The following is a 57671-nucleotide window of genomic DNA, read 5'->3' on the forward strand; positions in this document are numbered from 1 at the left end:
TACCGGACACTAGTGACCCTCTGCGTGGGAACGCCTCATGAAGCCCTGCTTCACCTCCCTTGGACGCGGAGCGTCACACACGGCATTCCCACGCGGAGCGCGGGAACGATCAAAGTGGAGTTAGGTGGCTTCACGCTTTTGATTCTGCCCGAAGGGCGTAGGAGTCCGGCTTGCCGACGATCTGCCGGGAACCGGCAGCACACCCTGCGGATGCGGTACATCTGACAGAACTGCGGTGTCGGTATCTGGCGAATCATTGTGATCGATCCCGCGCTGCGCGTGAGAACGATCATTGCAGCGTGGGAGTGATCAGGCTGGCGGCGCGTTGGCAGTGAGCATCCTGCGCAGTGCCACGCAATCCTTGGCATGCCAGTCGGTGAGCTCGGGCCAGGGGTTTTGCGGCAGATTGACCAGCACGGTGTGGGTCCCGGCGGCTTTTCCGCAGGCAAGGTCGAAGCGGTAATCCCCCACCATGACCATCTGCGCAGGTTCGACGTTCCAGGCTTGGGCCAGTTTCAGCAGTCCGCCCGGATCGGGTTTGGGCGGCGCTTCGTCGCGGCCCAGCACATCCTCTACCGCGAAACAGTCAGCGATGCCAATGGCTTGCAGCGTAACGTGGGCCAGTTCCAGGGCGTTGCGCGTAAGGATGCCCAGGCGATACCCGCGGGCCGCAAGGTCCCGCACCAGTTCCACCGCTCCCGTCGCAGGTCTGGAAGCCACGGCCAGTTCGCGCTCATGCTCCAGCAACCACGCGTGCTTGGCAGCCGCTTGTTCGGCGGGCAAGGACGCAAGATGACTGAGAATGTCGTCGTCCTGCGGGATGCTCAAGGCACGCTTGATGGCAGGGAAGTCATGCACGGCGAGGGTCAGGGTGCCGTCCATATCGAACACCCAGTGGCGCAGTTGCGACAGCTTCATGCCCAGTCCTTGCGATGCCGGATCAAGCCTTCCTGGCTCACGGACGCCACCAGTTGGCCGGCGCGGTTGTAGACGCTGCCGCGCGTGAATCCGCGAGAGTTGCCGGCCCATGGGCTGTCCATCGCGTAGAGCAGCCAGTCATCTGCACGCAGTTCGCCGTGGAACCACAGCGAGTGGTCGAGACTGGCGATCTGCATGTCTTTGTGCCAGACCGTTTTCCCGTGAGGCAGCAATGAAGTGGTCAGCAGATTGAAGTCCGAGGCATAGGCAAGCATGTATTTGTGCAGCGCCGGAATGTCCGGCAACGTGCCGTCGGCGCGAAACCAGACGTACTTCACCGGATCGCTCGGCTGGGGGTTGTACGGGTCGGAATCGGTCACCGGGCGAAACTCGATAGGCGTCGGACACAGCAGCTTGTCTTTGATGTGCGCCGGAATGAGGTGTTCGCGCTGACGCATCAGTTCCAGCTCCGACGGCAGGTTCTCCGGACCGACCGCCTGGGGCATCGAGGTCTGATGCTCGAACCCTTGCTCGTCATATTGAAACGAAGCACTGCAGGTGAAGATCGGGTTGCCCTTCTGGATCGCTGTCACGCGGCGGGTGCTGAAGCTGCCGCCGTCGCGCACGCGGTCGACCTGATAGACCACCGGCAGATGCGCATCGCCAGGGCGCAGGAAGTAGCCATGGAGCGAGTGCACATGACGCTCATCTTCGACGGTCTGGCTCGCCGCCGACAGCGACTGCCCCAGCACTTGGCCGCCAAACAGCTGGCGAAAGCCCAGGTCCTGGCTGCGTCCACGGAAGAGGTTCTCTTCGATCGGCTCCAGGCTCAACAGCGACACCAGATCATCCAGCACATGGCTCATTCAGGGTTCCTCACACACGACAATCACACAAGGTCCGGCTACGGCGCCGAACGGCGGCGAACAGGGGGTTCGGGCGAGATAATACAGGTCTTTGCCACTCGCTTCGCGTCCATCACAAGGTCGCACGCCATTGCTGGCGGTTGATGCGATACAGCACATGGGGCCGTAAGGGGTGGCCATCGGGAAGATTGGGATGGTCGAAATCGTCAGCCGGATCGTTCTGCATGCCGATCGCCTGCATGACCTTCTGCGAGGGCAGATTGCTAACCGCTGCAAACGACACGATTTGATCCAGCTCGAGGTGTTCAAAGCCGCAACCCAGGACTGTCCAGGCTGCCTCACTGGCGTAACCCAGGCTCCAATGCTCTTTGGCCAGCCTCCAGCCGATTTCGACTGCCGGAGTAAACGCTGCGTTGAACCCCACCACACACAGCCCGGTGAAACCGATGAACTCGCCGGTGTCCTTGCGCTCAAGCGCCCATAGGCCAAAGCCGTATTCGGCGAAATGCCCGCGAACACGTCCGATCAGCTTGGCGCTTTCCAGCCGCGTAAGCGGCCGCGGAAAGTAACGCATGACTTGTGGATCGGCGCACAGCTGCGCGAAGGCTGGCAAATCGTCATCCCGCCACTGACGCATCAACAAGCGCGGGCTGTTGAGCTCAAGTATCGGTTCCATTGAACATCTCCCCTGCCGCTCTCCTCAAATGCCTCGCCGCCTGCGCTACCTCTCACAATGGCCCAACCAAATCGCTGTGCCGAGGCAACCATTGCTGGCAAGATTCCCTTTCGAACCCATTGCGTACACCCTATGTCCCTGCCGCTTATCTACCACGAAGACTACAGCCCGGCGTTCCCGCCCGAGCATCGTTTCCCGATGGATAAATTCCGTCTGCTGCATGACCACCTTATCGACAGCGGCTTGACCACAGATGCTCAACTGATTCGCCCGCAGGTCTGTGCGCCCGATATTCTGGCGCTGGCCCATGACCCGTCCTATATCCGTCGCTACATGGACGGCGACCTCTCCCGCGAGGATCAGCGCCGATTGGGCCTGCCCTGGAGCGAGGATCTGGCCCGACGTACGGTACGCGCCGTTGGCGGTTCGTTGCTGACGGCGGAAAAAGCGCTGCAACAGGGCCTGGCGTGCCATCTGGCAGGTGGAACGCATCACGCTCACTACGACTACCCCGCTGGCTTCTGCATTTTCAACGACCTGGCCATCATCAGCCATTACCTGCTGCAGAGTGGCCGGGTCGACCGGGTACTGATCTTCGATTGCGACGTGCACCAGGGCGACGGCACCGCGCGGATTCTCGAACACACCGAAGACGCGATTACCGTGTCGCTGCATTGCGAGAAAAACTTTCCGGCGCGCAAGGCCCGCAGCGACTGGGACATTCCGCTGCCAATGGGCATGAGTGACGATCAATACCTGAAGGTGGTAGATGACACGCTCAATTACCTGTTGCCGTTTTATCGGCCCGACCTGGTGCTGTACGACGCCGGGGTCGATGTGCATAAGGATGACGCCTTGGGTTATTTGCAACTGACCGACGACGGCGTGGCCCGACGCGATGAAGCGGTGATGCGTCACTGCCTGGGGCGGGGCATTCCGGTAATGGGCGTGATTGGCGGCGGCTACAGCAAGGACCGGGAGGCACTGGCGCGGCGGCACGGAATCTTGCACCACAGCGCGCAGCGGGTTTGGGTGTCGGAGGGGTTGAAATGAGCGCTGTGTCTCGCTGCTGATTCTGGCTGCGAACAGTCAGCGTCCAGGGTGCTCTTTACCGGGATTGGGCGTTCTGCCTTGGGGAACTGCAATATGCGTTACAAACACGCCCGCCTGAATAACCGCATGTGTCTGGTTTTGCTGCCGGTTTCCGACAGATCGCCTGCAAGCGAGGCTCCCACGCACTGCGGGCAGGACCAATGCGCTGCATAGGGAAATTTTTACTCACATCCGCTGTGGAACTGCCTGTGGATAACCTGAGTGCAAGGCTACAGACCCCATGTAATCCATGGCTTGCAGCTTGCTGTATGTTTTTTGATCAAGTTTTTTCCACAGGTGCCGGTTTATCCCGAGGCTGGTCTGGAATGCGCGCCGTATGCTCCCTTCAGATGTCAGACAAACGCCAAAGATACGCTCATGCCCTGCTTTTATAGCGTTACCCACATCCGCTGTGGAACCGCCTGTGGATAACCTGAGTGCAAGCCTGCAGACCCCATACGCTCCATGGCCTGCAGCCTGTTGTACGTTTTTTGCTCAATAGTTTTCCACAGGCCGCTCGTTTGTCCCAAGGCTCGGGTAGAATGCGCCCCCTGCACGCGCCTCGGTATTGGCCGAAGGCCGTAGGAGCGCTGCTTGCAGACGAACTGCCGGGGACCGGCAGCCCATCCAGCCACTCGGTGTATCAGGCATTTCAATGACCCGCAGCTTGCCCATGACGTCAGCCTCCGCCCTTCTCGGTTCCACCGTCGCCATCATCGGGGGTGGCCCGGCCGGGTTGATGGCGGCCGAGGTGTTAAGCCAGGCAGGGTTCAAGGTTGACCTGTACGACGGCATGCCCTCAGTCGGACGCAAGTTTCTGCTGGCCGGTGTCGGCGGCATGAATATCACCCATTCGGAGGCATACCCGGCATTCCTGTCGCGCTACGCCGAACGCGCGCCGATGATCGCGCCCTTGCTGCGAGGCTTTGGCGCCCAGGCGCTGTGCAAATGGATTCATGATCTGGGCATCGAAACCTTCGTCGGCAGCTCGGGCCGCGTGTTTCCCACCGACATGAAAGCCGCACCGCTGCTGCGTGCCTGGCTCAAGCGCCTGCGTGACGCCGGAGTGGTTATCCACACCCGCCACCGCTGGCTGGGCTGGAACGCGGACAGCAGCCTGCGGATTGCCAGCCCCGAAGGCGAACTGCGCATCGAACCCGCCGCCACCTTGCTGGCGCTGGGGGGTGCGAGCTGGGCACGCCTCGGCTCGGACGGCACCTGGGTGCCCTTGCTTGAACAACGCGCAATAGAGATCGCTCCCCTGCAGCCTGCCAACTGCGGGTTCGAGGTTTCGGCGTGGAGCGAACTGTTGCGCAGCAAGTATGCGGGCGCGCCGCTGAAGAACATCGCCATGGGCCTGCAGGGGCAGTCCCTGCGCCTGGGCGAGTGCGTGCTGACGCAGACGGGTGTCGAGGGCAGTCTGGTCTACGCGTTGTCGGCGCAGATTCGCGAAGCGATCAACCTCCATGGTTGTGCCACTGTCGAGATCGATTTGCTGCCGGGCAAGTCTTTGCCCGATGTTCATAAAGCACTGGGCAAACCGCGCGGCTCGCGCTCGATGTCCAAGCACCTGCACAGTCAGTTGGGTCTGGACGGGGTCAAGGCAGCCCTGTTGCGCGAACTGGCACCTGCCCAGGCGTTTGCCGATCCGGCGTTGCTGGCCGAAGCCGTTAAAGGATTGCCGCTGACATTGCTCAAGCCACGCCCTTTGGACGAGGCGATCAGTACCGCCGGCGGGGTAGCGTTCGAGGCCATGGACCAACGACTGATGCTCAGGTCGCTGCCGGGTGTGTTCTGCGCAGGCGAAATGCTCGACTGGGAAGCGCCGACCGGCGGCTACCTGCTCACCGCCTGCTTCGCCAGCGGCCGCGCAGCAGGGCTGGGAATGGTGGAGTGGTTGCGTAGCGTGGCGGATGAGTAGCGCCTGCGCACTGCCCGGCATCGGCGACAGTCCTTCTGCATTCCATTCGCTGAGCCACCAGCGTGGTGAGGTCATCCAAGCCTGTCGCAGCTTGCCAACGGTTGCGACCTGGTTCATCCCTGCAATGACATCGAGCGCCTGCGGTCGGTGAGTGCTCCCGCCCTGCTTTACGCTACCCGATCAATCTGCGGCTCACGTGCAGATGCCGATTCCGTTCTTTTCGCGAGCGCCTCGTCCTTGACCGGTCTGCCCGTGAAGCGCTTGCCCAACTCGTAGCCTTTCATCTCGATATATTTGTGCGCGAACGCTGCCACCACCACCGACAGCACCGTTACCACCACCACGAAGACGTTATTGCCAAGCATCGAACCGGTGTCCATGAACCGTTGCCCGGCGATCATCGGCGCCAAGCCCAGACCGGTTACCTTCTGTGCCACGATGAAGACCGTCGACAAAGCAAAGAGCAGCGCCGCGTGGGTCATGTATATCGAGTACGACAGTTTGCCCAGCAGCACGAACACGCCGGTCTTGAGAAACGCCGACACCTGCCCCCCCTCGAACGCGAACAGCAGCACCAACACGCAGAACGCCAGGCTGCCGATGGGCGAGCGGTAATCGAAGTCGTTCATCACGATCCAGTACGTGGCATACATCATGCTGGCTTCGAGCACTGTTACCAACCACGGCGTAAGCGGCGATCTGTCGCGAATCAACAGGTACACCAGATAGGTGACGTTACCCGCGAAGAAGCAGGACAGTCCCAGCATTGCGCGCTCTACCAACGGCTCATGTTGCGAAAAGATCAGCCAGAAGGTCACCGCCGATATCGCAGCGAACGCCAGGTAGCGGTTCCTCATGGAGAGCATGCACAGCGCGCCGAACAGCATATAAATGTAGAACTCGATGCTGATGGTCCAGGACGGATAATTGAACGACATGGTGTCAGTGAGCGTGGTCCATGCCTGCACCAAAAACAGATTGGGCAGAATTTCGTCCGGGGCAAACGTCCCGGTGAATGGCACGTTGTTCAGCGGGAAGCCGTTCTTATAGACAATCCAGCGCGCCGCCTCAAACAGAATGAAGAACGCGAGCATGAACAGGTGCAGCGGATAGAGGCGGAAGACACGTGAGATGACAAAGGACTTGAATGAAAGGTTCGGCTTCATGCCGTACGTGTGCGCCAGGACAAAACCGCTCAAGACGAAGAAGAAATTGAGCAATACCTCGTCTTGCCGGAAAAACCGCATTTGGATGAACGTGTCGACGACGTGCAGATGATAGAACACCACCAATAACGCGCAGATCCCCCTGAAACTGTCGAGTGTGGTGAATCGCCGAACAGGTTTCATGCGCAAATTCCGTGCTGGTTAGAAAAATCCCGTCCCCGATAACCGATGGGCGAGCCGGTACACGGTATTGGGTTCGACGCACCCTAGACAGTTGAAATATTTCATCCCCGATACATAGGCAGTGAAAAACTTGACGTCAGCTTTTCAGTGCAGTGACTTAACAGTCACGTTTGGACCTAAAAGTCCAATACCGCCAATAAAATGACATTTCACGGAATGGTTCAGATGAGCCATCGCAATGTGACGGATTTTATTAGCGCATGTTGTGTATACGGATGCCGTCATATTCCCGACATTCGTTTCAGATTTCCGAATGACTGCCGATGCCCTCCTGCATTTGAGTGTTTCGCTGGCTTTATAAAAACAATTCTCCAGCTGACGACTTCGAAAACTGAACCTTCTGGAGAATGGAAATGAAAAGCTGGTTCGCAAACATCAGCGTCAATATGAAACTGGCCTTAGGGTTCGGTGTGGTACTCGTTTTCACTGCCTTGCTTGCACTGATCGGCTGGACCAGCCTGAGTAACATGACGTTCCGCAGCGACCGGGTGGCGGACATCATGAAACTCAGCAACAAACTGACTGACCTGCGCGTTACCCGTTTGCAATACATGATCAGCAATGGCGACGAAGCGATCGCACAAAACGTGCAGACTGCGCTCGACGCGTTCAAGGCCCATCAGCAGTTCCTGCACACCACGTTCAGCAACCCGGTGAACGTGGTACCGATAACCGCGTTGGGCGAGCAGATCCGTGCTTACCAGACCTCGCTGAACAAAATGCGCGAGGGTTACCGGACCAGCACCAAGGTGCGTGCCGATATGGGCGTAGACGCCGTAAACGCCGCCCAACTGATTGCATCCATTAACGACGATGTATTGAAGCTGGACCCGTCCGACGAACGCCGCTTCCCGCAATACCAGGCCGCCATCAAAGCCCGTGAAGACGTGATGCTGGTGCGCTACGAAGTACGCGGCTACACCGCCAACCCCACTGCCAAGACCGAAGAAGCCGCGTCCGGCCAGTTGGCGAAAGCCATCGGCGGCATGGAACCGCTCAAGGCCCTATTCGGCAGTGCGCAGGCCGACCGCCTCAAGCAACTGGAAGCCGCGCTGATCGGCTATCGGGAATCGGTCCAGGGTTTCAAGGTGGCCAATGACAACATCATCGCTGCGCGCTCGGAAATGACCGACGAAGGTGCAGCCATCGTCAAACTCAATCAACAGCTGGTCGACCTGCAGACCTCCCTGGGCGACGCGGATACGCGACAGGCTCGCATGCTGCAAATCGGTGGCACCCTGCTCGCACTGATCTTCGGCGCGCTGGCCGCGCTGATCATTACTCGCCAGATCACTCGTCCGCTCCAGGAGACCCTGGCGGTGGTGGACCGTATTGCCAGCGGCGATTTGACCCATAACCTGAGGGTGACACGCCGCGACGAACTCGGCGTGCTGCAAACCGGCATCCAGCGCATGGGTGCCACCCTGCGTGACCTGATCGGCGGAATTCGCGACAGCGTCACCCAGATTGCCAGCGCTGCCGAGGAGCTGTCGGCCGTCACCGAGCAGACCAGTGCAGGGGTCAACAGTCAGAAGGTCGAAACTGATCAGGTTGCCACGGCCATGCACGAAATGTCGGCCACGGTGCACGAAGTCGCACGCAATGCCGAGCAGGCCTCGGTCGCGGCGTCCGACGCCGACAGGCAGGCACGCGACGGTGACAAGGTGGTAGGCGAAGCCATCATGCAGATCGAGAAACTGGCCAGTGAAGTGGTGCGTTCCACAGACGCCATGAGCGTGCTGGAGCAGGAGAGCGACAAGATCGGCAAGGTGATGGACGTGATCAAGGCGGTGGCCGAGCAGACCAACCTGCTGGCCCTCAACGCCGCCATTGAAGCCGCGCGGGCCGGGGAAGCCGGACGTGGTTTTGCTGTTGTGGCCGACGAAGTGCGGGGCCTGGCCCAGCGCACTCAACAGTCGACCGAGGAGATCGAAGGGCTGGTCGCCGCCTTGCAAAACGGCACGCGCCAGGTATCGGACATCATGCTCAGCAGCCGCAACCTGACCGACAGCAGCGTCGTCCTGACCCGCAAGGCTGGCACTTCACTGGAAAGCATCACCCACACCGTTTCCAATATCCAGGCCATGAACCAGCAGATCGCAGCGGCTGCCGAGCAGCAAAGCTCGGTGGCTGAGGAGATCAGCCGCAGCATTCTCAACGTCCGCGACGTGTCCGAACAGACCGCCGCCGCCAGCGAAGAAACCGCCGCGTCCAGCGTCGAACTGGCCCGTCTGGGTAATCAGTTGCAGATGCTGGTAAGCCATTTCAGGGTGTAAATCAGAAAAGCCGTGCCGGGGTCGCCACCTCGACACGGCTTTTTAAATGATTCGGTTCATTCGTCGCAGGGCCCGCCGGTGAAAAGCTGTTCCAGCACTACCGTGCGCGCTATCGACGCAGATGGACCCCTCAGGACCGACCACCACCAGCGGCGTTAACCGTTTTCAAGGCAAAAGGAGACCCCAGCCCAAAGGGTGAGCCTCGAATGATTTGCAGGATCAGCTCGACAGCTGATTGGCGAACTGCCCCACTGCATTAACCACTTTCTGCGCACCGTCCTGGATTTCCACGATCACCGATCCCGCCTCCGCGGCCAGCTCGAGGCCTTGTTGTGCCTGCTCCTTGCCGCTGATGATCACGCTCACCGCCTGCTCGGCCAGTTGCTGGTTTTGCTTGACCACGCCGACGATTTCCACCGTGGCTTTGCTGGTACGCGAAGCGAGCTGCCGCACTTCGTCGGCGACTACCGCAAAACCGCGGCCTTGCTCGCCAGCGCGGGCCGCCTCGATAGCAGCGTTGAGCGCCAGCAGGTTGGTCTGGTCGGCGATGCTGCTGATGCTCTGGATGATCGACCCGATCAATTGCGACTGCTTGTCCAGCGCGGCAATGCGCTCGGCCGCCTGCTCCATGTGTTCGGCCAGTTCACGCATGACGCCAACGGTCTGCCGGACCACCGCAGCGCCTTTTTGCGCGCTGCCATCGGTGTGCTGAGACGTGGTGAAGGCAATGCTTGCCGCTTGGGCCACGGCATTTTCGCGATTGACCTGATCGGTGATGACCGTAGCGAACTTGACGACCTTGTACAGCCGCTCATGCGCATCGGAGATCGGGTTATAGGACGCTTCCAGCCACACCACGCGGCCGTGGCTATCGACGCGTTTGAAGCGACCGGTGATGAATTCCCCCCGACGCAGCTTGTCCCAGAACGCCTGGTATTCGGGCGAGTTGTACTCTTGCGGTTCGCAGAACAGGCGATGGTGCTTGCCCTGGATATCGGCCAGCGAATAACCCATCGCGCCTAGAAAGCGCTCGTTGGCTGCCAGCACTTCGCCGCTGAGGTTGAACTCGATCACCGCGGTGGAGCGCTGCAGCGCCTCGATCAGGTTTTCATGCTCGCGGGAGTTCTCGATGGTGCGCGTCAAATCGCTTGCGTGGATGGTGATGTAAGTTACCCGCCCGCGGCTGTCACGAACCGGCTGCACAATCGAACGCAGCCAGGCTTCCTGACCATTGCCCCGCAGCAGACGCAGCGCGCCACTGAGGTGTTCGCCCCGGCTGATCGCGGATTTGAGCCGGTGGTAGAAATCCAGCCCCTTTACATGGGACGGAACCAGGTCTTCGATCGAGCGTCCGACGAGGTCGGCATTTCGGTAAAACATTTGCGTTTCGAAGTTAGCGTTCACCGACTCGATGCGACCTTGGGCGTCCAGACGCATACCCAGCATTTCGTTGTCCAGGCTGGTTCTCACCTGCTCCACCGATGAAAGTTCTTCACGCAGGGCAGCCAACTCTTTTTTTAAATTTTTATTGAACATGGTTGGCGAACTTCCACAGAGATGAGAGGGGTCGCCTTGAGCATCGGCTTGGCCATTGTTTTCTTGAGCTGCAGCCCGACCGAGTGTCGTTTCATCCCCATGCCCGACAACCGAATCTGCGTACGCAAACGCCGCCTGTGTATCGGCGATCGCAACAAAGGGATTTACTCGTCGCACAATTGCCACATACTGCCCGCGCTGTTTTTATTTACTACGCGTCATTTTTTAACAACGTCAGGTTCATCTTCATGAAAAAATTTCTGCCTTATCTGCTAAGCGCCGCCATCACCATCATTCCCGCGGCTTTCGTTCAAGCCGCCACACCTCCCGCCCCGGTACAACTGATCGTGCTGAGTTCCGGCGGCATCATGGGCGCGTTCAAGGCCGTTACCGCAGATTACGAACAACGCGCGGGCGTCAAATTGCAAGGCGAAGTAGCGCCCTCCATGGGAGCGACTCCGCAAGCCATTCCCAATCGCCTGGCGCGTCAGGAACCTGCCGATGTGGTGCTGATGGTCGGTGCGGCGCTGGACAAGCTGATCAAGGATGGCCAGGTCGATCCAAAAACCCGCGTGGACCTGGGCAAGTCATACATCGCCATGGCCGTGAAACATGGCGCGCCACACCCTGACATCAGCACCATGGAAACCTTTAAACAGACCCTGCTCGACGCCAAAAGCATCGCCTATTCAGACAGCGCCAGCGGTGTGTATCTGTCCCGCGTGCTATTCAACCAGATGCACGTTGCCGACCGTATCCAAGGCAAGAGCCACATGATTCCCGCAGAACCTGTGGGTGAAGTGATCGCTCGCGGCGAGGCGGAAATCGGCTTTCAGCAGTTGAGCGAATTGAAGCCGGTGGACGGCATCGACATCATCGGGCTGATTCCCGACCAGGCCCAACAAATGACCCTGTACTCGGCAGGCGTCGTCAGCAAGAGCAAGCACCCTGAGCAGGCGAAGCAATTCCTGGATTTCCTGAGTTCCTCGGCAGCCGCGCCTGTGATCAAGGCCAGCGGGCTGGACCCGATTGCGAAGTAAGGCGCACGCTAAGCGGCGGCTTCAGACGCTCTCTGCCCGCAGAGCGGTCTGGGTGAAACAGGGCGTGCCTTGGTTCTGCCCTGTGTACCGGGCAGCGGCGGACGGCGGCTAGTCCAGCGTTAACTCAACCAGCTCTCCCCGGACATCGGCCCCATCGATGTGCAGGATCCCCACTGTGATCGGCAACTTGAAACGCCGAGGTCCGGCGCTGCCGGGGTTGATGAACAGTACGCCGTGACGCCTCTGCTGGAGCGGCTTGTGCGAGTGTCCGGTCACCACCACGCCCACATCCCGAGGCAGCGTATCCGGCACGTCGGCGAGGATGTGGGTGACGTAAATCCCCAGCGCCCCGACACGCAGCACAGCCTCATACGGCACATCGGCCGCCCAGGCGTCATCGGTGTCGTTATTGCCGCGCACCACGGTCAGCGGTGCGATTTCCCGCAGCGTGTCGAGGATCTGCGGCTTGCCGATGTCGCCGCCATGAATCAGATAATCACAGCTGTGCAAGGCTTGCAGCGCCTGGGGGTGCAGCAGACCGTGAGTGTCTGAAATCAGGCCAACCTTCACCCCCATCGCTCAACTCCCGGACGCCGCAACAGCCGCTTGACGCGCCTGCACACGCCTCATGCTGACCATCGCCAGCAAGGCGACCAGTGCCACCAGCGAGGCGAAGAACTCGCCCACATGAGGCAAACCGAACGCCTGCACGCTGAAGCCAACCGCCACGACCGGCACTGAAATCGAGATGTAGAGGACGACGAAAAAGGCCGACGTCACTGCGGCTTTCTGGTGCGGCGGGCTGCTCGCCGTCACCGCGCCCATCCCCGCACGCAGGATCATGCCCTGCCCCACGCCCGCCAGGAGACCTGCGCACACCAGCAGCGGCAATTGCGTCGTGGCGATACTTAAGCCCAGGCAGATCATCCCCAAGATCAATCCCACGCAGCCCAGCGTCATGTGCAGACGCGCAGGCAACCATTGCAGCGAGGCCTGGCCGATGATCGATGCCACGAAAAACAGCCCGATTACCGCGCCAATCAACAACCCGCCGTGTACCTGCATGATGTGGATCATCACTGATGGCACCATGCTGGTGAACAACCCTGCCACGCTGAAACCGGCCAGGCCGGCAATCGATGCCGAGATGAATACGCTGCGCACCGAGGCCGGAACCGACGGCTTTTGAATCCTCAATTTCAGTTGTGCCGGGCGCTGCACGGTTTCGCGAATCACTGCCACACCGATCGCCGCCAGCAGCAACAGCGCCAGGTGCACATAAAAGATCAGGTGCAAGGGGTCGGCCAGCTGTTGCGAGGTGAAGCCCGCCAACAATGGGCCGAGTCCAAGGCCTAGCATGTTGGCAGCGGTCGCCATCAGAGTGGCATTCTTCCAGCGTTTAGGCGCCAGCTCGATCACGGCCACGGTCGCGGTGCCGGTCATGATGCCCGCTGAAAACCCTGAAAAAAGCCGACCGACCAGCAGCCCGCCAATCGAATCGGAGAACAGAAAAATCAGCGCACTCACCGCGCCCATGCACAGTCCTGCCAGCAGCAAAGGCCGGCGTCCCAGCTGATCGGACCAACTGCCCACCGCCAACAACGCGGCGATCACACCGGCGGCATAGATGGAGAAGATAATCGTCAGCCAGCTCGCGTCGAACCCCAGCTTTTGCTGATAGATCGCATAGAGCGGCGTTGGCAATGTGGTGCCGAGCATAGCGATCAACAATGCCGCGGCGGCGATGAAGAAGTCGCGCGAAGAGGATGGAGCAGGCGAGGTCATGAATCCTCCAGACCAGTCAAAACGGGCGCGCATTATTGGCCCATTGCGCAGGGCACGTCCGCAAAATGTTGTAGCGAGTGGACCACACCACAAACCCTTGCGTTCGATGCATCACGTCCAGGCAACGGCAACGTCGTGCCGCTGGCGATGAAAACGATAACATTTGGCTTTTTGCCCGCGTCGCTTTTAATCCATGTCGTGCTAGCCTTGCGCACTCCAGCAAGCATGTGGCCGCCCCGCATGTTGTTCTGATTCCAGGCCGCCCGAAGTCCATGAGCAAAAAGACTCCCGTCACCATTTCCGATATCGCCCGACGTGTGAACATGACCCCGGTCACCGTTTCCCGCGCGTTGAACAAACCTGATCTGGTCAAGCCCGCTACGCTGGCGCGCATCCTTGAAGTGGCTCAGGAATTGGATTATGTGCCCAACGCCTTTGCCCGCAGCCTCAAGCGCAGCGAGAGCATGATCATCGGCGTGATCACCGCATCGGTGGACAACCCGTTCTACAGCGAAATGATCAAGGCCATCTCCCGAGAGGCCAAGAGGCACGGCTACACCATCATGCTGGTGGACACCGACGGCTCGGAGGAGCTTGAGCGCAAGGCGGTCGATACCCTGCTCAGCTATCGCGTGGCTGGGATCGTATTGTCGCCGGTGTCGGATGAGCCGGATTATCAGCCTCAGTATCTAAGCCGCCTGAGCAAGGGCGACATCCCGGTGGTGCAACTGGACCGCGCGCTGCATGACAGCCCGTTCAGTCACGTGGTGCTGGACAACTACCACAGCGGCCTGAAAGGCGCGCGTTATCTGCTGGCCAGAAATCCGCACCTGCGGCGTTTGCTGGTATTGACCGGCCCTGCGCATTCGCGAATTTCCGAAGAGCGGTTAAAGGGCGTGAAAGCGGCGCTGGTGCAAAGCGAGCAGCCGGTGCAGCTGGATGTGTTCGCCGGCGATTACACGCTGGAGCCTGCTTATCAAAGTACGCTGGATTATTTGCGCGAGCGTGCCCTGCCGGATGCGATTTTCGGCTTCAACCAATTGATCACGCTGGGGGCAATGAAAGCGCTGCGCGACCGGAACATCGCCCACGACAGCCTGCCGATCTGCGGCATCGACCGTCTTCCTTTCGCTGACATCTTCGGCATTCCTATCGCCTGCATCGCCCACGACGCCTCACTGGCGGGCAGCAGCGCGGTGAAGATGCTGCTTGAGCGGATTCAGAATCGCTATCTGCCCATAGCCAGGCTGGTGATTGTCGGGGCACTGGAAAACGGTTGACGGGCTGATCCAACTGCAGAGCCTGCGCCCGAGTGGAAACCTACGGGCGCGGAGCTCATCAATCAGCGGCTCGTGTAGCCCCCGTCGATCGGCAACGACACCCCGCTGATCATCGACGCTGCGCTGCTGAGCAGGAACAGGATGGGCGCGGCGACCTCGGCCGTTTCGGCAAAGCGCCCCAAGGGAATCGCCGCCAGCGCAGGATCGCGCTTGCTCGGCTCGCTCCATGCCATCTGCGCCATCGGTGTCAGCGTGACGGTAGGGTTGACGCTGTTAACGCGAATGCCAAAACGGCCCCACTCACCACACTGCACGCGAGTCATGGCGTCCATCGCGCCTTTCGACGCGCAATAACTCAAGTGATCGTCCAGCGCCACCAACGACGCCTGGCTCGAGACGTTGACGATGCTGCCCGCTACACCCTGGGTGAGCATCTTTTTCGCTACGCTCGCTGCCACCATTGCAGCGGCGCGTACGTTGACCGTCATCACTTGATCAAACGCGGCGGCACTGATCTGTGTCGCGGCTTCGAGAATGGAGATCCCGGCACAGTTGACCAGGCCGTGCATGACGGGCAAATCGGCCAGCATAGCGGCCAGTTGCACGTGATCGCCGACGTCCACACGCAGCACATGGCAGCCTTGGGTTTCCAGTTTTTGCAGCGCCAGCGGATCGCGCCCGAGGGCGTATACGTCGGCGCCGCTGATGAGTAACTGCTGGGCAACTTCCCAGCCGATGCCGCTGCTGGCGCCGGTCACCAGAATGCGCTGGCCGCTGAAATCGAAGTGGGCAGTGTTCACATTCAAGCTTCCTGAAGACGGTGCATGATCGGTTTCAGCGCCGGATACAGCGCCACGTAATCGGCATACAAGCGTGAATACAACGCCACGTTGTCTGCGCCAGGCTCGGCTCTGCGCTCCAGACGCACCCAGCCTATGTGCACCTGAGCCTCATCCACCAGCCCCACGGCGTGGGCCGCGAGCAGTGCCGCACCCAAGGCTGCTTCCACGTCCTGGACGATGGTGTAGACCGGGAATTGGGTGACGTCGGCGATGATCTGCATCCACAGATCCGAATGGCTCGCGCCGCCGACCACGATCAGGCGTGGGTCCAGGGACTGCGCCCCTTTGGTACCGGCTTCGATGTTGTGACGCAGGGCGAACGTGACGCCCTCCAGCACTGCGCGGTACAGGTGGATGCGGGTGTGGTAGAGGTTGAGCCCCACGAAACTGCCGCTGGCCCGAGCGTCCCATACCGGGCTGCGCTCACCCATCAGGTAGGGCTGGAATAACACGCCGTCGCTGCCTGCGGGAATTTGCGTTGCCGCGCGTTCGAGAATGGCATGGCTGTCTTCACCGGTCTGGCGGCCCTGCTGCTCTTCGGCTTGGCAGAACTGCTCGCGAAACCAGCTGACCGAGGCGCCCGCAGTAATCGCGCCGCCAAAGATGTAGAGGTCTTTCGCACCATTGAAGACATGGGGAAAACTCACCAGGCCATGCCGGGCATCGACCTGCTGGTTGAGGTAACCCCAGCACATGCTGGTGCCGATCATGGCCACGTGGTTGCCGACCTGAGTGACGCCCGCCGCGAACGTGGCCATGGCCGCATCGACACCGCCGCCGAGCAAAGGAATGCCCGTGGACAGGCCCAGGCGCTCGGCCCACGCGTTGCGCAGCCCGCCGACCACCTGGCCGGAGTGCACCAGTCGCTCGGGCATCATCGATGGCGGGATACCGAGCGCGTCGAGCATTTCTGTCGACCAGCTCCGCGCCCCGATGTCATAGACGCCACCGATGTTGCCGGCAGAGCTGTGATCCACCGCGACCTCGCCAGTGAGGCAATAATTGATGTAACTGTTGGGCGGCAGCAGGTAGCGCGTGTCAGCCCAAACCTGCGGCTGCTTGTCCTTGAGCCAGAGCATCTTGGTGAAGCCGTAATAGCTGTCCACCGAGTTGCCGGTGATCGCATACAGGCGCTCCAGATCGATGTGCTGATTGACCCACTCGACCTGCTCTTCAGCGCGGCGGTCCATCCAGATCAAACACGGATACAGCGGTTTGATCTGCGCGTCCACGGCAATGCCGGAGCCACCGTACAGGCTGCTGACGCAGAGGGATTTGACGCTGTCCTTGGGCACGCCGCTTTTGCGCATGCACGCCGCGATGCAGATTTCCACGGCATCGAGCCACACCTGCGGCCACTGCTCGGCCCAGCGCGGTCTGGGGGTGTCGACCTTGTATCCGTGACTGTGCTGCGCGACGATGCGGCCTTGGGCATCGACCAACAGTGCCTTGGTGCTCTGGGTGCCGATGTCGACCCCGATGACGTATTCCATCTCGTGCGCTCTCTTGTTATGGGTTGCTGCGGAGTCGGACCATTTGACGTGATGCCCAACCATAAGGGCTCACGAGCCCGAGCGAGGCAGCGACTTGTCGCGTAGCGGCAGCAAACCCTGCGCCCGGGGTACGCCAGATGCTGCTCGGAACGCGGTTTTACCACTGCTTCGTAGCCGATCGCTGCCACGTCCGGGTGCGTGAGCGCCTACAGGGGTCGTGCAATCAGTTGACCGGTTTGAGCAGCACCTTGATCGACTTGGTGGAGTTAGCCAACTCGAATGCCTCGGCGTAGTCATCCAGACCGAAGTCGTGGGTGACGATGCCTTCGGATGTCACCAGCCCGCGCTCGAACAGGTCGATGGCAATCGGGTAGCAATAGGGCCCCAGGTGAGCGCCGCGTACGTCCAGTTCCTTGCGGTCGCCGATGATCGACCAGTCGGCGCTGGTTTCGGCACCGAACACGCTGAACTCGACGAAACGCCCCAATTTGCGGATCAGGTCCAGCCCCTGAGTCACGCCGACCGGCACGCCGGTGGTCTCGATATACACATCGCAGCCATAGCCATCGGTCAGGCCGTTGATGATCTCCCGCGCGTTGTCGCGGCTGGGGTTGATGACCACGTCGGCGCCGAATTTTTTCGCCAGCTCAAGACGCTCGTCGACCATGTCGATGACCACCAGCTTCTTCGGCGTCTTCAGCGCGGCGACCTGCACCATGCACAGGCCCAGCGTGCCGGCGCCGGCGATCACTAACACATCATCGAGCTGCACGTCGCCCCGGTTGACCGTGTGAATCGCGCAGGCCATCGGTTCGATCAGCGCGGAGTCTTCCAGCGACACAGACTCGGGAATTTTGTGCACGATGGCCGTCTTCGGAATGCGCATGTACTGCGCCATGCCGCCCTCGGCCACATCCTTCTGGAAGCCGAAAATGTTGTGCACTTCGCACATCCAGTACTTGCCGGATTTGCAGAACTTGCACTTCTCGCACGGCACGATCTGCTCGGCGATGACCTTGTCGCCGAGCTTCACACCGAAGTGTTCTTCAGCGCCCTCGCCGACCTGGTCGACGTAGCCGAAGAATTCGTGGCCCGGCACCACCGGCGCCTTGACCCACGGGCTTTCACCGCCCCAGAACATCGCGGCGCCCGAATGGCATTTGCAGTCACTGGCGCAGATACCGCAGGCGCCGATGCGAATCACCAGTTCATTGGCGCGGGCGACGGGCTTGCTGATGTGCTCCAGTCGGTAGTCCTTCGGCGCATGGCAGACAACGGCTTGCATGGTGGTTTTTGTATTTTGTTCCATGTCGGTTCACCTGGTTCGAGGTCAGAAAATTTTCGGCCAACAGTTGGCCCCGTTGGTTCGGAAGGTGCGATTGCGGTAGTGGCCCGGCTTGTCGGCGGTGATATGTTCATGATCAGCGCCGCCGGCAAGCCGGACGACTACAGGGGCTGCGTCAGCCCGTTTATTTATGCCGCTGCCGACTGATGAAAATCGCCAGCAAAATGATTCCGCCCTTGATCACGCTCTGCACGTAGGGCGACACGCCAAGCATGTTCAGCCCGTTGTTGAGCACGCCCAGCAACAGCGCGCCGACCAGGGTGCCGATGATCACGCCACGTCCCCCCGCAATTGACGCGCCACCGAGCACCACGGCGGCAATCGCGTCCAACTCAAAGCCGACCCCGGCATTGGGCTGTCCGCTCATCAAGCGCGAGGACAACACCAGCCCGGCAATCGCGGCGGTCAGCCCGCTGATCGAATACACCAGCAGCTTGAAGCGCGAAGCACGCACGCCAGATAAACGCACGGCCTCCTCGTTGCCGCCAATGGCATACACGTAGCGGCCAATGCGCGTGTGCTGCAGCAACACCCAAGCGAGGAAATACGTCAGCAGCATGATCAGGATCGGCACCTGAATACCGAATAAGGTGCCGCGACCAAACCAGGCGAACCACTCAGGCATGCCTGCAATCGGGTAGCCGTCGGTGTACATCAGGCCCAGGCCGCGAGCGATACCCATGGTTGCGAGGGTGACGATGATCGGCGGCATTTTCAGGTAGGCCACAAACAGGCCGTTGCCGACTCCGAAGCCCACGCCAATCAATAAACCGATGAGAATCGCAATGGGTGCAGGCACGCCTGCGACCATCAACCCGGTGGTCAGCGTACCGGACAGCGCCATGACCGGTCCCACCGACAAATCGATGCCGCCGGTGAGAATCACGCAGGTCATGCCCACGGCGATGATTGCGTTGATCGACACCTGGCGCGCGATGTTTTCCAGGTTCGCGCCGGTGAGGAATTTGTCGCTGGCGAAGATCATGAAGACCGTCACCACCACCAGCCCGACGAAGGGGTAGAACGCGGGTGAACGGATCAGTTGGGCGAAGTTGACCTTCATGCTGTGCTTCGTACGATCAGTTTGCGTAGTCATGGCTTTAATGGACGTGTTCACTGTTCAGACTCCCGGTGGCATGGCGCATCACTTCCTGCGGATTGATGGCCGCTGACTCCAGCACATTGACGATGGCGCCCTTGTTGAAGACGGCTACGCGGTCGCACATGCCGATGATTTCCGGCAGTTCCGAGGAGATCATGATGATCGCGAAGCCTTGTTCGGTGAGTTTGCGCATCAGGTTGTAGATTTCGGCCTTGGCACCGACGTCGATGCCTCGGGTCGGTTCGTCGAAAATCAGAATGTCGCAGTGATGGTTGATCCAGCGCGCGATCACCACCTTCTGCTGGTTGCCGCCGCTTAGGTTGAGTACCCGGCTTTCGCAGGTCGGCGCCTTGATCGACAGCTGCTTCATCAGCTCGCCCGTGGTGACGTTTTCCTTGTGCCGGTCGAGCAGGTGCGCCGCGCCTTCGTACTTGCCCAAATTATTCAGCGAGATGTTTTCACGAATGCTGAAATCGACGATCAGCCCTTCGCTCTTGCGGCTTTCCGGCAGCAAGCCGATGCCGTTGGCCAGCGCATGGGCGGGGTCGCTGAGGTTGACTGGCTGCCCGCGCAGCACGACGTCCTTGCTCACCACCGGCAACGCGCCGATAACGCCGAGCGCAAGTTCCGTGCGCCCGGAACCGACCAACCCGGCAAAGCCGAGAATCTCGCCCTTGTGCAGGTTGAAATGATTGTGCGGGCCGTCACGGGTCAGCTGAATGTCGCGCACCTGCAGCACCACTTCGCCACGCGGCTGCGTCGGCTTGGGCGGAAAGCTCGCCTCAAGGCGTCGCCCGACCATCATCTCTACCAGGGTATCGATGTCGCTATCAGCCACGGTCAGCGCGCCGACATTGGCGCCGTCGCGCAGCACGCTGATGCGGTCGCAAACCTGAAAGATTTCTTCAAGGTGATGGGAAATGAAAATCACCGCCACGCCCTGGTTTTTCAGCTCACGCATGATGTCGAACAGCAGCTCGGCCTCTGACGGCGTTAGCGTGGCGGTGGGTTCATCCAGGATCAGCAAACGCGCCTCAAGGGCCAGCGCCTTGGCGATTTCTACGAACTGCTGCTCGGCAACGCTCAAGTGCTGCACCGAACAGTCCAGGTTGATCTTCACGCCGAGCCGGTCGAACAGGGTGATGGCCTTCTCGCGCATCTGGTTTTTGCGCAGCAGACCAAAGCCATTGACGATCTCGTGGCCGAGGAAAATGTTTTCCACGGCATTGAGGTAGGGAATCAGGCTGAATTCCTGAAAGACGATGCCGATACCCGCCGCGATGGCTTCGTTGTACGTCGCGAAATGCTGTTCGGCGCCATCGATGCGAATGCTGCCTTTGTCTTGATGCTCGACGCCCGCCAGGATCTTCATCAGCGTGGATTTGCCCGCGCCGTTTTCGCCAAGCAGCGCATGGATTTCGCCGCGCTCGACCTGCAGGTTGATCGACTTGAGGGCATGCACGCCGGGGTAACTTTTACAGATGTTTTCCAGTTGCAGAAGGCAGCTCATGGGCACCTCGCCAAAGCACAAACTCGCTCGAATCCGCAGCGCCCGCCGGACCGCGAAGGCCAGGCGAGCAGCGACGGGCCGGTTACCAGGAAAAGGTTTTGGCCTTGGCCTGATCCACCAGCAGGATGTCCACCGGGATGGTCGCCGGGACTTGCGAGCCCCACTTCCTGGCGAGTGCAAGTCCCAGCGCTAGACGCACCTGATCGCGTGGGTATTGAGCAGAGGTGGCGATGAACTTGGTATTAGGCTTCTGGATTTCCTTGATCGCTTCCGGCGCGCCGTCGACGCTGGTCAGCTTGACGTCCATGCCGCTGGATTCGATGGCGGCCAGTGCGCCGAGCGAACCATTGTCGTTGACGCTGAACAGGCCTTTTAGATTGGGCTGCGCTTGAAGCATGTTCTCGGTCACGCTCAGTGCCTGGTCACGTTCCTGCTTGCCGTTCTGAATGCTGACGATCTTGATATCCGGGTACTTGCCCAAGGCTTCCTTGCAGCCGCGAACCCGTTCGAGGATCGGCACCACGGCAATCCCGTCGAGGATGCCGACATCGCCCTTGCCGCCGATGTTCCTGGCCAGGTAATCACAGGCCTGAACGCCTGCATCGAAGTTTTTCGAGCCGACGAAGGCATCCAGCGGGCCATTGGCCTGGGCATCGACGGCCACGACCACGACGCCTTTGTCGTGGGCCTCTTTCACCGCCGACTGCACGCCCACCGAATCGGTCGGGTTGATGATCAGAATGTCGATGCCCTTTTGCAGCATGTCTTCGATATCGCTGATCTGCTTGGAGACATCGTGACGCGCGTCGGTCACCAACAGGGTCGCGCCAATGCTGCTGGTGGCGTCCTGCAGCGCGTCCTTCATGGTCACGAAATAGGGGTTGTTGATTTCTTGAAACGAGGCGCCGATTTTCAGCGGCCCTGTTTTGGTGTCGGCAGCTTGAATGGCGGGGGAGCTAGCGCACGTTACAGCGACGGCGAGCGAGCACAGGACGGCGGAAAAGCCCTTCTTGAGGCGGGTTGTCATGGCGAAAAATCCCGTTGTTTTTATTGTTAAAGCGGAAATGTCATCGTTAACATTTTTGAAATTAGCAGAGAAACAAGGCGTTCGCAACAGCCGTTGAACGTCGATTCTGCCCCCCTCGATTCGTTGACAATTTTTGTAGCGGATGTCGATAATCCGGCGATCTGTCATACGACAACCGATGACACCAATAACAACAACATCCCGATTAGGTGCTCCCACGATGACTCAATCCATTGCCCCTACCCCATTTAACCGTTTGCTGCTAACCGGCGCGGCCGGCGGGCTTGGCAAGGTGCTGCGCGATACCCTGAAGCCTTATGGCCGGATCCTGCGGCTTTCCGACATCGCCGAAATGGCCCCTGCCGCTGGCGAGCATGAAGAAGTGCAGCCGTGTGATCTGGCCGACAAAGCTGCGGTGGACCGGTTGGTCGAGGGCGTCGATGCCATCGTGCATTTCGGCGGGGTTTCGACAGAGCGTTCCTTTGAAGACATTCTCGGGCCGAATATCTGCGGCGTTTTCCACCTCTACGAAGCAGCACGTCGGCATGGCGTCAAGCGTGTGGTATTCGCCAGCTCCAATCATGTCATCGGTTTTTATCGCCAGGACCAAACCATCGACGCGAGCGCGGTGCGGCGTCCCGACAGTTACTACGGCCTGTCCAAGTCCTACGGTGAAGACGTTGCCAGCTTCTACTTCGATCGCTATGGCATCGAAACCGTGAGCATCCGCATTGGCTCCTCGTTTCCACAGGCGCAGAACCGCCGCATGCTCGACACCTGGTTGAGCTATGACGACCTGAGGCAATTGATCGAGCGCGGGCTGTACACGGCCAATGTTGCTCATACCGTGGTGTACGGCGTTTCGGCTAACGCCAACGTCTGGTGGGACAACCGTCTGGCCAGTCATCTGGACTACCGGCCCAAGGACAGCTCCGAACGATTCCGCGCCGAGGTTGAAGGCCAGCCCATGCCCGCGGCGGATGATCCGCTGTTGACCTATCAAGGTGGCGCATTCGTGGTGTCAGGGCCGTTCGGCGACGCGTAAAGCTGCGTTGACACCGGTCAATACCCCGATTGGCCGCCCTGCCCCTTTAACCCTTGCGGAGAGTCGCCATGCAGGCTGAATTGATCTTCGATGCGCGCAATGCCACGGGCGAATGCCCGGTATGGAACGTGCGTGAACAAGCGCTGTACTGGGTGGATATTCCGGCGCGCACCCTTAACAGCCTGAGCTTGACGGATCATCGCGTGCGCAGTTGGGAGGCACCGCAAATGCTGGCGTGCATCGCCAGTTGCGGCGACGGCAGTTGGCTGGCCGGTATGGAGAACGGCCTGTTCCACGTCAGGCCTGCACCCGACGGGACGCTCACCTCGCACCTTCTGATCGATGTCGCGCATGCTCGCGTGAACATGCGCTTTAACGATGGTCGCTGTGACCGCCAGGGCCGTTTCTGGGCGGGCACCATGTTCATGGACATGGCCGAGGCGTCCTCGGTGGGGGCGTTGTACCGCTATACCGCTGACCAGCATGAGCCGCTTACGGCGTATGTCAGTGACATGATCGTGCCCAACGGCCTGGCCTTCAGCCCAGACGGCGACATCATGTACCTTTCCGACTCCCACCCTTTAGTGCAAAAAATCTGGGCGTTCGACTACGACGTCGCAACGGGCACACCGCACCATCGTCGCCTGTTCGTCGACATGCAGCAGTTTCCGGGACGCCCCGACGGCGCAGCCGTGGACGCTGATGGTTGCTACTGGATCTGTGGCAACGACGAAGGACTGATCCATCGATTCACGCCTGCCGGCAAGCTGGATCGTTCATTGAAGGTGCCCGTCAGGAAGCCGTCGATGTGCGCGTTTGGCGGGCGCGACCTGGACACGTTGTTCGTTACCTCGATCCGCCCCGGTGGCGATCTGAGTAATCAGCCGCTCGCTGGCGGGGTGTTCGCCTTGCGACCGGGGATAACAGGTCTGGAAGAACCTATCTTCGCGCTGAGCGGTCGGGATGAGCTTCGAAACAATATGTGACACAAAATCGTTACACCCAAAGACCATAAAAAAAAGGCTTTTTGAGGGAATCTGTTTCAAAAACGGACACAAAATCCGCTTTTTCAATACTACGAAACATATTTTGAAATAATTATTCAACACATGTAGATAAAGCTGTGCTAGCTGCTAGGCTCTCGCCTCGCCCAGCTCAAACGGTACATCTCAGGCATTAGGTCCGAGGGCAAAAGAACGATCCAGAGACCCCGCAATGAGGTATCGCGATGCCCTACTCGACTTTTTCGGACGCTCAGGTGAACAGCCTGATCAAGGCGATCGACAGTGACGGATACGCTGTTTTGCCGGACTGGGCCAGTCCGGCGCAGTTAAAGGAGCTGCAAGCGCTGGTGGCAAACGCAGTGGCCGCCGCTGGCAATGACTACGTTGCCCTCTCCGGTCGACAATCGGTCACTGGAACCCCCATGTACGACTGGGGCAACTCTCGGGATTTCATCGACCTGTGCCGTCGCGTCGTGGCAGGCGCCACCGGCGAACGCTCCAGCGATACCAGCCTGACGCAGACGCTGCGCTGCCTGACCGGCAACGGCGGGCGCAGGGAGTCGCTGATCTTTCACTACGACTCATTCGTGCTGACCACCATCATGCCGGTGTGCATGCCGGAAACAGGCGAGCGCGGCGACCTGCTGATGCTGCCTAATCATCGACCCATCAGACGCAGCTACCTGCGCAACCTTGTCGACAAGGTCCTAGTGGATAACCGCTGGGTGCAGCATTACCTCAAGAGCCGACTCAAGCGCGATGATCAGGCCTTCACCCGTATCACCATGCGGCCCGGGCACCTGTACCTGTTCTGGGGTTACCGTTCGCTGCACACCAACATGCCGGTCGCCGAAGACGCCCTGCGCGCCACGGCAGTGTTCCACTACCACAACGTGCACGGCAGCAGCTCGCTGGCGAGCCGGCTGCGTAAGTCGTTGGGCACATTCAAAGGGCAGGATGTTCCGGACGATGTTCCGCAAACATGATTTGCCGTTTGCGTTCAGCAACGACCGCTTCTGGCCCAGGCGCAAGCTTGCATGCAATGTGCCCGGAAGCGGTCGTCACTGCTGCGACTGTGGTTCATGCGGCAGGTCCGAGCTGTTGGTCCTGCGACTGCTGCGCAGCCGATCGCGGCAAGCCACGCGCCTTCGGCGCTTCTTCCGGAATCAATGGACAGATCTAGTGCTTCAAACCCACGCAAGCGCATTCGAATAACCTTATGAAATCTGGTTATCTTCATAAATACCCCGCATAAACTCTCCTTCTATATTTATGACAAAAGGTGATTAGCGAATCGTTGATTTATATCTTTATGATCTGAGCCAGCACACCCTAGACAGGAGTTCAGGACATGGCGATTCAGATCAAACCCGTGGCAGGACGCATTGGCGCCGAGCTGAGCGGGATCAAGCTTTCTGGCGACATTGGCGCGCAAGACTTCAACCTCATCAATCAAGCGCTGCTCAAGCACAAGGTGCTGTTTTTCCGGGAGCAGTTCCTGACCGATGAAGAACACGAACATTTTTCGCTGCGCTTCGGTGATCAGGTGCCTCACCCCACGGTACCGTCCGTCAAGCAGAGCAATGCCATCCTGCATCTGGACGCCAAGGAAACCCGTGCAAACTCCTGGCACACCGATGTCACCTTCGTCGCCAATTACCCGAAAATCTCTATCCTGCGCGGCGTGGTCATCCCGCCCTACGGCGGCGACACTGTTTGGGCCAACACCGCGACTGCTTACGCCGATCTGCCCACACCGCTGAAGGTGCTGGCTGACAGCCTTCGTGCCTTGCACACCAACCTTTACGATTACGCGGCGCCCCGCGATACCGGTGATGCGGGTGTTAAGCGCTATCGCGAGCAGTTCACCGCGCAAGTGTATGAGACCGAACACCCGCTGGTGCGTGTGCACCCGGAAACCGGCGAGCGCAGCCTGTTGCTCGGCCACTTCGTCAAACATATCCAAGGCGTCAGCAGCAACGACTCCAAGCAATTGATCCGCCTGTTCCACGATCGCATCACCCACCTGGACAATACCGTGCGTTGGCGCTGGAGCGAGGGCGACGTGGTGATCTGGGACAACCGCGCCACTCAGCACATCGCAATCAATGACTACGGCAACGCCGAACGTATCGTGCGCCGCACCACCGTTGCCGGTGACATCCCCGTCGGTGTGGACGGTCGCGCAAGCCAAGCGATCAAGCCGACACCCGACACCCTTTCCCCGCCAACAGAAGCCGACAAAAAGCATCTGGCCGCCTGATCGTCGTCACTCACTTTTAAGGAAAAACGTCATGGCAAAGGCCAACCGACCCTCTGTATGGAGTACCACAAGCCTGGCGGCCGCATTGGCGGCGCTGCTGATGACGCCCTTGGCCGAGGCTGACGTGCTGCGTATCGGCGTGGCCAGCGCGGGGGGCGGCGACCCCGTCACCTTCAGCGGATCGCCGTTGGGCATCGTGCGCAACCAGCAACTGCTGGAAAAGGCCTTTGAGGGGACTGGCACCGAGATTCAATGGTTCTTCTTCAAGGGTGCAGGGCCGGCGGTGAACGAGGCACTGTCCAACCAGCAACTGGACTTCGCCTATGAAGGCGACCTGCCGCAAGTGGTCGGTCGTGCCAACGGGCTGGATACCAAACTGCTGGCCGCAATCGGTGTGCGCTCCAACGTGTATCTGGCGGTGCCGAAAGGTTCCGACATCAAGACCATAGAAGACCTCAAGGGCAAGAAAGTCGCGGTGTTCCGCGGCACTAACGGACACCTGGTGTCGATCAACCTGCTGGCCGATCACGGCCTTACCGAACGTGATTTAAAAGTGATCAACCTGGACAGCGGCAGCAGCCAGGCCGCACTGGCCTCCAAGGGAGTAGACGCTGCATTCGGCGGCCGCGAGCTGTTCAAGCTGCGCGATCAGGGGCTGGCGGACATCATCTTTGACAACCCCAACAACGACGTGCGCTACACGCGCCAGTGCGCCTTGGTCGTCCGGGGTGCCTACGAAAAGGAACATGCCGACAACGTGCAGAAGGTGGTCAACACCCTGGTCGACGCCGCGAAGTGGGAGTCCGAGCAAAGCAACCGCGACGCCGTGCTCAACGAATGGGCCAAGACCAACGAACCGCTGGCCTCGCTCAAGGCCGACTTCGGTCATATCACCTTGCGCGACAGCGCCTCGCCCCTGGTAGATGAATTCCTGCGCACGCGTTATCAGGCGGTCGCCGATCAGGCCAAGGAGGAGAAGATGATTCGCCGCCCTGTGACCATCGACGGCTGGTTCGAGACCCGATACCTGGATAACGCGCTGAAGGCCAAGGGCCTGGAGCATTACTGGACTGCCTATGGCGCGGATGGCAAGGCAAGCGCGAACAACGCCACCGTTTCATCGGACAAGACGGTCAACAACGGAGGCTGATGTGATGCCCAGAGCGACCGCACCCGCCCTCGATCAACGACAGCCGCCGGCGAAAAGCCTGGCAACCGTCGAGCGCCTTCCCTACTTTCCAGCACGCGCACCACGCCGCGTTACAGCGATCAGGCGCCCTGGCCCGGCCTGGCGAAACCGGGCGCTGAATAGCGCACTGCCGTGGCTGCTGCCCATCGCGCTGTTGGGCTTGTGGTACCTGGGTACCGAGCGCGGCTGGCTATCGGAGCAAGTGCTGCCGCCACCGGCGTATGTCTACCAGACCCTTACCGACCTGTTCACCACGGGTGATCTGTGGCTCAACGCCTCGGCCAGTCTGCAGCGGGTGTTGGTGGGCTTTTTGATCGGCTCGGGGCTGGGCGTGACATTGGGCCTGCTCATGGGGCTGTCAAAAACCGTGGAAGACTATCTGCTGCCGACGTTCAACGCGCTGGTGCAGATTCCCGTGCTGGGCTGGATGCCTTTCGCCCTGCTGCTGTTCGGCATCGGCGAGCCTTTGAAATACGTGCTCATCGCTCACGCGGCGCTGGTACCGGTGACGCTGTGTACCTTGCAGGCGTTTCATCAGGTGCCCAAGCGTCTGCTCGAAGTCGGTCAGGCCTACGGCTTCAGCCAGCGCCAGATCGTCACCGACATCGTGCTGCCCTCCGCGCTCGCGCCGATTTTCACCGGGCTGCGCCTGGGCTTCACCAAGGCCTGGCTGTCGCTGGTGGTAGTCGAGTTGCTCGCCTCCAGTGAGGGCCTGGGGTATCTGATCGCTTACGGGCGTCAGCTGTTTCAGATGGACCTGGTGATGGCGGCAGTGGTCGTGGTCGGCACGGTCGGGCTGTTGATCGACCGCGGCTTCGAGGTCATCGAGCGTCGTCTGAATAAAGGTCGGGTGATCACGCCAGGGAGGCTGGCATGAGTTCACTGACGACAACACAGACGCCACGCCAGCATCGCTATCGCGGCTGGGTGGTGCCGGTAGTCGGTATCGCAGTCTGGTGGTTGGCCGCCCATCAAGGCTGGAGCGATTCGGGCCTGTTGGTGTCCCCGCAAAAAGTCGCGGTTACCGCCTGGGAGCAGGTGACCTCGGGGCAGTTCTGGCGGGCCATTTCATCAAGTCTGGTGCGCGACCTCAGCGGCTTTCTGATCGGCACTGTCCTGGGCCTGGTCCTCGGCTGCCTGCTGGGGTTCTCGCGCCTGTTCGAGCGCCTGGTCGGACCGAGTTTCAACACGTTCAAACAGATTTCACTGTTCGCCTGGATCCCCCTGATCTCGGTGTGGTTCGGCTTGGGCGACGTGGCCAAGGTGGTGTTTCTTTCCCTCGCGGCACTGGTGCCGGTGGTGGTCAATACCTGCGACGGGCTGCGCAACGTGCCGAACGCCTTTGTGGAGGTGGCGAAGGTGTATGGCTTCAGCCGCTGGCAAACCATCATCGGGGTGATGCTGCCGGCCGCACTGCCGTCGATCTTCACCGGGATTTACCTGGCGCTGGTGTATTCGTGGCTCGCGACCATCGGTGCCGAATATCTGCTGGTTTCCGGCGACGGTATCGGCAATACGCTGATCGATGGCAGCGAGCATTTCATGATGGATCTGGTGTTGTTCGGCATGATCATCATCGGCCTGGTCGGCTGGGGGCTCAATGCCGTGGCACGCCGCCTGGAGCGGCGCATGCAACGGCTTTACGGCGTCACGCCTCGTTAGACCCTTTCTCGACATTTCAAGCATTCAAAGGAATTCGCCATGCCTGCCAGTCAACCGCTCCCGCTTTCACCACAGCAAGGCAACGGGCTGCGCCTGGAGCACGTCAGCAAACACTTCTCCGGGGCCAGCGCCGACACGCAACTGCAAGTGCTGGATAACATTCAGCTGGACATTGCGCCGGGCGAATTCATCACAATCGTCGGCGCCAGCGGTTGTGGCAAATCGACGCTGCTGCGGCTGATCCTGGGGCTGGACGAGGCGTTTGAGGGGCGCATCCTGCTCGATGAAAAACCGATCAAGGGCACAGGGCTTGAGCGTGGCATCGTGTTCCAGGACCACCGTTTGTTCCCCTGGCTGACCGTGGAGCAGAACGTCGCCGTCGGATTGAAGAACGCACCGCTGACGCCTGCGCAAAAGCGCGAAACCGTACGCGAGCATATTCACCTGGTGGGCCTGCAAGACTTCACCGAGTCGTACCCGCATCAGATTTCCGGCGGCATGGCTCAGCGCGTGGCCATCGCTCGCGGGCTGGTGAACCGACCCAGTGTGCTATTGCTGGATGAACCCTTTGGCGCCCTCGATGCCCTGACCCGCGCGCGCTTGCAACGCGAGCTGCAGAATATCTGGCAGCAGGAAAAAATCACCATGGTGCATGTCACCCATGACGTCGACGAGGCGGTGTATCTGGGTGATCGCGTGGTAGTGATGCAGCCGCATCCGGGCCGGATTCGTCGCATTGTCGACATCGACCTGCCTCGCCCGCGTAATCGCAGCGACGCACGGTTCATTGCACTACGCGATGACGTGCTGAGTGATTTTGCGGAGTTGTCTTGAACCGTTGCGGGCGCTGGAATGCTGGCGTCTTTTATTCTCACCAAAACCCTGAACGCCTGGCTTGCCTGCGATCGGCCAGGAACCGGTAACAGACTCTGACCCCTTGGTTATTTCAGACAGCCCGCAGTTGCAGGGCTTACCGCCGGTGCGGCACGCGACAGATCGTCGTCGTGCTTAACTCCCACACCTTCGGCTGCACCAGAAGCAGCAAAGCCCTAGTGTGGTGTTTCAGAAATACCACACTAGCAGCAGGCGCATTGCGATCACCCCTCGTGCAACGACACCTGATTGCGCCCGTTCTTCTTCGACGCATACAACGCTTGGTCGGCCCATTCGATCAAGGTCTTGTGCTCGGTCAGGGACGCACCCATGTCCGCCACACCGAGGCTAATGGTGCAGCGGACCACCTTGCCATCATGGATGATTTCCTGCGCCTCGACCGCCGCCCGCAGGCGCTCGGCGAACATGCTGCCGCCATAGCTGTCAGTGTCCGGCAACAACACCGCGTACTCCTCACCGCCGTAGCGCCCGGCAACATCGGTATCGCGAATGTGCTCGCGGATCACATCAGCCACGCCCTGGATTACCTTGTCGCCACACTGGTGACCATAAGTGTCGTTAACGCGTTTGAAATGATCGATGTCGAACATCACCAGCGCCGCTGATGTGCCGTACCGCACGTGCCGCGAACACTCCATACGTACCATCTCCTCCCAATACCCACGGTTATGCAGGCCAGTCAGGCGGTCAGTGTTGGAGAGTTTCTGCAATTGCTGGTTGGCTGCCTGCAACTGCAGCCGGTTGGTCGCCACATCCGTAACGTCGTAGATCACCACACACACATGCGTCACCTCGCCGCTGGTTGAGCGCAACGGGAACATCGTGGTGTTCTGATACATGAAATCTTCCAGGCCGGTGATCGGCTGATAGCTTTTGAAACGCACCAGATACGGGCGCTGCTCCCAGATAGTGAACGCTGGTGTACCGAGCGTGATCACGCTATCGAGCTTCTTTTTCAGCCAGTCCTGGCTCACCTCCGGGAACAGCTCGAAGAACGAGCGATTGGCTGCCTCGTTAGGCAGTACGCCCGAGCGGTTTTCCATGAACGTGTTCCACACCTGCACCCGGTAGCCCTGATCCAGCACCACAACGCCGACGTCGATGCTCTGGGTGATGGTCAGCAGCCAATGCAGCTCTTTAAGGTCGATATGATCGTTCATGTATCAGCTCATCAGGTAGGCGAGTTTTCGCGACAGGCGCTCAACCGAATCTTCGGTGAACAACATCAACAGGTCGAAATGAATGTTGTGGCCTTCCAGGCTGCAACTGATCTCCACAGCGAGAGTCTTCTTCCAGCGCTGCTGGTTGATGCGTATCAGCTCCTCGATGCCGCTGTGTTCACCGAGCACCTGTGGATGCCCTTGGGAAAACGCGATGTCAATCTGCTCGGCAATGCCGCTAAGGCATGCCCCGATCAGGATCGAAGACAGGTCCAGCAGCATTTCCATTTCGGAATAATCGCTGTCCTGAATCTTCATCAGTTGCGCCATGTCGGCGATTTCGGAGTCATGGAATAGCAGTAGCGCCTCACCTGCGATGCCGCCGCCAATGTAGCCCTGGCATACGGCGGTCAGCCGATCACTGGCCTGGGCGTCGGCAAGGGCCATATGCAGCTCACCGACTTCCAGCATATTGACGTTGGGGACCGGCAACTGAACGAACACCCCGAGGACCCGGGCAAGCAACGCCGCGGCACGGCCCATGGCCACGTTGATGGTTTCACGAAACGCATCCTGAAAACTGATGGCGGCGTGTTCGGATGTGGGCGCACCAGCCACGGCACTGGCCGGCTCACCCAGAAGCCCGAGACGTTGCAAGGTCTGCTGCAACTCAAGCGGATCGGCCGGTTTCTTCAGAAACGCCAAGGCGCCCAGTTCGAGGGTACGGCGCACAGCCTCCTCCTGGACATCGCCGGATACCACGATGACCTTGGCTGGCAGTTTTTCCGCTCGGATGGCAGCCAGCGCCTGATAGCCGTCCATATCCGGCATGGTCAAATCCAGCAACACCACTTGCCCCAAGCCTTGACGGATCGCCTGTAGACCTTCATTTCCATTGGTCGCTGTCGTCACTGTTACCCCCCAGTCGGGAGGTAAGGCTCTTATCAGTTGTTTGCGCGCCATATTGGAATCGTCACAAATCAGCAAGGGAATCGTGGACATTGCGTTCAATCTCACGGCAAAAGAATGTCAGGCAAGGCCCGGACTGTCTGTGCAATTCATCGCGCGACAACGTGTAAGTGCGCCTTAAATCGAATCGTTATCCCATTAAAGATCAGCGAACAGAGTGGGGCGAATCTTCACTCATCTAGGCACGTGAAGGCAGCATGCAATAATTATGCGCAGCAACAATTGGATTTCCACCCGGACGAATGAATAAAACAACATGCCAATATTTTATGACGCCCACACTCCTGCGGATGAAGATATCTACACTCTTTTACGTAAAGGGATCTTGATTTAGGGCGCCAATGTGACTTGGCGAGATAAAAAAGCGCTGCTTGGTGGCCGCGTATATCAGCTGCTACACGCAGCAAGCCACTCTTCAACGAGTGGGCCCGATAGGCCGCGAACAGTCGGTCAAAGAACGTTCGGCCAAGGTAGATTGCTGCAGCAGAGGTGTGAGAAAGGCGAGCGTACGGCGCTTGTAAACACGCAGTGGCTGGTGGATGAGAAGAAGTTGGTGCGAGTGCTCCAAAAGAAGTTCAAACACGAAAACGTTCGCCAACACAACAAGACCACGTTCTTTATAGCTTTTTTTTGTGTGTGTAAGTCTAAACCCTGCTGAGCGAATCGTGGAGCAACGTGTTTATAGACAATTTACTCAGCTTCCAGATAGAACAGGCCCCGACGCGAGCGCCGGGGCCTGTAATGGCCACATCCTTGTGGCCTTCGCATGAACCTTCAATCGACTGATCGAGAACCTCCCTGGCCATCAATCATCCGTTCGTACGGTTCTTTGAAACCTGATTACTCAGCTTTCAGGCCGTCAGCCGAAACGGCTTTCACGCCTTTGATTTTCTTGGTGATCGCTACAGCGGAAGTCTTTTGAGCTTCAGTGATAGCGACGGTCGACGACAGGGAAACCACACCTTTGTTGGTCTCAACCTTGATGTCGGAGCCTGGAATACCTTTTTCGGTAAGCAGATCGGATTTGACCTTGGTGGTGATCCAAGAGTCAGAAGTGGCTTCTTTGGTTTTGGTAACTTCGCTCGCAGCCACCATCATCGGCGCTTGAGCTTGAGTAGAGGTCTGAGCCATGGCTACGTTAGCCAGAGTCAGAGTCAGAGCAGTGGCGGTAGCAGCAGCGATAGCGAACTTCTTCATACGAGTAACTCCTGTTTTTCTCAGAAACTGCGCCAACCTCGTTGGCCGCAGGGTTACTGGTATATCGCAATCGCTGTGCCACATCTCGATGAGTTGTTTTTACCTTATAAATCAGCAGGTTAAAAAACTTCCAGTTCACTACCGTCGTGCAGATTGCCCGTTTATCAAAAGTTCCGCTTGCAAGATGCATGTTCGCGTCTGCCGACGGTGTGCCTTCCTACGCTGTAAGCCATTAATTGCAATCGAAAAAAAAGGGCCCTATACGGGCCCTTTTTACAGCCGGAGCTACATAGCGTTAGACGCCCGAAGCTTTGGCAGCGGCCACGTCTTTAATCGACAGCTTGATACGACCACGGTTGTCGACGTCCAATACCAGCACTTCGACCTCCTGACCTTCTGTTAGAACGTCGGTCACTTTCTCTACTCGAGCATCGCTCAGCATGGAAATGTGAACCAGGCCATCTTTACCCGGCAAGATATTGACGAAAGCGCCGAAGTCGACGATGCGCTCAACCTTACCGACATAAATCTTACCGATCTCGGCCTCGGCAGTAATGCCCAGAACACGCTGGCGTGCTGCCTCAGCCGCTTCCTTGGTTTCGCCGAAGATCTTGATCGAGCCGTCGTCTTCGATGTCGATCGAAGCCTTGGTTTCTTCACAGATGGCACGGATGGTCGCACCACCTTTACCAATGACGTCACGGATCTTGTCGGTGTCGATCTTCATCGCGATCATGGTCGGCGCGTTTGCCGACAGCTCGGTGCGCGACTGACCGATGATGGTGTTCATCTGGCCGAGGATATTCAGGCGAGCTTCCAGGGCTTGGCCCAGGGCGATCTCCATGATCTCTTCGGTGATGCCCTTGATCTTGATGTCCATCTGCAGCGCGGTGACGCCTTTGGCGGTACCGGCTACTTTGAAGTCCATGTCGCCGAGGTGGTCTTCGTCACCCAGGATGTCGGTCAGGATTGCAAATTTCTCGCCTTCCTTAACCAGACCCATGGCGATACCGGCAACCGGCGCCTTCATCGGCACGCCGGCGTCCATCAACGCCAGGGAAGCGCCGCAGACCGAAGCCATCGAGCTGGAACCGTTGGACTCGGTGATTTCCGATACCACGCGGATGGTGTACGGGAACACATCAGCGGCTGGCAGCATGGCCTGAACCGAACGACGGGCCAGACGGCCGTGACCGATTTCACGACGACCAGCGCCGCCCATGCGACCACACTCGCCCACCGAGAACGGAGGGAAGTTGTAGTGCAGCATGAAGGGGTCTTTCTTCTCGCCTTCAAGGGTGTCAAGCAACTGCGCGTCACGTGCGGTACCCAGGGTGGCAACGACCAGCGCCTGAGTTTCGCCACGGGTGAACAATGCCGAACCGTGGGTCTTTGGCAGAACGCCAACTTCGATGTTAAGCGGACGTACGGTACGGGTATCGCGACCGTCGATACGAGGCTTGCCATTAACGATGTTTTCGCGAACGGTGCGGTATTCGATTTCGCCGAAAGCGGCTTTGACTTCGGAAGCAGACGGGCTGCCCTCTTCGACAGCCAGCTTGGCAACGATCTGATCCTTCAACTCGCCCAGGCGAGCGTAGCGGTCAGCCTTGACAGTGATGGTGTAGGCCTCGGAGATGGCAGTGCCGAACTCGGAGCGGATAGCGCCCAGCAATTCGGTCGCTTCAGCCTTTGGAGCCCAATTCCAGACAGGCTTGGCGGCTTCGGCAGCCAGCTCTTTGACGGCCTTGATGACCGACTGGAATTCGTCGTGGGCGAACAGAACCGCGCCCAGCATCTGGTCTTCGGTCAGCTCTTTGGCTTCGGATTCAACCATCAGTACCGCTTCTTCGGTACCGGCAACGACCATGTCCAGGCTCGATGCTTTCAGTTGTTCGTAAGTCGGGTTCAGCAGGTAGCCGGTGCTTTCGTGGAAGGCCACACGAGCAGCGCCGATCGGGCCGTCGAAAGGAATACCGGAAATGGCCAGGGCTGCCGACGTACCGATCATCGCAGCGATATCCGGATCGGTTTTCTTGCTGGTGGAAACAACGGTGCAGACGACCTGCACTTCGTTCATGAAACCTTCGGGAAACAGTGGGCGGATCGGACGGTCGATCAGACGCGAGGTCAGGGTTTCTTTCTCGGAAGGACGGCCTTCGCGCTTGAAGAAACCACCTGGGATCTTACCGGCAGCGTAGGTCTTTTCCTGGTAGTGAACGGAAAGAGGGAAGAAGCCTTTGCCGGCATCTGCTTGCTTGGCGCCGACCACAGTCACGAGCACGGTGACGTCGTCGTCAACGGTGACCAATACTGCACCAGAAGCTTGACGGGCGATGCGGCCTGTCTCCAGGGTTACGGTCGATTGACCGAATTGAAACTTCTTGATTACCGGGTTCACGGTTTCCTACCTTCTTTGTGGCTCTTGGGGAACTGGTTTCTTGCGAATTCTTGGGCAGCGAGGGGAATCGGCCCCTTCGGCAGTCCAGATAAAACTAGAGGCTGGAGGCCTGCTAGAAACTCCGGTAAACCGGCGAAACTGACAGACGACCAACCTCTTGCTGCGGCGTTATTAGCGACGCAGACCCAGACGACCGATCAGGGCGCTGTAACGGCTAACGTCCTTACCTTTCAGGTAATCCAGCAGCTTACGACGCTGGTTTACCATACGGATCAGACCACGACGGGAGTGGTGGTCCTTACCGTTGGCCTTGAAGTGGCCTTGCAGTTTGTTGATGTTGGCGGTCAGCAGTGCAACTTGCACTTCTGGCGAACCCGTATCACCAACAGCTTGCTGGTAGTCGGTTACGATCTGAGCTTTTTCTTCAACGCTGAGTGCCATGTGGGCATTCCTTTTATCAGGAAACCGCTCCAGGGAGAGGTTTCAACAGGCCGAGAGCAAACTCTCGTATTAAAAAGTGAGGAGTGACCATGCCTGTTAACAGCCATCCTCGTACCGCCACGCCAGGAAGTCCTGTCACGGCGGCTTCGGTCACTCTGACCGAATCAATCGACGTGGCGCAATCCGCCCGTCTTCACTCACTTCACCGATACCGATGAAGCGTCCTTGATGATCCTGCACCCGCACCATGCCAAACTTCGGCGCATCGGGGGCCCGGACTGGCTGACCATGCAACCAGTAAAACGAACTGTGCTCGGAAAACTGCAGCAGTGGCCAATCCTGCAGGCCGCTGTCGGAAGGCATCAGGAATCGATCGACCGCTTCATTGCCGCCTTCGGCGTGCACTGCTTCGAGTTCCTCCAGCGTTACCGTCTGGGCAAGAGTGAACGGACCCGCCTGCGTGCGACGCAACTCGGCAACGTACGCACCACAGCCAAGTTTTTCACCGATATCCTCCACCAGGGTACGAATGTAGGTTCCTTTGCTGCAGCCGACAGCCAGGCGCGCGGTCTCGCCTTCGCTCGCCAATAATTCCAGGCGCGCAATAGTAACAGAACGCGGTTCGCGCTCCACCACTTCCCCTGCGCGAGCCAGCTTGTACAACGGCTGACCATCACGCTTGAGGGCGGAGTACATCGGCGGTATCTGACTGATTTGGCCCCGAAAATCGGGCAATAGGGCTTCAATATCGGCGCGACCAACGGTCACCGGACGAGTTTGTAACACTTCGCCTTCGGCGTCTGCCGTCGTGGTGGTCTTACCCAACTGCATCAGGGTTTCATAACCCTTGTCGGAATCGAGCAGGTACTGGGAAAATTTGGTGGCCTCACCGAAGCACAACGGCAGTACGCCGGTCGCCAGTGGGTCGAGGCTGCCTGTGTGGCCGGCCTTTTGCGCATTGAGCAACCAGCGAACCTTCTGCAAGGCGGCGTTGGAAGTGAAACCCAATGGCTTGTCGAGCAGGATGATGCCGCTGACGTTGCGGCGAATACGCTTGACCTGGGCCACGCCGTTATTCCTCCGAGCCGTCTGGCTTGGCGGAGGTGTCGTGCTGACCATCTTCGGCCACCGCGCGCTCGATCAGGGCTGACAGATGCGCGCCACGGATAACGCTTTCATCGTAGTGAAAGTGAAGCTGAGGCACGCTGCGCAACTTCATTTCCCGCGCCAGTTGCATGCGCAGGAAACCGGCCGCCGAGTTCAGCACCTTGATGGTCTGAGCGATGTCTTCGGCGTTGTCCTGCCCCATCACGGTGATGAAAACTTTTGCGTGGCCCACGTCACGACTGACGTCCACTGCGGTGATGGTGACCAGACCCACGCGCGGATCTTTGATTTCACGACGGATCAACTGCGCCAGCTCGCGCTGCATTTGATCGCCGATACGTTGGGTACGGCTGTATTCTTTTGCCATGTCTTGTTACCTGTCACTGACCTGCGGCAAAAGCCACGCGGTCTGAAAGCGGCAAACGCCCGGCCTGGCAGAAGCCGGACCGGGCGTTGCGTTTAGAGTTCATAGCAGCGCCGAGCACATGCATGCGACGACTGCCAGGACTCCTGAAGCTCGCGGTTTAGAGGCTGCGAGCCACTTGGACCTTCTCGAAGACTTCGATCTTGTCACCGACCTTGACGTCGTTATAGCTCTTGACGCCGATACCGCACTCCATGCCGGCACGTACTTCCGAAGCGTCATCCTTGAAGCGGCGCAGGGATTCCAGCTCGCCTTCGAAGATAACGATGTCTTCACGCAGTACACGGATCGGACGGTTACGGAACACAACGCCTTCGATGACCATGCAACCGGCGATCGCACCAAACTTCGGCGAGCGAAACACGTCGCGAACTTCGGCAATACCCAGGATGTTCTCCCGGACGTCGCTGCCAAGCATGCCGGTGAGGGCCTTTTTGACGTCTTCGATGATGTCGTAGATGACGTTGTAATAACGCATATCCAGACCTTCCTGTTCGACGATCTTGCGCGCGCCAGCGTCAGCACGCACGTTGAAGCCGAACAGAACAGCGTTGGAAGCCAGCGCCAGGTTGGCATCGCTTTCGGTGATACCGCCGACACCGCCGCCTACTACACGGACCTGTACTTCGTCGTTGCCCAGACCGTTCAAAGCGCCCTGCAAAGCTTCCAGAGAACCACGGACATCGGATTTGAGGACGATGTTGAGCGTCTTCTTCTCTTCCTGTCCCATGTTCTCGAAGATGTTTTCCAGCTTGCCAGCGTGAGCACGGGCCAGCTTGACTTCGCGGAACTTGCCTTGACGGAACAGCGCCACTTCGCGGGCTTTCTTCTCGTCAGCCACAACGCTCATCTCGTCGCCAGCGTCCGGCGTACCGTCCAGGCCGAGAATCTCGACCGGGATGGATGGACCGGCTTCCTTGATCGGCTTGCCATTCTCATCGAGCATGGCGCGAACACGACCATAGTTGGAGCCAACCAGAACCATATCGCCTTGACGCAGCGTACCGTCCTGAACCAGAACGGTCGCAACCGGACCACGGCCCTTGTCCAGGCGCGACTCAACCACCACACCACGGCCAGGAGCCGATGGCGTCGCGACCAATTCGAGCACTTCAGCCTGAAGCAGGACGGCTTCGAGCAGATCGTCGACGCCGGTGCCCATCTTCGCGGAGACTGAAACGAACGGCGTTTCACCGCCCCACTCTTCGGAGGTCACACCGTGAACCGACAACTCACTGCGAATACGGTCGAGATCAGCGCCTGGCTTGTCGATTTTGTTCACGGCCACTACCAGCGGAACACCGGCGGCCTTGGCGTGTTGCACGGCTTCGATAGTCTGTGGCATCACGCCGTCGTCAGCAGCGACAACCAGAATCACGATGTCGGTTGCCTTGGCACCACGAGCACGCATGGCGGTAAACGCGGCGTGACCTGGGGTGTCGAGGAAGGTCACCATGCCGCGCTCGGTTTCCACGTGGTACGCACCGATGTGCTGGGTGATACCACCGGCCTCGCCAGCGGCAACCTTGGCACGACGGATGTAGTCGAGCAGCGAGGTCTTACCATGGTCAACGTGACCCATGACGGTAACAACCGGCGCACGGGAGAACGTTTCACCTTCGAACTTCAGGGACTCGGCCAAGGAATCTTCCAGGGCTGTGTCGCTGACCAGAGTCACTTTGTGACCCAGTTCTTCGGCGACCAGTTGGGCAGTTTCCTGATCCAGTACCTGGTTGATGGTGGCTGGAGTGCCCAGCTTGAACATGAACTTGATGATTTCAGCGGCTTTGACCGACATCTGCTGAGCGAGATCGCCCACCGTGATGGTCTCGCCGATCTTCACTTCACGGACTACAGGACCGGTAGGGTTCTGGAAGCCATGAGCATTGCGTTTCTTCAGTTTGGCCTTGCCACGACCGCCGCGACGGAAGCCATCGCTTTCTTCGTCGGTAGTGCGTGGAGCAACGCGTGGTGCAGGCGCCTTTTCCTTGACCGAAGCACGATGCGGAGCGTTCTTGCGCTCCCCATCACCACCGCTGCCGCGACGATTGTTATCGTCGTTGCGTGGTTTGTCAGGGCGGCGGGGCTCATCCTTCTTGCGATCGGCAACCGGTGCAGGCGCAGCGACTGGCGCCTCCTGAACAGGCTGCGCGGCCACTTGCGGGACTGGCTCGACAGCCGGGGCGCCTGCAGCAGCTTGCGGTGTAGGAGCAGGCTGACGGCGCGCTTCTTCTTCGGCACGCTGACGGGCTTCTTCTTCAACCTTCTGACGCGCGGCATTTTCTACCGCACGGCGTTCTTCCTGTTCACGCTTGCGCTCGGCTTCAATTTCTTCCGGGCTGCGCTGTACGAAGACTTTCTTTTTACGCACTTCAACGCTGATGCTCTTGCTGCCAGCAACGCGCAGGGTACTGGTGGTTTTGCGCTGCAAAGTGATCTTGCGCGGTTCTTCCACTTTAGCCTTGTGGCCGCTTTTCAGGTGCGTCAACAGGGCTTGTTTTTCGTTATCGGTCACAACTTGCTCGGCGGCGGTGTGCGGCAGACCTGCCTCACGCATCTGCTGTAACAGGCGCTCTACCGGTGTGTCGACCGTTTTGGCCAGTTCTTTCACCGTGACTTGCGTCATGCACTTCTCTCCTCAGGCCGCATCTACTTACTCGAACCAATGGGCTCGGGCGGCCATGATCAACTTGCCGGCACGATCATCGTCAATGCCGTCGATGTCGAGCAGATCGTCAATAGACTGCTCGGCCAGGTCTTCGCGGGTAATTACGCCGCGCACCGCCAGTTCCATCGCCAAATCCTTGTCCATACCCTCAAGCGAGAGCAGGTCTTCGGCCGGATGGGCGTCTGCCAGCTTTTCCTCAGTAGCGATGGCTTTGGTCAACAAACGATCCTTGGCGCGAGCACGAAGCTCGTTGACGATATCTTCGTCAAAGCCGTCGATGTTGAGCATTTCTTCCAACGGTACGTAGGCAATCTCTTCCAGGCTGGTGAAGCCTTCGTCTACCAGTACCTGAGCAAGTTCTTCGTCGACTTCCAGCTCGTCAATGAAGTTGCGCAGGATGTCACCGGTTTCCGCTTGCTGCTTGGCCTGGATGTCCGATTCGGTCATTACGTTCAAGGTCCAGCCAGTCAACTGACTCGCCAGACGCACGTTCTGACCACCGCGGCCAATCGCCTGGGCCAGGTTGTCTGCGCCTACAGCGATATCCATGGCGTGGGCGTCCTCATCAACGATGATCGCTGCCACTTCGGCAGGCGACATGGCGTTGATGACGAACTGTGCGGGGTTGTCGTCCCACAACACGATATCCACACGCTCGCCGCCCAACTCGCCGGAAACAGCCTGGACACGCGAACCGCGCATGCCGATGCAAGCGCCTTGCGGGTCAATGCGTTTGTCCTTGGAGCGAACTGCGATTTTTGCGCGCGAACCAGGATCACGAGAGGCAGCCATCACCTCGATGAGACCTTCGGCAATTTCCGGAACTTCAATCCGGAACAGCTCGATCAGCATTTCCGGCGCAGTACGCGACAGAATCAGCTGAGGGCCGCGGTTTTCAGTGCGGATCTCTTTGAGCAGTGCACGAACGCGGACACCTACACGGAAAGTTTCCCGGGAGATGATGTCTTCACGCGCCAGCAAAGCCTCGGCATTGTTACCCAAGTCGACGATGACATTGTCACGCGTAACTTTTTTAACAGTACCGGAAATGATTTCGCCCAGACGCTCACGATAAGCGTCTACGACTTGAGCGCGCTCGGCTTCGCGAACTTTCTGCACTATGACTTGCTTGGCAGTCTGGGCAGCGATGCGGCCGAACTCGATGGATTCGATCTTTTCTTCTACGACATCGCCCACATTGGCGCCCGGATGAGTCTGGGCAACCTTGGTTGGCCAGGTTTCGATGGCCGGATCATCAAGATCGTCTTCTTCAACGACTGTCCAGCGACGGAAAGTCTCGTAGGCACCTGTGTGGCGATTGATTTCCACACGCAGATCAACTTCGTCTTCAAAACGCTTCTTGGTGGCCGTGGCCAGAGCTATTTCAAGCGCTTCAAAAATCACACCGGCCGGTACGCCTTTTTCATTGGATACCGACTCAACAACCAGCAGTACTTCTTTGCTCATCGTACGCCTCGCCTTTCGCAAGCCATTGGATCCGCGGGATCCGCGTCTCAGTCAAACGTGGGAATAATGTTGGCTTTGTCGATCTGATCGATCGGCAACAGGTATTCGTGATCATCTACTTGCACCACGACGTCCTGCTCCTCCACCCCGCGGAGAAGGCCTTGAAAGTTACGTCGACCCTCGAAGGGCGAACGCAGCTTTATCTTCACTTGTTCCCCGGCAAAGTGTGCAAACTGCTCGATCGTGAACAGTGGGCGTTCCATGCCAGGAGAAGAAACTTCGAGCGTATATTCGGAGCTGATGGGATCTTCTACGTCCAGAACACCGCTGATCTGACGGCTAACGATGGCACAATCGTCCACCAGCACACCGCCCTCTTTATCAATATAAACGCGCAACATTGAGTGACGACCCTGGGCCGAAAACTCGATACCCCAGCATTCATAGCCAAGGGCCACGACCACCGGGGCCAGCAAGGCCTGCAACTGTTCTAGCTTGCTCGACACCTGAACCCCCTCGTGCATGCTGTGCAAATAAAAAATGGGCAAAGCGCCCATCATGAAAAACGCCGTCAAACAGCGGCGTAATAAAGTGTCCAGCTAACAAAAAGCCCCTGAAAAGGGGCTCCGCTAAAACTGGTTGCGGGGGCTGGATTTGAACCAACGACCTTCGGGTTATGAGCCCGACGAGCTACCAGACTGCTCCACCCCGCGACAAAGCTGGGGCGGAAGTATACGACCGATCCCGATTTGGGTCAATCCGACACATCCACCTACAAGAAAGCCCGCTACTGCGGGCTGACTTGTTAATTGGTACCGAGAAGGGGACTCGAACCCCTACACCCTATGGGCACAACCACCTCAAGGTTGCGTGTCTACCAATTCCACCACCTCGGCATTACAACTTTTTTGCAGCCCCAACATCAGCTGCGAATCCTGTGTTATTTCTGCTCTGGAGCGGCAGGCACGTCAGCTGGAGCAGCGACGGGTTTCTGTTGCCCTTCCAGGACCGGTACATCATCTGCAGCCGGCTTTTGCTTCACTTCCAACACTGCTGGATCTGGCAAACCTACTTGAGTCAGCTGATGAGCTTTCTCTTTAGCAAAGTAACCTAACCCCAAGCTGGTTATGAAGAAACAGGCGGCAAGTATAGCAGTAAACTTACTAAGAAAGGTAGAGGAACCTTGGCCTCCGAAGACAGTATTTGATGCACCTGCTCCGAACGACGCGCCAGCGTCCGCACCTTTACCCTGCTGCAGCAATACCAGAGCGACAACGCCCAGCGCACCCAGCAGATGAAGAACGACTACGACTGTTTCCAGCATTTTTTCAGTTTCCCGCGGCGCGAATGATCGCACCGAACTCATCTGCATTCAGGGAAGCTCCACCAATGAGCCCCCCATCGATATCCGGCATGCTGAACAGTTCGACCGCATTGGCCGCCTTCACGCTGCCGCCATATAGAAGCCGCACACCTTGCGCGACCTCAGAATTCTCTTTCGCCAACTGCGCACGAATGGCTGCGTGCACGTCCTGCGCCTGTTCAGGCGAGGCTGTCAGCCCGGTGCCAATGGCCCAGACCGGCTCGTAAGCAATTACCGCGTTCACAAAAGCATCGATTCCCAGCTCTTCGATGATGCTATCGAGCTGTTGCCCGACCACTTCAAGCGTTTTACCGGCCTGGCGCTGCTCAAGCGTTTCACCGATGCACAGCACCGGGATAAGTCCGCTTTCCTGTGCTGCCGCAAACTTACGACTCAGGACCTTGTTGCTCTCGCCCATTATCTGACGACGCTCGGAGTGACCCACAAGTACCAGCTTGCAGCCCGCATCCGCCAACTGGGTCGGTGATATTTCACCTGTCAGCGCGCCCTGCCCCGCTTCGTGTGCACTGTTCTGCCCACCAACGGAAATCGAATGCCCTTCAAGGCAATCAACCACGAAACCGATATGAATGCTCGCCGGGAACACCGCTACATCAACCGTGCTCGGGAGTACCATGTTCGCAAGGCCCTCGACCAGCTCAGCGACGCTGGCGCAGGTACCGTGCATTTTCCAGTTACCAGCTACCATAGGGCGACGCATGCTGTACCTCGTCGGTCAAAGTGGGCGCAGATGTTACCCAACAGTTTCAACACTGGCAAGCCGAAATCAGGCGCAAACTTGCGCGACCAGCTTTGCCAGTTCATCGGCATAGCCGACGACCTGAGTTTCGTCCTCACCTTCGACCATGACGCGTACCAATGGCTCTGTGCCGGACTTGCGCAACAACACACGACCACGACCCGCCATGGCGGCCGTTACGCGATCACAGGCCTCCTTCACCGCAGGGTGCTGGACCGGATCGACACCGCCGCCCTCAAAGCGCACGTTGACTAATACCTGAGGGCATTTTTTCAGGCCTTGGCGAGACTCTGCCAGGCTCTGCCCGGTGCGCTTGAGCGCCAGCAGCACTTGCAACGCGGCAATGATGGCGTCGCCCGTGGTGGTGTGCTGGAAGCAAACGACATGACCGGAGTTTTCGCCGCCTACCTGCCAGTTGCGCTCCAGAAGCTCTGCAATGACATAGCGGTCGCCGACATTGGCCCGCACGAACGGGATATTCAGGTCCGCCAGTGCCAGCTCCAGGCCTAGGTTGCTCATCAGAGTGCCTACAACCCCGCCCTGCAGGCGCCCGCGCTCGTGAAGGTCACGAGCGATGATATAGAGCAACTCGTCACCATCGACGGCTGCGCCTGTGTGGTCGACCATCAACACGCGATCGCCATCGCCATCAAAGCCGATGCCCAGATCGGCCTTCTCGGCCAGGACCGTCGCCTGCAGATTACCCATATGGGTCGAACCGCAATCGTCATTAATGTTCAGGCCATTAGGTGCAGCGGAAAGCACCGTGACTTTGGCACCCAACTCCCGGAACACGTTAGGCGCTACCTTGTAGGTCGCACCATGCGCGCAATCGACTACCAGCTTGAGCCCGGCAAAGTCGGTGCTGGTTGGCACGCTGCTTTTGCAAAATTCGATATAACGGCCAGCCGCGTCGTTGATCCGCGAAACCTTGCCCAACTGCTCTGACTCGACAACCGTCATCGGGGTATCCAGCAGCTCCTCGATCATCATCTCGATCTCGTCTGGCAGCTTAGTGCCTTGGCCCGAGAAGAACTTAATACCGTTATCGTGATGCGGATTGTGCGAGGCACTGATGACGATGCCCGCTTCAGCGTGAAATGTGCGGGTCAGATAGGCAATTGCCGGTGTCGGCATCGGGCCAAGTAGCATCACGTCGGCACCGGCAGCGGACAGGCCAGCCTCCAGCGCCGATTCGAACATGTATCCCGAAATACGCGTATCCTTGCCGACCAGTATCCGGCATGCGCCCATTTTGCGAAACGCCATCCCCGCTGCCCAGCCAAGCTTGAGCATAAAGTCGGGAGTGATGGGGAATTGACCTACACGACCGCGAATGCCATCGGTTCCGAAATACTTTTTCTTGGTCATGGATACTCCAACCTTCTATTTTGCCGATTCGACGGCGGCAATCATCCGCACTACGTCGACAGTTTCCGCAACATCGTGCACGCGTAAAATTCTTGCACCTTGAATCATCGCCATCGCAGCCAAGGCCAGTGCTCCATAAAGACGCTGGTCGACTGGCTTGCCGAGTACCTTGCCGATCATGCTCTTGCGCGACACACCGACCAGCAATGGCCGGCCCAGAACATGCAGTGCCTCCATATGCTTGAACAGGCTCAAGTTGTGATCCAGCGTCTTGGCAAAACCGTAGCCTGGGTCAAGGACGATTTTTTCCGCGGCGATACCGGCAGTGATGCAAGCGTCCATCCGATCACGGAGGAAAGACGTAACCTCACCCAGCAGATTGTCATAACAGGGATCCTGCTGCATGTCAGTGGGCTCACCGCGCATGTGCATCAGGCACACCGGCAATCCCGTCGCTACGGCCGCATCCAGAGCACCCTCACGCCGCAGTGAACGCACGTCATTGATCAACCCTGCACCGAGCCGGGCCGTTTCGTGAATGACCGCAGGTGTTGAGGTGTCCACTGAGATGACCACGTCCAGCTCGCGACTAATCGCCTCAACGATGGGCGCAACACGCTCCAGCTCTTCGACTGGGGACACACCGCGAGCACCAGGACGGGTGGACTCGCCGCCGACGTCAATCAGTGTTGCCCCCGCCGCTACCATTAATTCGGCATGACGCAGGGCAAGGTCGCGCTGAGCAAAACGACCTCCATCGGAAAAAGAATCAGGTGTGATATTGAGAATTCCCATGACATGAGTCCGGGATAAATCAAGAACCCGGTTGCCGCAAGGCAACCGGGTTGGGTACAGCGCAGAAGTCATGTCAGGCCTTAGTGTTCAGCAGCGGGACCGCCAATCGGTGTTTCCGGGCGCGGGCCTACCGGGGCGGTTGGCGTTCCAGATGTACCGGAACCACCTTCCCAGTCGCGCGGCTCACGAGGGGTGCGTCCTGCCATGATGTCATCGATCTGCTCAGCATCAATGGTCTCGTACTTCATCAACGCGTCCGCCATAGCATCAAGCTTGTCGCGATTGTCTGTAAGGATCTGCTTCGCGGTGCCATAACATTGATCAATGATGCTGCGGACCTCCGAATCGATCAGGCGAGCGGTATCGGCCGACAAACTGGCATTCTGGCCACCACCTCCGCGCCCAAGATAACCGCCCTCTTCATCTTCGGAATACATCAGCGGGCCGAGCTTCTCGGACAGGCCCCACTTGGTAACCATGTTCCGGGCAATCTGGCTGGCCCGCATGATGTCGTTAGAAGCGCCAGTGGTGACACCGTCAAAGCCCAGCGTCATCTCCTCAGCGATGCGCCCACCATAAAGCGAGCAGATCTGACTGATCAACGCGCGCTTGGAGAGGCTGTAGCGATCTTCCTCGGGAAGAAACATGGTGACGCCCAAGGCACGGCCACGAGGAATGATCGAAACCTTGTAAACCGGGTCGTGCTCAGGGACCACGCGACCGACAATGGCATGCCCCGCCTCGTGATAAGCAGTGTTCTGCTTCTCTTTCTCCGACATGACCATGGATTTGCGCTCGGCACCCATCATGATCTTGTCTTTGGCGAGCTCGAATTCCTTCATTTCGACAATGCGCTTGCCCACACGAGCAGCGAACAGCGATGCCTCGTTGACCAGGTTGGCCAGATCAGCACCGGAGAATCCAGGAGTGCCCCGAGCGATGACACCGGCATTGACGTCGTCACCCATCGGCACTTTGCGCATGTGTACTTTCAAAATCTGTTCACGACCGCGAATGTCTGGCAGGCCGACCACGACCTGACGGTCAAAACGACCTGGACGCAACAGCGCAGGGTCCAGAACATCCGGGCGGTTCGTTGCGGCGATCACGATGATGCCGTCGTTCATTTCAAAACCGTCCATCTCTACCAGTAACTGGTTGAGAGTCTGCTCGCGTTCGTCATGGCCACCACCCATGCCGGCGCCACGATGGCGACCGACGGCATCGATCTCGTCGATGAAGATGATGCATGGTGCGTGCTTCTTGGCTTGCTCAAACATGTCGCGGACGCGGCTTGCACCAACACCCACGAACATTTCGACGAAGTCAGAACCGGAAATAGTGAAAAACGGCACTTTGGCTTCGCCTGCAATCGCCTTAGCGAGCAGTGTTTTACCTGTACCGGGAGGGCCGACCATCAGTACGCCACGAGGGATACGACCGCCAAGGCGCTGGAACTTGCCCGGATCACGAAGGAACTCGACAAGCTCACCGACCTCTTCCTTCGCTTCATCGCAACCTGCAACGTCAGCCAAGGTCGTCTTTACCTGATCTTCGGAAAGCAGACGCGCCTTGCTCTTGCCGAAACTCATCGGCCCGCCCTTGCCTCCCGCGCCACCTTGCATCTGACGCATGAAAAACATGAAGACTGCAATAATGACCAGAATCGGGAAGCTCGCGACCAACAGTTGAGTCCAGATACTCTGCTGCTCGGGCTGCTTACCTTCGATCACAACATTGTTGTCGACCAGATCGCCTATCAGGCCGTTGTCCTGAATCGCCGGACGAATGGTTTTGAAGGTGTCACCGTCGCTGCGCTTGCCCGTGATGACATAACCGTCCACGGCAACTTTCTCGACCTTGCCATCCTTCACTTGCTGGATGAACTCAGAGTAGTTGAGGGTCTGCGGCTCGTTAGGGCTGGAGAAGTTGTTCATCACGGTCACGAGAACCGCAGCGATGATCAACCACAGGATCAAATTCTTTGCCATATCGTTCAATTAGCTACCCTCTGAAGCAAGCTCCACGCTGGAGCGTGCCTCGCATGATATTCACCGGCCTAACTTACTACAGATCCCACGGGTGTGGCAGGCGGCGTCTGTAACCCTTTGTGAAACTTTGACTACAAGATGTTCGTTACGCTTCATGAATAAAGCCATTTAAAAAAAGCTATTGCCTTTACTCGAAATCGCTAGGGGCTTCATATCCGCCCTTGAAACCGCGGCCTAGCAGGTACTGCTCGCGAGAGCGGTCACGGGAAGAAAGCGGCTTGCGCATCTGTACCTTGTCGAACATTTTGCGAACCTCCTTGTGGTACACATCGAAGCCTTCACCCTGGAAGACCTTGATCAGGAAATCACCACCTGGACGCAGTACTCGACCCGCAAGGTCAAGTGCCAACTCACAAAGGAACATGGCGCGGGGCATATCCACAGCGCTCAATCCACTCATATTGGGGGCCATATCGGAAATCACAAGGTCTACCTGTGTATTGCCGATGGCTGCGAGGATTTCCTTGAAGACGCCGTCCTCGGTGAAGTCCCCTTGAATAAAGGTCACGTCTGGGATGCTGTCCATCTCCAGAATGTCGGACGCGATCAGGCGCCCCTTGCCCCCGATCAGGCGACTGGTCACCTGCGACCACCCCCCTGGGGCTGCGCCAAGATCGACGACCGTCATCCCGGGACGAATGATTTTGTCTTTCTCCTGGATCTCCAGAAGCTTGTAGCTGGCACGGGATCGGTAGCCATCTTTTTGTGCCATTTTGACGTACTTGTCGTCGAAATGTTCTCTCAGCCAGTTATGGCTGCTTTTGGAACGCTGCGCCACGGGGCACCTCGATGATATGCGTCGTGATTAACTGGGCGGAGCCAAGGACCCTCGGGTAAAATGGCCGTCAATTTTACAGATTCAGACGAAAAGGGTCAGATTATGCCGCTCACTAACGAGCAGAAAAAACAGTACAAATCCATTGGACATGACCTGAAGCCGGTCCTGATGGTTGCCGGTAAAGGTCTAAGCGAAGGCGTACTGGCCGAGCTGGACCGCGCTTTGGTTGATCATGAACTGATCAAGGTTCAGATCAAGCTTGAAGACCGCGACGATCGTCGCGCCGTGATCGATGAGCTGTGCAAAACGGGGCGCGCAGAACTGGTACAGACCATCGGCAAGATGGCGCTGATCTACCGCAAGAATCCGCAGCCCAACAAGCAACTGTCCAACATACATCGCTTCAAGTAATGCAGATGCCGTCAGTGGCGCGACTCTCGCGCCCTGATCGGTACCACAGCCGCAACGCTTGCAGCTGAGCGTAATCCGACGCGGCCAAACACCCCGCTCTCATCACGCCCAGCATTGCGAACCATCCCCGCAGGGATGGCATTCATCCGTGATCAGATGTGCTTGACCTTGACGATGTCATACTCGATCACACCACTTGGCGTCTTCACTGCAACGACATCACCCTCCTCCTTGGCGATCAACGCACGTGCTATCGGCGACCCCACGGAGATCTTGCCCAGCTTGATGTCGGCCTCGTCTTCGCCAACGATCTGATAGGTCACGCTTTCATCAGTTTCGATGTTGGCGATTTCCACCGTAGAGCCAAAAATGACTTTGCCAGTGTGAGCAATCGTTGTGACGTCGATGATCACAGCATTTTGCATGCGACCTTCGATATCACGAATACGCGCCTCGACCATCCCCTGCTGCTCGCGGGCGGCATGGTATTCGGCATTTTCCTTCAGGTCACCCAATTCACGCGCAGTACCGATGTCCTGGCTCAGCTTTGGGCGAACCACTTTAGTCAAATGGGTCAGTTCTTCCTCCAGAGCGCGAGCGCCCTGGACGGTCATTGGATACTTGATCATGCTTTCAATCCTGCATGTAGATCCTGCAAGCGACGTACGGTTTTTTCAGGACCGAACTTGAGCGCTTCACAGATAGCCTCCCCCGCAGCAATGGTAGTGGTGCAGTAAATCTTGTGCTGCAGGGCATTACGACGGATGGAGTAGGAGTCGGCGATCGATTGGCGACCTTCGGTAGTATTGATGATTAGAGTGACTTCGTCATTCTTGATCATGTCGACAACGTGAGGACGACCCTCGGTTACCTTGTTCACGCGACGCACCTTAAGGCCCGCATCTTCAATCAGTCGAGCGGTGCCTGCGGTAGCAACGATTTCAAAGCCCAGCCCGATCAGGTCACGCGCAACGCCAGCCACCAGCGGCTTGTCGTCGTCACGCACGCTGATGAACGCGGTACCGCCGGTCGGCAGCACTTCGCTCGCGCCCATCTGCGCCTTGGCGAACGCTTCGCCGAAAGTGTCGCCGACCCCCATGACTTCGCCGGTGGACTTCATCTCCGGGCCGAGAATCGGATCGACACCCGGGAACTTGGCGAACGGGAATACCGCCTCTTTAACGCTGTAGAAGTTCGGGATGATTTCCTTGGTAAACCCCAGTTCCTTCAGGGTTTTCCCAGCCATGACCCGAGCTGCGATCATCGCCAGGGAAACTCCGATGCACTTGGAGACGAACGGCACGGTACGCGAAGCCCGTGGGTTCACTTCAATAACGTAGATGTCCTCACCTTGAAGCGCCAGCTGTACGTTCATCAGGCCAACGACACCCAGTTCCAGGGCCATCTTCTTGACCTGTTCACGCATCTCGTCCTGGATGTGTGCCGGTAGCGAATACGGCGGCAGCGAGCACGCAGAGTCACCGGAGTGAACGCCCGCCTGCTCGATGTGCTGCATGATCGCGCCGATCACTACATCGGTGCCGTCGCAGACCGCGTCCACGTCCATTTCGATGGCACAGTTCAGGAAGTGATCCAGCAGCACCGGGCTATCGTTGGACACCTGAACCGCTTCGCGCAGGTAGCGCTTGAGTTCTTCCTCCTCGTAGACGATTTCCATCGCGCGGCCGCCCAGTACGTAGGACGGGCGAACGACCAGCGGATAACCAATCTTCGCTGCAGCGCGGATCGCTTCGTCTTCGCTGCGCACGGTGGCGTTCGGCGGCTGACGCAGGTTCAGGCGCTCGACCATCTGCTGGAAGCGCTCACGGTCTTCGGCGCGGTCGATGGCATCAGGGCTGGTACCAATGATCGGCACTCCTGCTGCTTCCAGGGCGCGGGCCAGTTTCAGCGGGGTCTGGCCGCCGTACTGGACAATCACGCCTTTAGGTTTCTCGACGCGGACGATTTCCAGCACGTCTTCCAGGGTCACGGGTTCGAAGTACAGGCGGTCGGAGGTGTCGTAATCAGTCGATACGGTTTCCGGGTTGCAGTTGACCATAATGGTCTCGTAACCATCGTCACGCAGCGCCAGTGCCGCGTGTACACAGCAGTAGTCGAACTCGATGCCCTGACCAATGCGGTTTGGACCGCCGCCCAGAATCATGATCTTGTCGCGGGTCGAAGGGTTGGCTTCGCACTCTTCCTCGTACGTGGAGTACATGTACGCAGTGTCGGTGGCGAACTCGGCGGCGCAGGTGTCGACGCGCTTGTAGACCGGGTAAATGTCGAGCTTGTGGCGATGCGTGCGCAGGTTTTTCTCGGTGACGCCCAGCAGCTTGGCCAGACGCGCATCGGAGAAGCCTTTACGCTTTAGGCGGAACATCAGGTCGCGGTCGATGGCAGACAGGCCAAGGGTCTTGACCTTCTCTTCTTCCTTGATCAGGTCTTCGATCTGCACCAGGAACCAAGGGTCGATCATGTTCATGCCGAAGATCTGCTCGACCGTCATGCCCGCGCGGAACGCGTCGGCCACGTACCAGATGCGCTCGGCGCCCGGCACGGTCAACTCGCGCTTGAGGATGCTGGCGCTCTCAGGGTTGCTCAGGTCCAGTTTCGGATCGAGACCGCTGACGCCCACTTCCAGACCACGCAGGGCTTTCTGCAAGGACTCCTGGAACGTGCGGCCGATGGCCATGACTTCGCCAACCGACTTCATTTGGGTGGTGAGGCGGGCGTCGGCCTTAGCGAATTTCTCGAAAGCAAAGCGCGGCAGCTTGGTCACTACGTAGTCGATGGAAGGCTCGAACGAGGCGGGAGTTTTGCCGCCGGTGATGTCGTTCTGCAGCTCGTCCAGGGTATAACCCACAGCCAGCTTGGCGGCGACCTTGGCGATCGGGAAGCCGGTGGCCTTGGAAGCCAGCGCCGAGGAGCGGGAAACCCGCGGGTTCATTTCGATCACGACCATGCGGCCGGTGTCCGGGCAAATACCGAACTGCACGTTGGAGCCACCGGTTTCGACACCGATTTCGCGCAGGACCGCCAGCGAGGCGTTACGCAGGATCTGGTATTCCTTGTCGGTCAGGGTCTGCGCCGGAGCTACGGTGATCGAGTCGCCGGTGTGCACGCCCATCGGGTCGAAGTTTTCGATGGAGCAGACGATGATGCAGTTGTCCTTTTTGTCGCGGACAACTTCCATTTCGTATTCTTTCCAGCCGATCAGCGACTCATCGATCAGCAGCTCTTTGGTCGGCGACAAGTCCAGGCCGCGGGCGCAGATTTCTTCGAACTCTTCGCGGTTATAGGCAATACCGCCGCCCGTGCCGCCCATGGTGAAGGACGGACGGATGATGCACGGGAACCCCAGCTTTTCGAGGACTGCATTGGCCTCCTCCATGCTGTGGGCGATGCCCGAGCGCGGACAGGCCAGGCCGATGGCCTTCATGGCTTTGTCAAAGCGCGAGCGATCCTCAGCCTTGTCGATGGTGTCGGCGTTGGCGCCAATCATCTCTACACCGAACTTCTCCAGAACGCCTTCACGCTCCAGATCCAGCGCGCAGTTCAGCGCGGTCTGCCCACCCATGGTCGGCAGCAGTGCGTCAGGGCGCTCCTTCTCTATGATCTTGGCGACAGTCGCCCACTTGATCGGCTCGATGTAGGTCGCGTCGGCCATGGACGGGTCGGTCATGATGGTGGCGGGGTTGGAGTTCACCAGGATGACACGGTAGCCCTCTTCGCGCAGGGCCTTGCAGGCCTGGGCGCCGGAGTAGTCGAATTCACAGGCCTGGCCGATCACGATCGGGCCAGCACCAAGAATCAGGATGCTTTTAATGTCTGTACGTTTTGGCATGGGTTGTCACTCGAATCCTGTGTCAGTCGGCAAGCCGTCTTGAACATTCTCTGAGGGGGCTGGGAGGCTGTCGGATCAGGTCCGGCCATCGCAGCCACCTCCTCGCTACAGTCTCAGGTCAGCCGCTCAGCGGCGCTTGGCCATGGCTGTGATGAAGCGATCAAACAGCGGCGCTACGTCGTTCGGGCCGGGGCTCGCCTCGGGGTGCCCCTGGAAGCTGAACGCTTCCTTGTCAGTACGCTCGATGCCTTGCAGGGTGCCGTCGAACAGCGACTTGTGGATCGCGCGCACGTTGCTCGGCAACGTGGCTTCGTCTACCGCAAAACCGTGGTTCTGACTGGTGATCATGACAACGCCAGTGTCCAGATCCTGCACCGGGTGGTTCGCACCATGGTGACCATGGCCCATCTTGACGGTCTTGGCGCCAGACGCCAGTGCCAGCAGTTGGTGACCCAGGCAGATGCCAAACACCGGAATCTCTGTCTGCAGCACGTCCTTGATCGCCTGGATTGCATAATCGCAAGGCTCGGGATCACCCGGGCCGTTGGACAGGAATACGCCATCAGGATTGAGGGCTAGCACTTCGCTGGCCGGGGTCTGGGCAGGCACCACGGTCACACGGCAGCCGCGCTCGACCAGCATACGCAGGATATTGGTCTTCACCCCGTAGTCGAAGGCCACCACGTTGTACGGCAAGTCGGCAACCCCGATTTCAGGGCAGCTATCGGTTTTCAGGCTCCAGACACTGGAACGCCACTCATAAGTCTTCTTAGTGCTGACTTCTTTCGCCAGATCCATGCCCTTGAGGCCCGGGAAGCCGCGCGCTGCTGCGATCGCCGCTTCTTCGGAAATGTTGTCGCCGGCCATGATGCAACCGTTCTGCGCACCCTTCTCACGCAGAATTCGGGTCAGGCGGCGGGTGTCGATGCCTGCGATGGCGACGACTTTGTTGGCTTTCAAATAGTCAGCCAGGGGCATCTTGTTACGCCAGTTGCTCGCTACCAATGGCAGGTCGCGTATCACCAGACCCGCCGACCATACGCGATCAGACTCAGCGTCCTCCGGCGTGGTGCCGGTGTTGCCGATGTGAGGGTAAGTCAGGGTGACGATTTGCTGGGCATAGGAAGGATCGGTAAGGATTTCCTGATAGCCGGTCATTGCGGTGTTGAACACCACCTCACCAACGGTTTGACCGTCGGCTCCAATGGCTTCGCCGCGAAAAATGCTGCCATCAGCAAGGGCGAGTATGGCTGGCTTAGTCAAGAAGACCTCCCGTAATAAAGCCTGAAAGGGCGATCGCAGGTTGTAAAAAAGCGGAATGACGTATAGACACGTCACCCCGCTTCTTTAATCGAATTATCTGCGCGCTTTTAGTGGACACACTAAAGCTGTAGCTTACAGAAAAAGGCTTTTTTAATCCACCGCTAAAACGCCTTGAAGGCTGGAGAATGCGACAGAGCATCGCGTAGCCGTGTAAAACTGCGGGAAGGATACCGGCAAGGCGCCTATCCCACCCGCATTGTTGCGTATCGTAACGTGCGTCAATGCAGATCCAGGACGTCCTGCATGTCGTACAGTCCGGCCTGCTGACCATCGAGCCACAGCGCTGCGCGAACTGCACCTTTGGCAAACGTCATTCGACTGGAGGCCTTGTGGGTGATTTCCAGGCGTTCACCTTCGGCAGCGAACAGCACGGTGTGATCACCTACCACGTCACCGCCGCGCACGGTGGCGAAGCCGATGGTGTCGCGCTCCCGCACGCCGGTATGACCCTGACGGCCGTAGACCGCGACTTTACTTAGATCAAGACCCAGCGTGCTGGCAATCACCTCCCCCATGCTGACCGCCGTACCCGACGGCGCGTCGACCTTGTTGCGATGATGCGCTTCGATAATCTCGATGTCCGCATCTTCGCCCATCACCCGAGCGGCCAGCTCAAGCAGCTTGAACGACAAATTCACACCGACGCTGAAGTTGGACGCGAAGACGATCGGAATCTCTTTGCTCGCATCAAGCAGCAGATGCTTCTGCTCGGCGGTCAGGCCGGTGGTGCCAATCACCATGGCCTTGCCGGATTTGCGGCAGAACGCCAGGTTTTTCAGCATTACATCAGGCAAGGTGAAATCGATCAGGACGTCGAACTCTTCCGCGACCTGCTCCAGATTGCCAGTCAACTGCACGCCGATACGCCCTAGCGAAGCCAGCTCGCCAGCGTCAGCACCGATCATCGTGCTACCCGGACGAACGATCGCCGCAGTCAGCCCGGTCAACGGTGCGCGCTCCTGAACGGCTTCGATCAGGTGCCTGCCCATGCGTCCGGCAGCACCCATTACAGCAATACGTCGCATGCCCCGCTCCTATAGGTCGCCGAAGAAGCGCTTCACGCCTTCGAACCAGCCGCTGGCTTTGGGCGAATGGGAGCTGTCACCTTCCAGAGAGGCACGGAACTCTTCAAGCAGCTCACGCTGACGACGACCCAGGTTGACCGGCGTCTCCACCGCAACACGGCACATCAGATCGCCCGCACCACCACCACGCACCGGCGCGACACCCTTGCCGCGCAAACGGAACTGCTTGCCGGTTTGCGTGCCTTCCGGGATTTTCAGCTTGACGCGACCATCCAGCGTTGGCACTTCCAGCTCGCCACCCAACGCGGCATCGGTAAAGCTGATCGGCACTTCGCAGTAGAGGTGCTTCCCGTCACGCTGGAAGATCGCGTGCTCACGCACGTTGATTACCACGTACAGATCGCCCGTTGGACCACCCTGCACGCCTGCCTCGCCTTCGCCGGACAAACGAATGCGGTCGCCGGTATCGACACCCGCAGGCACCTTGACCGACAAGGTTTTGTATTCTTCGACACGGCCTTCGCCATGACAGGAATCACATGGGTCGGAAATAATCTTGCCGTTGCCGTGGCAACGCGGACACGTCTGCTGGACAGAGAAGAAACCCTGCTGCATGCGCACCTGGCCAATGCCACCACAGGTCGGACAAGTGACAGGAGAGGAGCCTTTCTTCGCACCGCTGCCATCACAAGGCTTGCAGTTGACCAGCGTCGGCACACGAATGCTGACTGTGGTGCCACGCACGGCCTCTTCAAGATTCAGTTCAAGCGTATACCGCAGATCGCTGCCACGCTGAGCGCCGCCACGACCACCGCCGCCGGCACGCGCCCCTCCGAAGAAGTCACTGAAGACATCCCCAAAGATGTCGGAGAAATTAGCGCCGCCGCCGAAACCGCCGCCGCCCATGCCTTGATCGACACCGGCATGACCGTATTGGTCATAGGCCGCACGCTTGCTGGCATCAGACAGCACTTCGTAGGCCTCGTTGGCTTCCTTGAACGCATCCTCCGAGGCTTTGTCGCCCGGATTGCGGTCGGGGTGATACTTCATGGCGAGACGACGATACGCCTTTTTCAGGTCCGCCTCGCTGGAGCCACGCTCCACCCCTAATACTTCGTAATAATCACGCTTTGACATAAGTTTTCTGCACTCTTGAGGATGTTCGGCATGACCCTCCTGAGTTTGCCGAACTCGTTGAGCCCCTTTCAGGCCCGGACCCAACTCACGTCAATTTAACGATCCTGGTCTTGGTTCAACGGCCTTCTATCGACCGATAAAAGCGGCACAACAAACCGGGCTGCAGGAGCATCCGGCTTTGCCACAAGGTTCGCGCCGTAACGCCGCAAGCCCTAAAAATTCCTGTGTTCCAGACACACCAACGCGGGAGCAAGCTCCCGCGCGGCGACATCCTACCAGTGACCACTCGACAGTGGTCAACTGGCGATCAAGTGAGCCTGCGCTTACTTTGGATGAATCACTTCTGGTCTTTCACTTCTTCGAACTCAGCATCGACAACATCCTCAGCTGGTTTGCCTTCTTCCTGCGCAGCCTGTGCACCGCCTTCAGGTTTCTCGGCTTGCTCGGCGTACATTTTCTGAGCCACTGGGGCGGAGACTTTCGACAGTTCCTCGACCTTAGCGTCGATGGCGGCCTTGTCATCACCTTTAACGGCAGCTTCCAATGCAACAAGAGCGGCTTCGATGGCAGTCTTCTCTTCGGCGGTGACCTTGTCGCCGGCGTCAGCGACCATTTTGCGAGTCGAGTGGACCAGGGCATCACCCTGGTTACGAGCAGAGGCCAGCTCTTCGAACTTGCGATCTTCATCCGAGTTCGCTTCCGCGTCGCGGATCATCTGCTGGATTTCTTCATCCGACAGGCCAGAGTTGGCCTTGATCACGATCGACTGAGTCTTGCCGGTGGCCTTGTCTTTCGCGCCGA

49 protein-coding genes, 2 tRNA genes and 2 pseudogenes (1 of these 53 running past the window's edge) are annotated in these 57671 nt (G+C 58.8%); 15 read left to right on the top strand and 38 right to left on the bottom strand.

Annotated features, from left to right (window positions below):
- Positions 1-309 precede the first annotated feature (309 nt).
- The 3 genes from B3I26_RS01250 to B3I26_RS01260 all read right to left on the bottom strand — a co-directional run bounded on the left by B3I26_RS01250 (position 310) and on the right by B3I26_RS01260 (position 2460).
- Positions 310-918, bottom strand: coding sequence for an HAD family hydrolase (locus B3I26_RS01250; RefSeq protein ID WP_296254357.1), 609 nt, complete (start codon positions 916-918; stop codon positions 310-312).
- Entirely contained in the window at positions 915-1784 is an 870-nt protein-coding gene (tesB, locus tag B3I26_RS01255; RefSeq protein WP_296254358.1) for an acyl-CoA thioesterase II, read from the bottom strand. Before tesB ends, B3I26_RS01250 begins: the two co-directional genes overlap by 4 nt.
- 112 nt (positions 1785-1896) lie before the next feature.
- On the bottom strand, positions 1897-2460 hold the full coding sequence (locus tag B3I26_RS01260; protein ID WP_296254359.1) for a GNAT family N-acetyltransferase: 564 nt from the start codon (positions 2458-2460) through the stop codon (positions 1897-1899).
- Between the two features lie 132 nt (positions 2461-2592).
- Here B3I26_RS01260 and B3I26_RS01265 point away from each other — a divergent pair, with 132 nt between their 5' ends.
- Positions 2593-3513 (top strand): histone deacetylase family protein, encoded by a 921-nt coding sequence (locus B3I26_RS01265; protein WP_296254361.1) that lies wholly within the window; start codon positions 2593-2595, stop codon positions 3511-3513.
- Positions 3514-4225: 712 nt separating this feature from the next.
- Entirely contained in the window at positions 4226-5473 is a 1248-nt protein-coding gene (locus B3I26_RS01270; protein WP_296254594.1) for a TIGR03862 family flavoprotein, read from the top strand.
- A 167-nt stretch (positions 5474-5640) separates the two neighbouring features.
- On the opposite strand, the gene B3I26_RS01275 is transcribed toward B3I26_RS01270, so the two are convergent.
- On the bottom strand, positions 5641-6822 hold the full coding sequence (locus tag B3I26_RS01275; protein WP_296254363.1) for an acyltransferase family protein: 1182 nt from the start codon (positions 6820-6822) through the stop codon (positions 5641-5643).
- Between the two features lie 560 nt (positions 6823-7382).
- Between B3I26_RS01275 and B3I26_RS28745 the strand changes: the two are divergent.
- Positions 7383-8255 (top strand): annotated as a pseudogene (locus B3I26_RS28745) (methyl-accepting chemotaxis protein); the annotation flags it as partial.
- Positions 8256-8453: 198 nt separating this feature from the next.
- A complete protein-coding gene (locus tag B3I26_RS28750) occupies positions 8454-9158 on the top strand; it encodes a methyl-accepting chemotaxis protein (protein WP_409522088.1) in 705 nt (234 codons plus the stop codon).
- A 219-nt stretch (positions 9159-9377) separates the two neighbouring features.
- On the opposite strand, the gene B3I26_RS28755 is transcribed toward B3I26_RS28750, so the two are convergent.
- Entirely contained in the window at positions 9378-9905 is a 528-nt protein-coding gene (locus B3I26_RS28755) for a methyl-accepting chemotaxis protein (protein ID WP_409522089.1), read from the bottom strand.
- A 12-nt stretch (positions 9906-9917) separates the two neighbouring features.
- Positions 9918-10694, bottom strand: a pseudogene (locus B3I26_RS28760) (PAS domain-containing protein); the annotation flags it as partial.
- Positions 10695-10942: 248 nt separating this feature from the next.
- Between B3I26_RS28760 and B3I26_RS01290 the strand changes: the two are divergent.
- Positions 10943-11734, top strand: coding sequence for a substrate-binding domain-containing protein (locus tag B3I26_RS01290; protein ID WP_296254369.1), 792 nt, complete (start codon positions 10943-10945; stop codon positions 11732-11734).
- Between the two features lie 108 nt (positions 11735-11842).
- Here the strand turns inward: B3I26_RS01290 and B3I26_RS01295 are convergent, their stop codons facing one another.
- Together B3I26_RS01295 and B3I26_RS01300 are read right to left on the bottom strand one after the other, a co-directional pair.
- Positions 11843-12310: a metallophosphoesterase family protein gene (locus B3I26_RS01295; protein ID WP_296254371.1), complete on the bottom strand. Its 468-nt coding sequence runs from the start codon at positions 12308-12310 to the stop codon at positions 11843-11845.
- A 3-nt stretch (positions 12311-12313) separates the two neighbouring features.
- The gene (locus B3I26_RS01300; RefSeq protein ID WP_296254373.1) at positions 12314-13519 is read right to left on the bottom strand and encodes an MFS transporter; all 1206 of its coding nucleotides are present in this window, start codon (positions 13517-13519) and stop codon (positions 12314-12316) included.
- Positions 13520-13791: 272 nt separating this feature from the next.
- Between B3I26_RS01300 and B3I26_RS01305 the strand changes: the two genes are divergently transcribed.
- On the top strand, positions 13792-14799 hold the full coding sequence (locus tag B3I26_RS01305; protein WP_296254374.1) for a LacI family DNA-binding transcriptional regulator: 1008 nt from the start codon (positions 13792-13794) through the stop codon (positions 14797-14799).
- Between the two features lie 62 nt (positions 14800-14861).
- Here the strand turns inward: B3I26_RS01305 and B3I26_RS01310 are convergent, their stop codons facing one another.
- From B3I26_RS01310 to B3I26_RS01335, 6 genes are all read right to left on the bottom strand, one after another.
- Positions 14862-15599 (bottom strand): SDR family oxidoreductase, encoded by a 738-nt coding sequence (locus B3I26_RS01310; protein WP_296254376.1) that lies wholly within the window; start codon positions 15597-15599, stop codon positions 14862-14864.
- Between the two features lie 2 nt (positions 15600-15601).
- Positions 15602-17134, bottom strand: coding sequence for an FGGY-family carbohydrate kinase (locus tag B3I26_RS01315; RefSeq protein ID WP_296254378.1), 1533 nt, complete (start codon positions 17132-17134; stop codon positions 15602-15604).
- A gap of 223 nt (positions 17135-17357) precedes the next feature.
- Positions 17358-18443, bottom strand: coding sequence for an alcohol dehydrogenase catalytic domain-containing protein (locus B3I26_RS01320; protein WP_296254380.1), 1086 nt, complete (start codon positions 18441-18443; stop codon positions 17358-17360).
- A 160-nt stretch (positions 18444-18603) separates the two neighbouring features.
- Positions 18604-19542 (bottom strand): ABC transporter permease, encoded by a 939-nt coding sequence (locus tag B3I26_RS01325; protein ID WP_296254381.1) that lies wholly within the window; start codon positions 19540-19542, stop codon positions 18604-18606.
- Positions 19543-19579: 37 nt separating this feature from the next.
- Positions 19580-21091, bottom strand: coding sequence for a sugar ABC transporter ATP-binding protein (locus B3I26_RS01330; RefSeq protein ID WP_296254384.1), 1512 nt, complete (start codon positions 21089-21091; stop codon positions 19580-19582).
- 82 nt (positions 21092-21173) lie between these two features.
- On the bottom strand, positions 21174-22118 hold the full coding sequence (locus B3I26_RS01335) for a substrate-binding domain-containing protein (RefSeq protein WP_296254385.1): 945 nt from the start codon (positions 22116-22118) through the stop codon (positions 21174-21176).
- Positions 22119-22338: 220 nt separating this feature from the next.
- On the opposite strand from B3I26_RS01335, the gene B3I26_RS01340 reads away from it, so the two are divergent.
- From B3I26_RS01340 to B3I26_RS01375, 8 genes are all read left to right on the top strand, one after another.
- Positions 22339-23163 carry an NAD-dependent epimerase/dehydratase family protein gene (locus tag B3I26_RS01340; protein ID WP_296254387.1) on the top strand — a complete coding sequence of 275 codons (825 nt, stop codon included), beginning with the start codon at positions 22339-22341 and terminating at the stop codon, positions 23161-23163.
- Between the two features lie 68 nt (positions 23164-23231).
- Positions 23232-24149, top strand: coding sequence for an SMP-30/gluconolactonase/LRE family protein (locus B3I26_RS01345; RefSeq protein WP_296254389.1), 918 nt, complete (start codon positions 23232-23234; stop codon positions 24147-24149).
- A 242-nt stretch (positions 24150-24391) separates the two neighbouring features.
- Positions 24392-25153 carry a hypothetical protein gene (locus B3I26_RS01350; protein WP_296254391.1) on the top strand — a complete coding sequence of 254 codons (762 nt, stop codon included), beginning with the start codon at positions 24392-24394 and terminating at the stop codon, positions 25151-25153.
- 365 nt (positions 25154-25518) lie between these two features.
- Complete coding sequence (locus B3I26_RS01355; protein WP_296254393.1) at positions 25519-26430, top strand: TauD/TfdA dioxygenase family protein; 912 nt, start codon at positions 25519-25521, stop codon at positions 26428-26430.
- Between the two features lie 31 nt (positions 26431-26461).
- Positions 26462-27580 carry an ABC transporter substrate-binding protein gene (locus B3I26_RS01360; protein WP_296254395.1) on the top strand — a complete coding sequence of 373 codons (1119 nt, stop codon included), beginning with the start codon at positions 26462-26464 and terminating at the stop codon, positions 27578-27580.
- 4 nt (positions 27581-27584) lie between these two features.
- Positions 27585-28496, top strand: coding sequence for an ABC transporter permease (locus B3I26_RS01365; RefSeq protein WP_296254396.1), 912 nt, complete (start codon positions 27585-27587; stop codon positions 28494-28496).
- Entirely contained in the window at positions 28493-29281 is a 789-nt protein-coding gene (locus tag B3I26_RS01370) for an ABC transporter permease (RefSeq protein WP_296254398.1), read from the top strand. The genes B3I26_RS01365 and B3I26_RS01370 overlap by 4 nt, the downstream gene beginning before the upstream one ends.
- Before the next feature lie 39 nt (positions 29282-29320).
- Positions 29321-30115 carry an ABC transporter ATP-binding protein gene (locus B3I26_RS01375; protein ID WP_296254400.1) on the top strand — a complete coding sequence of 265 codons (795 nt, stop codon included), beginning with the start codon at positions 29321-29323 and terminating at the stop codon, positions 30113-30115.
- Between the two features lie 263 nt (positions 30116-30378).
- Here B3I26_RS01375 and B3I26_RS01380 read toward each other — a convergent pair whose 3' ends face one another.
- The 18 genes from B3I26_RS01380 to rlmE all read right to left on the bottom strand — a co-directional run bounded on the left by B3I26_RS01380 (position 30379) and on the right by rlmE (position 49127).
- Complete coding sequence (locus B3I26_RS01380) at positions 30379-31335, bottom strand: sensor domain-containing diguanylate cyclase (RefSeq protein ID WP_296254402.1); 957 nt, start codon at positions 31333-31335, stop codon at positions 30379-30381.
- Positions 31336-31338: 3 nt separating this feature from the next.
- Complete coding sequence (locus B3I26_RS01385; RefSeq protein WP_296254403.1) at positions 31339-32337, bottom strand: response regulator; 999 nt, start codon at positions 32335-32337, stop codon at positions 31339-31341.
- Between the two features lie 807 nt (positions 32338-33144).
- Positions 33145-33501, bottom strand: a complete 357-nt coding sequence (locus tag B3I26_RS01390) for a BON domain-containing protein (protein ID WP_296254404.1) — start codon at positions 33499-33501, stop codon at positions 33145-33147.
- 295 nt (positions 33502-33796) lie between these two features.
- Positions 33797-35902 carry a polyribonucleotide nucleotidyltransferase gene (gene pnp, locus B3I26_RS01395; RefSeq protein ID WP_296254406.1) on the bottom strand — a complete coding sequence of 702 codons (2106 nt, stop codon included), beginning with the start codon at positions 35900-35902 and terminating at the stop codon, positions 33797-33799.
- Positions 35903-36073: 171 nt separating this feature from the next.
- Positions 36074-36343: a 30S ribosomal protein S15 gene (gene rpsO / locus B3I26_RS01400; RefSeq protein ID WP_002555121.1), complete on the bottom strand. Its 270-nt coding sequence runs from the start codon at positions 36341-36343 to the stop codon at positions 36074-36076.
- Positions 36344-36493: 150 nt separating this feature from the next.
- Entirely contained in the window at positions 36494-37411 is a 918-nt protein-coding gene (gene truB / locus B3I26_RS01405) for a tRNA pseudouridine(55) synthase TruB (RefSeq protein ID WP_296254408.1), read from the bottom strand.
- A 4-nt stretch (positions 37412-37415) separates the two neighbouring features.
- The gene (rbfA, locus tag B3I26_RS01410; RefSeq protein WP_296254410.1) at positions 37416-37817 is read right to left on the bottom strand and encodes a 30S ribosome-binding factor RbfA; all 402 of its coding nucleotides are present in this window, start codon (positions 37815-37817) and stop codon (positions 37416-37418) included.
- Positions 37818-37974: 157 nt separating this feature from the next.
- Positions 37975-40500, bottom strand: coding sequence for a translation initiation factor IF-2 (infB, locus tag B3I26_RS01415; RefSeq protein WP_296254412.1), 2526 nt, complete (start codon positions 40498-40500; stop codon positions 37975-37977).
- A 27-nt stretch (positions 40501-40527) separates the two neighbouring features.
- Positions 40528-42009: a transcription termination factor NusA gene (nusA, locus tag B3I26_RS01420; protein ID WP_296254414.1), complete on the bottom strand. Its 1482-nt coding sequence runs from the start codon at positions 42007-42009 to the stop codon at positions 40528-40530.
- Between the two features lie 47 nt (positions 42010-42056).
- The gene (gene rimP, locus B3I26_RS01425; RefSeq protein WP_296254596.1) at positions 42057-42515 is read right to left on the bottom strand and encodes a ribosome maturation factor RimP; all 459 of its coding nucleotides are present in this window, start codon (positions 42513-42515) and stop codon (positions 42057-42059) included.
- 130 nt (positions 42516-42645) lie between these two features.
- Positions 42646-42722 (bottom strand) — tRNA-Met (locus B3I26_RS01430).
- A gap of 97 nt (positions 42723-42819) precedes the next feature.
- Positions 42820-42905: transfer RNA gene (locus B3I26_RS01435), tRNA-Leu, on the bottom strand.
- A 44-nt stretch (positions 42906-42949) separates the two neighbouring features.
- Entirely contained in the window at positions 42950-43333 is a 384-nt protein-coding gene (gene secG / locus B3I26_RS01440) for a preprotein translocase subunit SecG (protein WP_296254598.1), read from the bottom strand.
- Between the two features lie 4 nt (positions 43334-43337).
- Positions 43338-44093, bottom strand: a complete 756-nt coding sequence (gene tpiA, locus B3I26_RS01445; RefSeq protein ID WP_296254416.1) for a triose-phosphate isomerase — start codon at positions 44091-44093, stop codon at positions 43338-43340.
- A 66-nt stretch (positions 44094-44159) separates the two neighbouring features.
- Positions 44160-45503, bottom strand: a complete 1344-nt coding sequence (glmM, locus tag B3I26_RS01450; RefSeq protein ID WP_296254418.1) for a phosphoglucosamine mutase — start codon at positions 45501-45503, stop codon at positions 44160-44162.
- A gap of 15 nt (positions 45504-45518) precedes the next feature.
- Entirely contained in the window at positions 45519-46370 is an 852-nt protein-coding gene (folP, locus tag B3I26_RS01455; protein WP_296254419.1) for a dihydropteroate synthase, read from the bottom strand.
- A gap of 8 nt (positions 46371-46378) precedes the next feature.
- The gene (gene ftsH / locus B3I26_RS01460) at positions 46379-48289 is read right to left on the bottom strand and encodes an ATP-dependent zinc metalloprotease FtsH (protein ID WP_296254421.1); all 1911 of its coding nucleotides are present in this window, start codon (positions 48287-48289) and stop codon (positions 46379-46381) included.
- Positions 48290-48476: 187 nt separating this feature from the next.
- Positions 48477-49127: a 23S rRNA (uridine(2552)-2'-O)-methyltransferase RlmE gene (rlmE, locus tag B3I26_RS01465; protein ID WP_110951416.1), complete on the bottom strand. Its 651-nt coding sequence runs from the start codon at positions 49125-49127 to the stop codon at positions 48477-48479.
- A gap of 102 nt (positions 49128-49229) precedes the next feature.
- Between rlmE and yhbY the strand changes: the two genes are divergently transcribed.
- Positions 49230-49538, top strand: a complete 309-nt coding sequence (gene yhbY / locus B3I26_RS01470; protein WP_296254423.1) for a ribosome assembly RNA-binding protein YhbY — start codon at positions 49230-49232, stop codon at positions 49536-49538.
- Positions 49539-49690: 152 nt separating this feature from the next.
- Here the strand turns inward: yhbY and greA are convergent, their stop codons facing one another.
- The 6 genes from greA to dnaK form a co-directional block, all read right to left on the bottom strand.
- Complete coding sequence (gene greA, locus B3I26_RS01475; RefSeq protein ID WP_296254425.1) at positions 49691-50167, bottom strand: transcription elongation factor GreA; 477 nt, start codon at positions 50165-50167, stop codon at positions 49691-49693.
- On the bottom strand, positions 50164-53385 hold the full coding sequence (carB, locus tag B3I26_RS01480) for a carbamoyl-phosphate synthase large subunit (RefSeq protein ID WP_296254427.1): 3222 nt from the start codon (positions 53383-53385) through the stop codon (positions 50164-50166). Before carB ends, greA begins: the two co-directional genes overlap by 4 nt.
- A 126-nt stretch (positions 53386-53511) precedes the next feature.
- Entirely contained in the window at positions 53512-54648 is a 1137-nt protein-coding gene (carA, locus tag B3I26_RS01485) for a glutamine-hydrolyzing carbamoyl-phosphate synthase small subunit (RefSeq protein WP_296254429.1), read from the bottom strand.
- A gap of 278 nt (positions 54649-54926) precedes the next feature.
- The gene (gene dapB, locus B3I26_RS01490) at positions 54927-55733 is read right to left on the bottom strand and encodes a 4-hydroxy-tetrahydrodipicolinate reductase (RefSeq protein ID WP_296254431.1); all 807 of its coding nucleotides are present in this window, start codon (positions 55731-55733) and stop codon (positions 54927-54929) included.
- Positions 55734-55742: 9 nt separating this feature from the next.
- Positions 55743-56870, bottom strand: a complete 1128-nt coding sequence (gene dnaJ / locus B3I26_RS01495) for a molecular chaperone DnaJ (protein WP_296254432.1) — start codon at positions 56868-56870, stop codon at positions 55743-55745.
- A gap of 337 nt (positions 56871-57207) precedes the next feature.
- A protein-coding gene (dnaK, locus tag B3I26_RS01500) for a molecular chaperone DnaK (protein ID WP_296254433.1) crosses the window boundary here: on the bottom strand, positions 57208-57671 show its 3' end. It continues 1456 nt past the right edge of the window; the window shows 464 of its 1920 coding nt (coding positions 1457-1920); the start codon falls outside the window, past its right edge — the gene reads right to left on this strand; its stop codon occupies positions 57208-57210.

Source organism: Pseudomonas sp. UBA5706 (assembly GCF_002419965.1).
In the GTDB taxonomy this organism is placed as follows: Bacteria; Pseudomonadota; Gammaproteobacteria; order Pseudomonadales; family Pseudomonadaceae; genus Aquipseudomonas.

Bases quoted from the DNA above. Each gene is read 5' to 3' on its own strand.
- greA (WP_296254425.1), bottom strand. From the start codon at position 50,167: ATGATCAAGTATCCAATGACCGTCCAGGGCGCTCGCGCTCTGGAGGAA.
- B3I26_RS01265 (WP_296254361.1), top strand. From the start codon at position 2,593: ATGTCCCTGCCGCTTATCTACCACGAAGACTACAGCCCGGCGTTCCCG.
- B3I26_RS01370 (WP_296254398.1), top strand. From the start codon at position 28,493: ATGAGTTCACTGACGACAACACAGACGCCACGCCAGCATCGCTATCGC.
- B3I26_RS01340 (WP_296254387.1), top strand. From the start codon at position 22,339: ATGACTCAATCCATTGCCCCTACCCCATTTAACCGTTTGCTGCTAACC.
- secG (WP_296254598.1), bottom strand. From the start codon at position 43,333: ATGCTGGAAACAGTCGTAGTCGTTCTTCATCTGCTGGGTGCGCTGGGC.
- B3I26_RS01275 (WP_296254363.1), bottom strand. From the start codon at position 6,822: ATGAAACCTGTTCGGCGATTCACCACACTCGACAGTTTCAGGGGGATC.
- B3I26_RS01335 (WP_296254385.1), bottom strand. From the start codon at position 22,118: ATGACAACCCGCCTCAAGAAGGGCTTTTCCGCCGTCCTGTGCTCGCTC.
- yhbY (WP_296254423.1), top strand. From the start codon at position 49,230: ATGCCGCTCACTAACGAGCAGAAAAAACAGTACAAATCCATTGGACAT.
- B3I26_RS01375 (WP_296254400.1), top strand. From the start codon at position 29,321: ATGCCTGCCAGTCAACCGCTCCCGCTTTCACCACAGCAAGGCAACGGG.
- B3I26_RS01390 (WP_296254404.1), bottom strand. From the start codon at position 33,501: ATGAAGAAGTTCGCTATCGCTGCTGCTACCGCCACTGCTCTGACTCTG.
- B3I26_RS01305 (WP_296254374.1), top strand. From the start codon at position 13,792: ATGAGCAAAAAGACTCCCGTCACCATTTCCGATATCGCCCGACGTGTG.
- tpiA (WP_296254416.1), bottom strand. From the start codon at position 44,093: ATGCGTCGCCCTATGGTAGCTGGTAACTGGAAAATGCACGGTACCTGC.
- B3I26_RS01345 (WP_296254389.1), top strand. From the start codon at position 23,232: ATGCAGGCTGAATTGATCTTCGATGCGCGCAATGCCACGGGCGAATGC.
- B3I26_RS01300 (WP_296254373.1), bottom strand. From the start codon at position 13,519: ATGACCTCGCCTGCTCCATCCTCTTCGCGCGACTTCTTCATCGCCGCC.
- tesB (WP_296254358.1), bottom strand. From the start codon at position 1,784: ATGAGCCATGTGCTGGATGATCTGGTGTCGCTGTTGAGCCTGGAGCCG.
- dapB (WP_296254431.1), bottom strand. From the start codon at position 55,733: ATGCGACGTATTGCTGTAATGGGTGCTGCCGGACGCATGGGCAGGCAC.
- glmM (WP_296254418.1), bottom strand. From the start codon at position 45,503: ATGACCAAGAAAAAGTATTTCGGAACCGATGGCATTCGCGGTCGTGTA.
- B3I26_RS28750 (WP_409522088.1), top strand. From the start codon at position 8,454: ATGTCGGCCACGGTGCACGAAGTCGCACGCAATGCCGAGCAGGCCTCG.
- B3I26_RS01320 (WP_296254380.1), bottom strand. From the start codon at position 18,443: ATGGAACAAAATACAAAAACCACCATGCAAGCCGTTGTCTGCCATGCG.
- B3I26_RS01315 (WP_296254378.1), bottom strand. From the start codon at position 17,134: ATGGAATACGTCATCGGGGTCGACATCGGCACCCAGAGCACCAAGGCA.
- carB (WP_296254427.1), bottom strand. From the start codon at position 53,385: ATGCCAAAACGTACAGACATTAAAAGCATCCTGATTCTTGGTGCTGGC.
- B3I26_RS01385 (WP_296254403.1), bottom strand. From the start codon at position 32,337: ATGTCCACGATTCCCTTGCTGATTTGTGACGATTCCAATATGGCGCGC.
- B3I26_RS01355 (WP_296254393.1), top strand. From the start codon at position 25,519: ATGGCGATTCAGATCAAACCCGTGGCAGGACGCATTGGCGCCGAGCTG.
- infB (WP_296254412.1), bottom strand. From the start codon at position 40,500: ATGACGCAAGTCACGGTGAAAGAACTGGCCAAAACGGTCGACACACCG.
- B3I26_RS01290 (WP_296254369.1), top strand. From the start codon at position 10,943: ATGAAAAAATTTCTGCCTTATCTGCTAAGCGCCGCCATCACCATCATT.
- folP (WP_296254419.1), bottom strand. From the start codon at position 46,370: ATGACTTCTGCGCTGTACCCAACCCGGTTGCCTTGCGGCAACCGGGTT.
- ftsH (WP_296254421.1), bottom strand. From the start codon at position 48,289: ATGGCAAAGAATTTGATCCTGTGGTTGATCATCGCTGCGGTTCTCGTG.
- rpsO (WP_002555121.1), bottom strand. From the start codon at position 36,343: ATGGCACTCAGCGTTGAAGAAAAAGCTCAGATCGTAACCGACTACCAG.
- B3I26_RS01350 (WP_296254391.1), top strand. From the start codon at position 24,392: ATGCCCTACTCGACTTTTTCGGACGCTCAGGTGAACAGCCTGATCAAG.
- dnaJ (WP_296254432.1), bottom strand. From the start codon at position 56,870: ATGTCAAAGCGTGATTATTACGAAGTATTAGGGGTGGAGCGTGGCTCC.
- B3I26_RS01270 (WP_296254594.1), top strand. From the start codon at position 4,226: ATGACGTCAGCCTCCGCCCTTCTCGGTTCCACCGTCGCCATCATCGGG.
- B3I26_RS01260 (WP_296254359.1), bottom strand. From the start codon at position 2,460: ATGGAACCGATACTTGAGCTCAACAGCCCGCGCTTGTTGATGCGTCAG.
- B3I26_RS01330 (WP_296254384.1), bottom strand. From the start codon at position 21,091: ATGAGCTGCCTTCTGCAACTGGAAAACATCTGTAAAAGTTACCCCGGC.
- B3I26_RS01295 (WP_296254371.1), bottom strand. From the start codon at position 12,310: ATGGGGGTGAAGGTTGGCCTGATTTCAGACACTCACGGTCTGCTGCAC.
- B3I26_RS01250 (WP_296254357.1), bottom strand. From the start codon at position 918: ATGAAGCTGTCGCAACTGCGCCACTGGGTGTTCGATATGGACGGCACC.
- B3I26_RS01325 (WP_296254381.1), bottom strand. From the start codon at position 19,542: ATGAAGGTCAACTTCGCCCAACTGATCCGTTCACCCGCGTTCTACCCC.
- nusA (WP_296254414.1), bottom strand. From the start codon at position 42,009: ATGAGCAAAGAAGTACTGCTGGTTGTTGAGTCGGTATCCAATGAAAAA.
- rbfA (WP_296254410.1), bottom strand. From the start codon at position 37,817: ATGGCAAAAGAATACAGCCGTACCCAACGTATCGGCGATCAAATGCAG.
- B3I26_RS01380 (WP_296254402.1), bottom strand. From the start codon at position 31,335: ATGAACGATCATATCGACCTTAAAGAGCTGCATTGGCTGCTGACCATC.
- B3I26_RS01365 (WP_296254396.1), top strand. From the start codon at position 27,585: ATGCCCAGAGCGACCGCACCCGCCCTCGATCAACGACAGCCGCCGGCG.
- B3I26_RS01360 (WP_296254395.1), top strand. From the start codon at position 26,462: ATGGCAAAGGCCAACCGACCCTCTGTATGGAGTACCACAAGCCTGGCG.